A 55,720-nucleotide genomic window follows, 5' to 3' on the forward strand; every position below is an offset into this window, starting at 1 on the left:
GGAGGCAACCGTCCGGCGATACCACTACGAGACCCACGAGCAATTGGAAGATCACCTCGCTGCCTTCCTTGATGCTTACAACTTCGCCAGACGCCTTAAGACCCTGCGTGGTCTCACACCCTATGAAACTATCTGCAAAGCATGGGCCGACGAACCAAACCGCTTCAGGATTGATCCCATCCACTTGACCTCGGGACTGAACACCTAGCGGCTTTGATCTCTCGCGCCGCGACCGGGCGCGCCTCGATCACAAAATTCGGAAAAGACGAAATAAGACTCGACGAAACACCCAACTCACTTTTATCATGGTGCCTTCGGACGGTTAGGTGGTCGTGATGGCAGATCCGCAAGTCAGGTCTTCGGACCTCGTTGAAATCGCTCGCAGAAGCGGTGAGTTTCGCAAGCACTATGGTGTCGTGCTCGGAGCATTTCTGTACCTCAGTTCGATCAGCGCGGCGCGGCCGCGCTCGATCTGGTGGAGCGGGGTGCTGACGGCTCTGATTGGCGCAGCGGCCATGTGGCTCAAGAGCCGGGCGAGCGGCGGCTAGCAAGAGATATCGGGGAGTTTCCTTCGGCAGAACCAGGAAGTCGCTACCGCGATACAGGTACGCTGCGTTGCGTTCAAGAATGGCAACGGAAATATTTACGACGTGGCCGAGTTGGTTGGCGGTGACAGCGGAAATGGCTTCGCCACGCCGCTGTGCCTATGGCACAAACGTCTTCCAGTTTGGCGCCGGCCCGGAGGTGGCAAACGGATGGGCAAGGAGCAATTTCTATCAGGTGTCGTCTGGCACTGGGCAGGCCGCAATCAACCTTCCGACCGCGTCGGGCTCCAGGAACGAGCTCGATTTCGTGGGTGCGATCAGCAGCGACCAGCTATGGTTCGAGCGTTCAGGCGACAATTTGCTCATCGATCTGTTTGACACGAGCACCAGCGCCACGGTCAACGGATGGTTCGCCGGTGCCGCCGTGCAGCTGCAGGAGATCACCGCCGGCGGCCTGAAGATCGATAGTCAGGTTTCTCAGCTGGTCCAGGCGATGGCAACCTACGCCAATAATCCCGGCTTCGATCCAACCAGCTCGAGCATCCACACGGTGCCGAACGACACAAGCCTGCAAGGAACGATGTCCGCGGCGTGGCATGCCTAGCACCGTGTGAGCGGTGGTCTCGGAGTGTCTGGCGGGTGCGGTAGCCGGTTGTGGCGCCGCGCCCGATAGCCAGGTACGGAAATCCGGAACGTGGGTGCCATCTTTTTGTACTCAGAACCCGCACTCTTGCCCTCGCATGCAGACTCACCGTAACTCGGATCGACTGCATCTTGCCAAGGACTTGCCGATGAAACGGTCGAACGGGCTTCCGGACAATGGCTACGCATTGATTGTCGATGGCCAGGTGAAGACGGAGTTCACGACGAGGGAGGGGGCCGTGGCTGGTGCCAGGGATCTGAAGCGGCGCTTTCCAGTGCTGCAAATCCGGCTGTATGATGCCGAAGCGAAGCGGGCCGACGAGTTCGCCTAGTTGCGCGATCCCGCGCGAAAATGAACTCCTGCTCTTCTATGGCACGCTCATGCTGCCGGCTGGGGTTTTCGTAAACCGGGCCGTTCTGCGGCCCGACAGGGTCGATTACTTGCACTGTGGCAAGTACGGCTCGCGCCGGTAAGCTATTTGTGCTGAATGGGCTTCTGGCTGATCGGCGCGTCCGGACTCCAGAGCCGGTAATTCAAGCTGGCAAATATGCTGACACCCTTGCTGATCGAAGCTGGATCGAAGCCGGCGATGGGGGTGCCGCCTGACGCGCTCGCGGAGATCTCGCTCATGGCCCATACGTTCAGCGAAACCGGGCCGAAATCGTAGCCGACCAGTGCGCCTGCCGCCCAGACATTGAAGCGGTTGGTGTTGATCGCGCCGCCGTAAAACGAGCTCGATTTGTCGCCGGTGACCTGACCGACGTAGTACGCGACCGGACCGATCGTCCATTTGCCGATCGTCTTGGTTGCGGTGAACTCCGCGTGCAGGATGTCCCCGCTGGTGTAGCCCGTCAGGGGATTGCGGGTGTTGATCGCGTCGAACACGTTGACCGTGAAATTCCAGCCGTCCTTGAGATAGGAAAGCTGGATGTTTGGCTGGAATATCCACCACGGGGTGCCCACACTGCCGAGACCGTTGGCGCCGCTGGTCGTGCCGGTGGGGGCATAAAGGCCGAGACCGGCTCTCGCGTAGAAGCCGCTCTCTCCGAGTTTCCAGCTCAGTTCGATCGGCGCGATGAAGGTATTGTGGAGACCCGCCGGGTTGATGTTGATGGGATCGCCAAGGTCCGCCATCAGCCATGGCTGCGCGATGACCGCGTCATAGGAGGCCCCAAGTATCGTCCATCCTGGTACCCAGAACAGGCCGGCGGTTGCCGCGGCCGCGTGAACCGTCGTCGGATTGCCATCGATGATTGGAGCGCCCGGGCCAGCAAGCTTTGCCTGATAGGTGAACACCTGATCGAACGCATAGAGGCCGGGAGGGGGATTGGAGGCCGCATTCCCCACGACAAGGCCCGGCTTCTGCGCATAGCCGGCGTAGCCGAATTCAAACGAATGCGCGGATCGAGATGTTAGCGCGCAAGCCGCAACAGTGCTGATCAGCAAAAGCTTCAGCTTCATATTGTTTCCCCCATGTCGGCGTTTGTGCGCCGTGATTAATTTGCATCCCGGAACCGGTTGCCGCGAAATGCGCGGCCGCCGAATTGGTCCGGATGCGCTACAATCTTCGCGGACGGCAGCCGCGCGTCTTGACTTTTCACGCCAATTTGCGCGGGAGCGCGAAGAACTGGCAGTTGGCTGCAATCGCCCGCGCAGCCAGAGTTGCGGCCGTACCGTCAATGTCGCGGAGTCCGATCAGGCGTGAACTGTCAAGTCACGGCGGTCCGCATTGCCTAGAGTCGGTAGCCGAAAGTGTTGATCCGAGCGATCCGGTCGCGCCGATATTGAATGCGGGCGAACGGAAGCGGCGGTCTCGGGGCCAGCGATTGGCGTTCGGGGAGAATTGGAATGGCGGCGCGCAGCGATGGTTGACCGCGTTGGGCCGCACAACGAGACGAGTTTGACGATGAGCAATGAGAGGCGCCAAAAGGTAAAGACAGGCTTGCAGCATCCGCTGGATCCGCTCACCGTCGAAGAAATCGCAGCTGCATGCAATCTGGTTGCGATCACCTCGAGGTCGAGGGAACATTGCAGGTTTCCGATCGTGCGGCTTGAGGAGCCCGGCAAGGAGGATCTTTGCCGTCTACTGGATGGAGGCGCAATTCCGCGGCAAGCGTTCGTCCTGACGCTCGATAGCGCAACTGGGGAGGCCGTCGAGCATATCGTCGACCTGACGCGGGGAGCCGTCGTTCAGAGGAAACCTCTGCGAAATTCAGCGCCGCCCTACGGCCAGCCTCCAATCATGCTGGAAGACGTCATGCGGTGCGAGGAGATCGTCAAGGCCGACCCGGGTTGGCGGGCGGCCATGCGCCGCCGTGGGGTAACCGAGCAACAGATCAAGCTTGTCCAGGTCGACCCGTTCTCATCCGGGTTCTTCGATCGAAGCTTTGAGCAGGGGCGCCGCATTGTCCGCGCCGTGAGTTACTTCCGCGAGGATATCCAGGACAATGGCTATGCGCGGCCGATCGAGGGGGTCGTCGCGGTTGTCGACCTCATCCTCGGCAAGGTGGTGGATCTGTCCGATGATGACCCTGTCATTCCCATTCCCGCAAAGAAGCGAAACTATGCCGCGGCGCTGAACCTGTCGCCGCGCACGGACATCAAGCCGCTCGATATCGAACAGCCCGAGGGTCCGAGTTTCCGCGTGAACGGGTGGCAGGTCGAGTGGCAGAAATGGAGTTTCAGGGTCGGATTCACCCCGCGGGAAGGGCTTGTCCTGCACCAGCTGGCTTATCAGGACGGGGAGCGAAAGCGGCCCCTTATTCACCGTGCCAGCGTCACCGAAATGGTCGTGCCGTATGCCGATCCGACGACCAATCATTATTGGAAATCGGCGTTTGACGCTGGCGAGTATGGCCTGGGTGTCCTCGCGAATGCGCTGGAGCTTGGGTGCGACTGCCTCGGCCACATTCATTACTTCGATATTCCGGCTGCCAGCTGCTTCGGCGAGCCACAAGTGATGAAGAACGCGATCTGCATGCACGAGGAAGATTACGGTATCCTCTGGAAGCATTACGAGTTCCGCAACGGTCTGTTCGAGGTGCGGCGCTCGCGCCGGCTCGTGATCAGCTTCTTCGCAACGGTGGGCAACTATGACTACGGATTCTATTGGTACCTCTACCAGGATGGCACGATCCAGCTGGAAGCCAAGCTGACCGGGATCATTCAAACGGCGGCAGTCCGCGGCGGAGAGGCATATCGATGGGGAGGGATGGTCGATGACAACTTGGCCGGTCCGACCCACCAGCACTTTTTCAATGTCCGCATGCACATGGATCTCGATGGCGGCGGCAACACAGTCACCGAGCATGAATTCGCTCCGCGTCCGTGGGGCGCGGACAATCCATACGGCAATGCCTTTGATCTGAAATCACGCACGCTGTCCCGGGAGCTGGATGCCTGCTCGATTGCCGACGGCCGGGTGGGGCGCTACTGGAAAATCACCAACCCCAATGCGACGAACTCGGTCGGAAATCCGCCGGGCTACAAGCTGATTGTCACGCCGAGCCCGCTGATGCTGGCGCAGGAAGGGAGCTCGGTTCATCGGCGAGCCGGATTTGCGACACGGCACGTCTGGGTGACCGCATATGACCCGGCGCAAAAATATGCCAGCGGCGACTATCCGAATGTCCATGCCGGTGGAGATGGCTTGCCCGCCTATGTTCAGCAAAACCGGAACATTGCAAACGCCGATATCGTCGTCTGGCACACGTTTGGCCATACTCATGTGTGCAAGCCCGAGGACTTTCCGGTCATGCCGGTCGAGTACGCCGGCTTCATGCTGAAGCCGAACGGATTCTTTGCAGCCAATCCTGCCGACGACATCCCGCCGGACCGTAATTCTCGCAGCGTTCAGGTTGGCCTGCACGATGGCATCCGGGACGGCCACCGGGCCGATGTTGCCGATACCTGTTGCCGGACGACGTCAGAGTGAATCTCTCAGTTCGGACTCCAACCTCTTCAAAGCCGCCATCGTCATGGCCGCAAGGACGGCATGACGCCTCGACTTGTCGAAAATCCCGCTCCGTGAGACGCTCCGCGGCTCACGGTCGACAGTTGCAGGCGGAAAGTCCCATGGCGGTGCGGGAGCAGAGCGTGATTTGTGATGCGGCAGCGGATGCGACGCTCGCCGCGGTCGCGTCGAAGGCATACGACGTACGGCTCCTGAAGGCGAAGCTTGGAATCGAGCAGGGCAATCGAACGCCGTCGAAGACGGCGTCCTTCCCGCTTGCAACATTCACTGCGGCCCTGGAAGCGGCAGCGAGCGATCGCGGGGATGGCCTGCTGGGTCTGAAGCTTGGCAAGTCGTTTCAGTTTGAGGGATTCGGCGAGCTTGCAACGCTGGCGCTCGTCGCGGCAACGCTTGGCGACGCGCTCGAGAAGTTCGTTCGCCATTCATCCGTTCTGCAGAGCAACTCGAGCTTTGATGTATCGGTCAGTGGCGATCTTGCCAGGCTTAGCTACGCGATCGTCGATCCTGCGGTGAAGCTGCGGCGTCAGGACGCGTGCTTTACGGTCGCCGTCCAGCATGCCTTTCTTTCAAGAAAGCTTGGATACGAGGTTCGGCCGAGCCTGGTGGAATTTCAGCACACGCCAGAACCGGATGCATCAGACTATCGTGCGCACTTCGGGTGCACCGTGCAATTCGGGAAGCCAGTTAATTCGATCTGCTTTCCAGCGAGGTTGCTCGAAGAGCCAGCCGTGCATGCCAATCCCGATCTCGGTTCACAGCTCGAGGCAATGCTGGCGGATCGAATGCAGTCAATGGCGGGCAGCTTTGATTTTTCCTTTGCCATCGATGCCTGGATGGTTTCGGCATTCTCCGCCGGCACCAGTGTCGAGATCGAACAGGCAGCCAGTGATTTCGGGATGAGCCTTCGGTCATTCCAGCGCAAGCTGATGGAATGCGAGATCAATTACCTTGAAATCCGCAACCGCGTTCGCTGCCGGATTGCGCGACAGCTGCTCAGTGAGACCTCAACGGCGATCACCTCGATCGCGCTCTATCTCGGCTATAGCGAGACCAGCGCGTTCTCTCGCGTGTTCAGGCATTTGACGAATATTAGCCCGTCCAGATACCGCATGCAGGCGAGACCGGCTCATGACGATTGTGATAGCTGGCGGCGCAGCCCGACGTTGGACGGAAACGCATGGCTGATTGCCGGGCGAGAGCCGGCTCCATCATCCCGCGACAGCAATCGGCGATCGGCTGACGGGGCGCGAGAGCGAGCCGTCGTCATTTCGGCTGAAAGGTGGTCCTGCCGAGATGGTTGTTGGCCTCGACGAGCTTGAGCAGCGTCGCCATGAAGGCCTTGCGCTCCTCAGCTGGAAGCGGGGCCAGCAGCCGCGTTTGCGCTCGCTGCATGGCGCCGAACATGTCCCGCGCGACCTTGTCTCCCGCAGGCGTCAGGCGTGCAATGGTCGCGCGGCCGTCATAATCAGCCTTGCGCCGCTTGACCAACCCGCGTTGCTCAAGGCGCCGCAGCACGTCGGCCACATTGGTCCGGTCGATTCCGATCTCGCGTCCGAGCGAGACCTGATCGGTGTCGGGATTCATGCTGAGTGTCGTCAGCAGCGCGTATTGAACAGGCGTGATGTCGTAGGCGTCGCACTCCTCGAAGAATATCGCGTAGTTGATCTGGTGCAGGCGGCGGATCAGAAATCCCGGCCGCGCCCAGAGCGGCATGCTGGCGTAGAACGGTTCGGTGTTCGACGTCTTCGCACGCTTGTCCATTCCCATCATCCTTCGTTCCGATGGCCGCGCCTTGAGGCGACCGTGTCCTTTCTGCCTGCGGGCAGCGACCTGTGGATCACTGGCACAGCTCGGCCGTCGGCCGCAACTGCAACGTCATTTCGAAATAAGAGCTATACTGATCAATGGGTTACGGTTTCCCGAATGCCGAAAGCAGAGCTCGTTGCGCCGCGACGCGGCAGCGCTCGACGACAAAAGGCGCTTGCCAAGGAAAAATACTCAGTATACCCCTCATTTTCAGAGCGCAGCGAAATGCGACTTGGCGATTGCAGCTTGCGGGGGGAGAGAGCGATGACGGAGATTTCGATCGAGCACTCGGCGACAGTGACAGCCCGGGGAGACTGGCGGCTCGTCATTGCATCCACGCTCGGTGGATTGTTCGAGTGGTACGATTTTTACGTCTACGCTGCTTTGGCGGTTCTGCTGTCGGAGAAGTTCTTTCCGCAAGGAAACGAGACGGTCGCTTTCATGGGAACGCTAGCCGCCTTTGGCGCGGGGTTTCTGGTGCGGCCACTCGGTGCGCTCGTGTTCGGGCGCCTGGGGGACGTGATCGGCCGCAAGGTCACTTTTCTGGTGACGATGTCGATGATGGGCATAGCCACGATCGGAATCGGATTGCTGCCGACCTACGCAACCGCAGGAATCTGGGCCACGATCTCGCTTGTCGTGTTGCGCCTGATCCAGGGATTTGCTCATGGCGGCGAGACTGGAGGCGCGGTCACCTATCTCGCGGAGTACGCGCCGGCGGGCCGGCGCGGTCTGCAGACCAGCTTCCTGCAGACGACGGCCGCTTTCGGGCTGACTGTTGCCGTTCTGATCACGCTCGGGCTTCGATCAGTGCTCACGCACGACCAGTTCTCCGATTGGGGCTGGCGCATTCCCTTCCTGATCTCGGTGTTCCTGCTGGCGATGTCGATGTACATCCGAAGCAAGCTCGACGAGACGCCGGTGTTTCGCCGCATGAAAGCGGCAGGCCAGATTTCGCGCAGCCCGATTGCAGAGAGCTTTGGCGCGGCCGACAATCTCCGCAAGGTGGGATTGCTGCTCATTGTCTGTTCCGGCCTTGGAGCGATTTTCGGGACCTGCCTGTTCCACTCGATGTTCTTCCTGAACAAGACCATCGGTCTTCCGATTCAGACTGTGCAGGGCATCGTTTGCACCGCGGTGATCGCAACCGCCCCGCTTTATCTGCTGTTCGGCTGGCTATCCGACCGGATCGGACGCAAACCAGTTCTGCTGGCCGCCTGCCTGCTTTCGGCTGTCACGACGTTCCCGATCTTCAAGGCGATGACGCATTACGGCAATCCAGCGCTTGAGCGCTTTGTCGAGCGGACGCCGGTCGCGGTGGTGGCTGCGGATTGTCAGTTCCGCCTGTTTTCGCCGCCGGCAAGCGATTGCGATCGGATTGCAGCCCAGCTGTCCGACATGGGTGTCAGGTTCGAGGTGGTGCGGACAGGCGATAAAGCCGATGCCGAAGTGCGTGTCGCAGGCCAGGTGCTTTCGAACCTGGATCGCAATGCATTGCGCGCGACGCTGATCGCTGCCGGCTGGCCGGAGAAGGCGGATCCCCAGCAAGTGAATGTCGCGATGCTTGCCGTGCTGGTCTTTCTTCTCGATCTCTATCTCGCGATGATCTTTGCGCCGATTGCTGCCTTCATGGCGGAACTATTCCCGGCGCGGCTGCGCTACACGTCAATGTCCCTGCCGTTTCATCTGGGTGCAGGATGGATCGGCGGCTTCCTGCCGTTCTCAGTCGCGGCCATGAATATTCATTTCGGATCGTTCTACGCAGGCCTCTGGTACCCTGTCGCGATCTCCGCGGTCGTCTTCATTGTCGGTCTCTTTCTCGTGCCCGAGACCTACAAGCGCGTGATGTGAAGGATGGGCGTCGATATGGAGGATACAGCAATCTCGAACGAGGGTATCGGAGCCCGGGTTCTCAGGAAGGAAGATGCGCGTCATCTTCGCGGCCGAGGGCAGTTTGCTGGCGACATCAAGATTGCCGGCATGCAGGAAATCGCATTCGTTCGCAGTCCCGTGGCGCACGCATTGATCACCAGCCGCCGGAAACCGGCGGGCCGCGAGACAGACGTGCTGTTTGCGGAGGATATTGCGAGCGTGCTTCCGATCACGACCCGTTCGTCCATCCCGGGCTACAAGGTGTCGGACTATCCGGCGCTGGCAACGGATCGGGTGCGCTTCGTCGGCGAGATCGTCGCGATGTGCGTGGCGGCAACCCGCGCCCAGGCCGAGGATCTGAGCGAGCTCGCCGAGATCGAATACGCCGAGCTCGAGCCGATCGTGAGCAGTACGGCAGGACGCCGGGCGGACGCTCAGCTCATTCATGAGCGATGGGGCGACAATCTGTTTCTTTCGACCTCGTTCGATCAGGGGATGGAGGAGATCGTTGCGTCGGCGCCGGTCAGGGTCGATCTCGAACTCTCGACCGCCCGGCAGGTCATGCACCCGATGGAAGGCAAGGGGCTGGTTGCCCATTGGGACCATCGGGCAGGGCAGCTCGTGGTGCAAACCTCGACGCAGGTTCCACACATGATCAGGATCGGCCTTGCCGAATGCCTCGGCATACCTCAGGCCATGATCAGGGTGATCGCGCCGGATGTCGGCGGCGGGTTCGGCTACAAATGCATGCTGACGCCTGAAGAGGTGGCGGTGTCATGGCTGGCGCTGACACGAAAGGGAGCATTTCGCTGGCTGGAAGATCGACGTGAACATCTCACCGCCGGCGCCAATGCCAGGCAGCATGAGTACAAGATCACGGCATATGCCGACCGCACCGGGCGCCTGCTTGGGCTTGACGCCGAAGTGGCGATCGACTGTGGCGCCTATTCGGTCTGGCCGTTCTCCGCATGTCTCGAAGCGGCGCAGGCCGGAGGCAATCTGCCGGGTCCCTACGATCTGAAGGCCTATCGCTGCCGCACCTATTCGGTCGCAACCAACAAGCCGCCGTTTGCTCCTTATCGCGGAGTGGCACGGCCGGGAGTGTGCTTTGCGATCGAGGCGACGATCGACGCGATCGCGCGGGCAGTCGGTCGCGAGCCCTGGGAGGTCCGGCTTGAGAACCTCGTCGCCGGGACGGCCATGCCGTACACCAATATTACCGGCAAGCACTATGACAGCGGCGATTATCCGGCCTCGCTCAAGGCGGTCAAGGAGATGATCGGCCTCGATCGCCTGCGCGCGCGGGGCGGCCGCGATGAGCGGGGCAGATATCTCGGTGTGGGATTTGCGACCTACACCGAACAGTCCGCCCACGGCACCAAGGTATTCGCGACATGGGGCTTGCCGCTGGTTCCCGGCTTCGACCAGGCCCAGGTGAAGCTGACCCCCGACGGCGCGCTGGAAGTGCGGGCCGGCATCCACACGATCGGCCAGGGGCTCGAGACGACGCTGGCGCAGATTGCGCATGAGCGAACCGGCGTGCCGCTCCAGCACATCCGCGTGACGCTCGGCGACACGGCGTTGACGCCGTTCTCGACAGGCGCCTATGCCTCGCGCGGCATCGTCATGAGCGGCGGCGCGGTTTCGGTGGCGGCCGGCATCGTTGCCGACCGGATCCGGGCAATCGCCGCGCATCTGCTACAGGCAAGATCCGAGGACGTCATCTTCCAGGCCGGGCGGATCGTCGCCGGCGAGGCCAGCGTCGGTTACGAGGACGTCGGCCGCGCCTGGTATATGCGGCCGGATCAATTGCCCGACAATGTCGACCGGGGCGGATTGGAGGCGGTCGGAGCCTATAAGCCCGCGGTCGATGGCGGCGTGTTTTCCTATGCGAGCCATGCCGCATCGATCGCCGTCGACCCGGAAACCGGCGATGTCGAAATCCTGGACTACGCAATCGTCGAGGACTGCGGCCGGATGGTCAATCCGATGATCGTGGACGGCCAAACCTTCGGCGGCGCGGCGCAGGGCATCGGTACGGCGCTGTTCGAGGAAAGTCCCTATGACGACAATGGACAACCGCTGGCCTCGACGCTGATCGACTATCTGCTTCCGGGGCCGACGGAACTCCCGCGCTTCCGCATCCAGCATATGGAGACGCCATCGCCATACTCCGCCCACGGATTGAAGGGGGTCGGCGAGGGCGGGGCGATCGCGCCTTCCGCCGCGATCGTCAACGCCATCAACGATGCGCTGAAGCCGCTCGGCGCGATCATCGGCCAGATTCCGGCGACGCCCGAACGGATACTGGCTGCCATCGCGGCCGCGAAACCCGGAGCTGCGGCATGAAGCCCGCCGCCTTCACATATTCAAGAGCGCGGTCCGTGGCTGACGCCGTCGAGCAGCTTGCCGCCGCGAACGGCGAAGCCAAGGTGTTCGCCGGCGGGCAGTCGCTCGGACCGATGTTGAACCTCAGATTGGCACGACCCGGCGTGCTCATCGATATCAGGCACATTGCCGAACTGCGGCGCGTCGAGGCGAGCGATCAGCACGTTGCGATCGGGGCCACGGTCACCCACGCGGACATCGAAGACGGCGGTTTCGAAGACGTAACCTGCGGCATGCTCCCCTTTGTCGCGCACGGGATCGCCTATCGCGCCATCCGCAACCGCGGCACGGTCGGCGGAAGCCTTGCCCATTCCGACCCCGCGGCGGATTGGATTTCGACCATGGTCGCGCTGGACGCAACGATTGTTGCGCAGTCGGCAAAAGAGCGAGCGCGGCGGATCGCTGCGGCGGACTTCATCGCCGGCGCGTTCACTTCGACGCTTGGCGCTTCGGAGCTTGTCACGGCCATCGAGCTCCGTCGCTTCTCTCCGGGGGCACGCTGGGGCTACTACAAGGTCTGCCGCAAAACCGGCGAGTTTGCGAAAGCGATCGGCATCTGCGTCATGGACGAAGCCGCTGGCGTCTTCAAGGTTGTCGCCGGAGCGACCGAGGGGCGCCCTATTGTCCTCGGCGAGGCCTCACGCCTGTTGCGCGAAGCCGGTCCGGACCGGGCCATCACTGCTGTGCCTGACGAGATTGGCCAGGTGCTCACGCATCTGACGGCAATCCACCGGCAACAGATGAGCGCGGCGGTATGCCGGAGCCTCGCCCAGCTCGGTAAAGGACGCGCGAAAACATGAACACCCTGGTTGCTGAACTCACGGTCAATGGCGCGCCGGTCAAGGCGATCGCCGAGCCGCGCACCCAGCTGTGCGAAATCCTGCGCGAGACGTTGAACCTGACTGGAACGCATGTCGGCTGCGAGCAGGGGGTCTGCGGTGCTTGCACCGTACTCGTCGACGGCAAACCGCAACGGTCCTGCGTCAGCTATGCCGGCGACTGCTCCGGAAGCTCGGTCATCACGATCGAGGGGTTCGACGAGGATCCCCTGATGGCGGAGCTGCGCGACGCATTCTCGCGTCATCATGCCCTGCAGTGCGGCTATTGCACGCCGGGCATGCTGGTGACAGCGCGCGACATCGTCCTGCGTCTCGGCGAGGTCGCGCCAGGCACGATCAGGGAGGAACTGTCCGGCAATCTGTGCCGATGCACTGGCTATGTCGGCCTCGTGGAGGCGATCGAGGAAGTCTCAAAGGGCCGCAAGCCACAACAAGCGGCATTGATTCCCGCCGTGAAGGTTGCTGCCGCCGTGCAGACTGCGTCGCCGGTTCCTTCGTCCGCACGTCCGGTACGCTCTGTCCCGCAAGGCAATGTCACCCAATCGGACTTACGCAAGGGCTGGTCGCGGATCGAGCAGCATCTCGAAATCGCCGTGCCGCCCGATCAGGTCTGGCAAAAACTCAAGGACATTCGCGATGTCTCGAAATGTCTGCCTGGGGCCGAGATCACCGAGGCCGATGGAAGCGCTCTATCCGGCCGCATGAACGTTGCGCTCGGCCCGATGAAGGTGGCGTTTAGTGGCGATGGGACGGTTGTATTCGACGAGGCGGCGCGATCAGGCCGCATGACGGGCCGCGGCCGGGATACCGGTTCAGGCTCGTCGGCAGAAGGCAAGGTCGAATGGCGTGTCGAGCCCGCGGAGAAGAACGCGGACGCGGCGAGCCGGATCCTTGTCGTGCTGTCGTGGCGTTTGAGCGGACGCCTTGCGCAGTTCAACCGCGGCGGTCTGGTCCAGGACGTCATTCAGCGCCTCGCCTCGATATTTGCAGCCAACCTTGAGGCTTCAATCAAGGGCACCCCGGCGCCGGCAGGCGAGATCAAGTCGCTTGGTGTCCTCGATCTGTTGTGGGGCGTGCTCGTCTCGCGCTGGAGGCGCTGGCGCGGCAAGTAACATCGAGAGCGAATTCCGAAGCAGGCCAAGATGCAACAAGATAGTCAGTATACATCGTAAATAGCGGATCGGCGGACGCCGCTTCGCGCACAGCACTTCACTGGCACAACCGACTGGAAGATCGATGCAATCCCGTATCCGAAAGATCGCTCTGGAAGAGCATTTCATGACGCCCGGCTTCGAAGGCTACTCGGAGACTTTCACGCAGCATTTCGCCGGGCAGGCGGAACGCGATCTGCAGCGCCGGCTCGCCAACCTGTCCGACGAGCGCATCTGTGAGATGGATGCCGCCGGAATCGAGCTGATGGTGCTTTCCCAGACCGGCCCGGGCGTGCAGGTCGAGAAGGATCCGCTCCTCGCTGCGCGAAGTGCAGCACGAAGCAACGACTATCTCGCCGAGGCAATCAGCCGTCACCCGGACAGGCTCGCGGGATTTGCCAGCGTTGCGATGCACGATCCGGCAGCGGCAAGCCGCGAATTGCGCCGCGCGACCAGGGACCTCGGCTTTCTCGGCGCGATGGTGCACGGCCACACGCTTGGTACCTACTACGACAGCCCGGCCTACGACGAGTTCTGGGAAACGCTGCAGGATCTCGACGTTCCGCTCTATCTGCATCCGGCGGATGCCGCCGTACCGCCCGCGTGCTTTGCAGACCATCCCGTGCTGTCCGGCGCGGTCTGGGGCTGGGGTGTCGAAACCGGCACGCACGCCCTGCGGCTGTTGTTCAGCGGGGTGTTCGACCGCTTTCCGCGGGTCCGAATCCTGCTCGGCCATATGGGCGAGGGATTGCCGTTCTATCGCTGGCGGTTTGACAGCCGCTTCGCGGTCTATTCGCAGGGCGTCGAGCTGGCCGGGCCTCCGTCCTCGTATTTCGGCCGCAACATCTTCGTTACCACGACGGGCGTGTGCTCGCCCGCGGTCCTGACCTGCGTGATCGAGGAGATGGGGGCGGACGCGGTGCTGTGGTCGGTCGATTACCCCTACGAATCCGCGCTGGTTGCGGCCGACTTCATCGAGAAGGCGCCGTTGGCGGCGGAGCTCAGGCAGCAAATCTGCTCAGGCAATGCCGAGCGGATCTTGCGGCTGACCGATCGCCGGAGGCCGCTCCGTCATGCCGGTTTGGCGCCGGCCGGCGACGTTCTTTGAAATTTTCAAAAGATGAGAGGTTCTTGATGTCGGCTACTCCCTATCGCATCGGGCAGATCGTTCCGAGCTCAAACCTGACCATGGAAACGGAAATTCCGGCCATGCTGGCGGCGCGGTCGCTGATCCGGCCAGAGCGGTTCACCTTCCACTCGAGCCGCATGCGCATGAAGACGGTCCGGAAGGACGAACTCGCCGCGATGGACGCCGAATCCGATCGGTGCGCCCTCGAGCTCAGCGACGCCCGCGTCGATGTTCTCGGCTATGCGTGCCTCGTTGCGATCATGTCGATGGGGCATGGCTACCATCGCGCGTCGCAGGAGCGGCTGCACGCCGTGACCGAGACCAATGGTGCGGCGGCCCCCGTGGTGACGAGCGCCGGCGCGCTGGTCGATGCGCTCGCCGTTCTTCGCGCACGCAAGATCGCGCTCGTGGCGCCCTACATGCGACCACTGACCGAGATGGTCGTTGCCTATCTCGAGAATGAGGGGATAGCCGTGCAGGATTGGCGCGCGCTCGAGATAGCAGACAATATCGAGGTTGCGCGGCACGACCCGTCCCGGCTGCCGGGAATCGTCGCGGGGCTGCACACCGACGATGTGGACGCGATCGTACTCTCCGCATGTGTGCAGATGCCGTCGCTGCCTGTCGTGGCGGAAGTCGAGGCCCAGGCGCGGCGGCCGGTCCTGACTGCGTCGATTGCGACGACCTATGCCATTCTGAAGGCCCTCAATCTCGAGCCGGTCGTTCCGGGCGCCGGCGCGCTTCTTTCCGGCGCCTATTAGAGGTCGCGGCGAGCATGAGGGACTCCAGCCAATGACCACATTCCTGTACGGCGCCAACGCGTATTCCAACGGAATCCGCCAGCACTATTTGCGCTATGGCGGACGGCGGAAGAGCGGCGATGAAGATCGTGATCCAGTGATCGTCTTGCCGGGAATCACAAGTCCCGCGGCGACATGGGGGTTCGTCGGTGAAGTGCTTGGGCGCACCTTCGACACATACATCGTCGACATCAGGGGACGGGGCCTGTCGGAGGCCTCCCCCGCACTCGACTACAGCCTCGATGCGCAGGCCGATGACGTGCTTGCGCTGGCGCGGGCGCTGGAGCTGCCGCGGTTTTCCCTCGTCGGTCACTCCATGGGCGCGCGCATCGCCATTCGCGCCGCGCGGCAACGACCAAGGGGGCTTGCCCGCGTCGTGCTGGTCGATCCTCCGGTCTCGGGTCCGGGCCGCCGGCCATATCCGGCGGATCTCAACTGGTACGTCCAGTCGATCGCGCTGTGCCGCGGCGGAGCTGGACCAGAGGACATGCGGGCGTTCTGTCCATCCTGGACCGAAGAGCAGCTCAGGCTGCGGGCTGAATGGCTGCACACCTGCGACGAGCGCGCCGTCCGCTGCAGCTTCGAAGGATTCCATCTGGACGATATCCACGTGGACCTGCCGCGTCTTGCTGCACCGGTCCTGTTGATCGCCGCCGGGCGGGGCGACGTCATCCGGCAAGCGGATATCGAGGAGATGTCCGCGCTCGTGCCCGCGATGCGGGTCGCTCGTGTGCCGGCCGCCGGCCACATGATCCCCTGGGACGACGAGGCCGGCTTCTATGAGGCATTCGGCGACTTTCTGGGGGCGGAGATCCAACCTTCAAGTCAATCACAAAGGAGAAACCAACATGCCGGTTAGCGACCACGAACTGATCGAGGCCTGGAAGGAAGTCCTGACGCTCTCCAAGCTCGAGCAAGGGCAGACCGTCACCGTGCTGACCAGCACGTCGACCCATCCGCAGACGCTTTCGACGGCGATCCTCGCGGCTCGCGCAATGGGCGCCGTGGTCAATCGCCTCGATCTTCCGCCGGTGAACGGCGAGAAATCACTCAGCCGGGATTCTCTTGCCTATCTCGGCACCACGCCGCTGACCGGCAACCGCGCCGCCATCGCAGCGCTCAAGGAAAGCGATCTCGTGCTCGATCTCATGACCTTGCTGTTCTCTCCGGAACAGCACGAGATCCTCAAATCGGGCACCAAGATCCTCCTGGCCGTCGAGCCGCCGGAGGTCCTCGCCCGCATGGTCCCATCCAAAGCCGACCAGTCGCGTGTAAAGGCTGCCGCGGTAAAACTCGGCGCCGCGAGGGAAATGCACGTGACGTCGGAAGCGGGGACCGACGTCAGATTCCGGCTCGGACAATATCCGGCGATCAGCGAGTATGGCTTCGTCGACGAGCCCGGCCGCTGGGACCACTGGCCGAGCGGTTTCGTCCTGACCTGGGCCAATGAGGGCGGATCCTCCGGAACGATCGTGCTCGACCGCGGCGATATCCTGCTGCCGATGAAATCCTATGTGCAGGACCGCATCACCTTCACCATCGCCGACGGCTATGTCCGGGAGATCGCAGGCGGCCTCGATGCCGATATCCTGCGCGACTACATGGCATCCTACAACGATCCAGAGGCCTATGCGATGTCGCATATCGGCTGGGGCCTGCAGCCGCGGGCGCGCTGGTCGACGCTTGGCATGTACGACCGCGAGGCGACCATCGGCATGGACGCGCGGGCGTTCGAAGGCAATTTCCTGTTCTCCTTCGGTCCGAACAATGAGGCCGGCGGAAGCAGGACCACGGCCTGCCACATCGACATCCCGATGCGCAATTGCACCGTCGCGCTCGATGGCAGCGAGGTTGTGAGACGGGGGCAGGTGCTCGACACGGAGCGGGAGCGCAAGGCACATGCATGACGACGAGGCGACCTATGCGCGCCAGGGCTTCGGCCACGAACTGCCGTTGCAGAGCCCCTTCGGGCTCCTGATCGTGGACTTCGTCAGCGGATTCGCCGATCCCGCCGTGTTCGGCGGCGGGAATATCCCTCAGGCGATCGAGCGCACCACCCAATTGCTCGCCGGCGCGCGGGCGCGGCGATGGCCGATCGCGCATTCGCGGATCGTATTCGCAAACGATGGCGCGGACCGGAATGTGTTCGCGCGGAAGGTCCCCGGCCTGCTGTCGCTGACGGAGACGGACGTCAGGAGCGCGATCGTCCCGCAGCTGGCGCCACAGGATGGCGAGCTCGTCGTCCGCAAGACCGTGCCTTCCGCGTTCTTCGGAACATCGCTCGCCGCCTGGTTCACCCAGCATTCGGTACGGACGCTTCTCGTGGCCGGATGCGTGACCAGCGGTTGCGTCCGGGCGAGCGTCGTCGATGCCATGTCGCACGGGTTTCTGCCGGTCGTCGTCGAGGATTGCGTCGGCGATCGGGCGATCGAACCGCACCAGGCAAGCCTGTTCGACATGCGTCAGAAATACGCGTCGGTCCGCCCGCTCGGCGAATTGTCGGTTCTCTGACGACGGGGATCGCCGAAAGACAGCTCGCGTTACGGCAAATCGAGGAGGAAGCAGTTCGAATGCCAGTGCCAGTGAAAGTCTATCGATACCGTCAGTATACATCGTATCACCAGGGGAGATTGCAATGCAGACCAGACTTTTGACGACGATCCAGGATGTTGCGGAACCAGCCCACTCCGCACTCATCATCGTGGATCCGCAGCACGATTTCTGTTCGGAGAAGGGCGCGATGGCGCAGCGCTTCGGCTTCGACATGAAGGAGATCAGGGAGGCCGTCCCGAAGCTCAACGCGCTGATCGAGGCGTGCCGCGCGGCCGGCGTGATGGTTGTTTGGGTGCGCGAGGTGTTCAGCGACGACAAGATGCACGCGAACCAGAAGGCGCTCTGGGGCAGCGGCGACGATATCTGGCTGATCCGCGAGGATGGTGACGGGATTGCCTGGTACGACGGCATGATTGCTCCGGCACGCGGCGAGCGTGTCATCACCAAATGGCAGTATGACGCGTTTGCGGATACCGAGCTGCATCTGCTGCTGCAAAGCCGCGGCATCAAGACGCTGCTGATGGCGGGCTTCACCACCAATGTGTGCGTCGAGACCACCGCCCGTCACGGATACATCAAGGGTTACCATATCGTGCTGGCCTGCGACTGCGCGGGCGCACCGACGCGCGCGGAGCATGAGGCCGGCGTGTTCAACATCAAGACCTATTTCGGACATGTCGCAACCGGCGCCGATCTCGCGGCGATCTGGAGCCGCAGTTCTTCTGCTGTCCGCGCGAGGTCCTGACGGAAGTCTCGAAACCGACCTTGCGGCCGCGCCTGCGGCCTTGAGGAGACCACCGGCGCCGCGTTCAAGGCGGGCAGACCGAACGACAATGACATCACCAGGGAGGTTTTCAATGAGCGATACAGATTGGGTAAAAGGCATACCCTCGACCATGACGGCGATTTCCGCGGCGCACTTCGCCTTGCTCGAGGCCAACATGGCCTTGCCGGAGCGAGGAATCGAGCAGGCGGGCTATCACGATCGGATCCGGCTGATCGATGCGGCGGTCCTCGAGCTGACAGCCGGAAAGTGGCTATACAACCGCGCGACCGGCGAATGCGCTGATTACGCCGCGAGAACTTCGTCGGCGGACGACCTTGCGGCTGCGCGCAGACATCTAAGAGAAGCCGAGCGGCTGGCGGATGCCAGCCATCGGCCGACACCGGCCGCGATCGCCGAGGCGGCGGCGCGCGCGGGCCACTTGTCCAGCGAAGGCCGGGAGATCCTGCACTATCAGGGCGTGCCGGTCGTGCCCTCCATCTGTCCCATTGTCATCCTGCGTGGCAGCTCCCGGCAGATGGGCGCGCAATATGTCGAGCAGTGCGTGCAGATCTTCGGGCCATTCGTGTTCGAACATCTGCGACGCCGTCCGATCGCAGGCGAGACCGAGCGCGTCATCCGGTCCTGGGAGGAACAGATGCGGCGTCATACTCCCGAGCTGCTCGAAATGGCCAAGGGCATGTCGGAGGCGGCGCGGCGATTGGGAATCGTATTGAGCTATGAGCACGCGCTCTCGATGTGGACCGACCTGCTTCCGCCGGCCACCGAGCCGATGGCGATGGGGGTTCTCGACGCCGAAGGCGGGGACCGCTTCGCGGGCTATCTCGCTCGCCGGTTCGTGCCGGCGGGAGACATCTTCGAAGCCGGCACCTGCTCGGGCGCGGCCGCCTGGGGCGCGGCAACGCAGTCAGGCCGCTCTTGTTTCGCCTCATCGACAGATCACGACTACACGTTCCAGGTCACGATCGTGGCCTATCCGGATGACGGACATCCATTTGTCTACACGCCGTTCTCGGTGAACGGCTCGATTCCCGGGCTGGGACGGTTCGGCCTCTCGGGCCACCCGGGGATGAATACCGCCGGCGTCGCCTACGTTCATCATGGCGGCTACGAGAGCTGCGCCGAGCCGAGGGAGACCTGGGGCTATGGTGTGCCCCGGGGTGCAACGACGATGCACATCCTGCGCTATGCGGGCAGCGCCCGTGAAGCCAGGGAGATGGAGCTCGGCTATCCCGTCGGCGACACCGGGCGAATCCTTGGAACGGCGAGCGGGTTCTACATGGACGACGGCTATGCCTATGTCCTCGAGGACCGCACGCCCGGACGTCCGATCGTCCGGGAGCAGACGCAGGGCAGGAACGGCGAGCGCTACGACTTCCTTTACGCCACCAACAACCTGCTCAGTCCCGAGCTCGGCGACGCGTTTTGCCCGCCCGCCGGAGGCTACAGCTATGAGCTCGAGGCCGGCTGGTTCACGCTCAGCCCTGAGGGCCGAGGCCAGGCCTCTCCAGGCGTCATCACGCGCCAGATGTGCACGGCCTCGAGCTTCGGACGCAATCGCTACCTGCATCGCGAGCTCGTCGCGCGAAACGGCGCCATCACGCCGGAGCGCATGCTGAGCCTGTTTCGCCAGGGGCCGCAGTTCCCGATCACGGGCTGGGATCGGGCGGGAAGCCGCATGCCGCAAGGGCAGCTATTGGACGCATCGGTCGGCGGCCGGCATAACGCCTTCATCGCCTATGGCGAGGCTTCTTCCGGCCGCTACGGCGGTGCGGTAGGCATGCTGGCGCCGCGCAACGTGTCCACCAACGGCCCGGCGCACGGCTTCTGCTATCATGACGAGACCGGAGCGCTTTGGGACATTCGGCTGGCGGCGAGCCACGAGGACATGGTCGACGAGGCGCATCGCATGGCCGAGCAGGACATCGCTCACGCCTCGGATCTTTTGGCATCCCATCGATCTGCGGAGGATGTCGCCTTCCTCGAGGGCCTGCTCGACCGGGCCAATTCCGAGCTTGAAGCCGGACTCCAGGCCGCACCCGGCGAGCGCGGCACGTCCTCCGACCCGGAACTCGCGTGTGACGCATTCAAGAGCCGCTCCTTCACCCGCGCCCAGGTTCGCGCGCGACAGGTGATCAACGCATTCAAGTCAGTGTAAGCGAAGCGAAAAATGAGGCGTGGGGCATGCTCGCGCCTCATTTTCCTGTCGCGGCATCATCGATCAATCATGGCGGAGGAGGCATCATCGAGAAGTTCGCTGCGCAGCTGCGTCAGGATCCGGCAGAAAACGGAGGCCGGAAGCGACGTCGTCGGAGATTCCGCGCCCGCGCCTGGTTCGTGGATCAGCGTCATGCCTGCAGTGGATTTAAGGGCCGCACGCAACCCCTCGCACTGCACGATGCGCGCACGAATGGCGCGCTCGATCAGGCGGTGATGCTCGTCGGAGCCATAGGGAATGCGGTTGCCCTGCCAATAGGCGCCGCTGCGGTCCGCGGTTTCGCCAAGATATTTCGCGGGCCAGCCGCTCGACTCGAACGCGGCCCTTCGATTGATGTCGTCTTCGGCGAATTTGATGCCCTGGATGAAGCCCTCGACGGAAGCGTAAAGGGCCCCCTCCAGGACGAATGGAGACAGCACAAAGTTCGAGAGCGCCAGCCCGCGCCAGTCGGACGATGCGCTCGAGATGTTCAGGATCTTCTGGGTCATTTTCGTTTCGCCTCGATGGGAAGAAGCATGCCCGGGATGATTGGGCGAAAATCCTGGCTGGACATGCTCGCCGCGGGCCAACGCATCGCCCGTCATGCTGTCGACGGTCGGTACATTGCGGAGGTCTCGCCGGAGTGCATTCACGCGGCCGGTTTGGCGGCAGCCGCGCCGATCTGCAGCGCGCGCCCGGCAAGTGCTCCAAAGCCGGCCATGGCTGCAGCTAGAACGAGGCACGCCGCAAGTGGTATGGTCCAGCTGCCGGAGATGTCGTGCGTCTTGCCGGCCAGCGGAGGTCCGAACGCCGCAAGAAAGTATCCGACGCTTTGCGACATTCCGGAAAGTGCCGCCGCGCGCCGTGCGGTGTCGACGCGAAGGCTCATGAACATGAGCGCAAGTACGAGGCCGGCTCCGGATCCCGCGCCGAAGCTCATGGCCCATGCGGCTGACCAGGCCGGCGCCAGCAGGAAGCCCAAGACGCCGAGGGCCATGAGCGCGGCGGTTGCGACGGCCAGGCCGGACTGGTCCTTCATACGACCAACGAGCGGCGCCAGCAGAAAGCCGGGGAGCACCGCCGCGATCTGCATCAGGCCCTGTAACGTGCCGGCCTGTGCGGGGGAGAAGCCAAACGCAGTCAGCATCGACGCAAGCCAGCTGACGAGGACGTAGTACATCAAGGAGTTGGTACCCATGTACATCGTCACCTGCCAAGCAAGCGCCGATGACCAAATGGGCCCGCCGGGTGAGCCCGGGCGCGTGTCCTTCGACGGCGTTGTGTGCTGCGCCAACTGGGGCAGCCAGAGCAGGATCGCGACGAGAGGGAAGACGATCGACGCGGCAAGGGCGAGCGGCCATCCTGATCCCGGAAGGCTGGCAAGCGGCACGACCGTCGCCGATGTCGCCGCAGCGGCCGTGGCGGTCGCGACTGCGCAGGCGCCCGTCATTGCCGGGGCCTTGTGGGCAAAATCGCGCTTGGCGAGGCTCGGCAGCAGCACGTTGCCGATGGCGATGCCGGAGCCGATGACCCAGGTGCCGAGATACAGGCACGAAACCGGGCCAAGAGATCGGACGACGAGGCCGCAGGCGATAAGGAACAGCGCCGCAAACAAGGCACGTTCGAGGCCATACGCGCGGGCGATCAGGGGAGAGATCGGCGAGATCGCGGCGAATGCAAGCAGCGGCAACGTCGTCAGAATGCCTGCCTGTGCCGCGGTCAGGCCGAATGTGTCCTGGATCATGATCAGGACCGGCGCGGCGCCGACGATCGGCGCCCGCAAGTTGGTGCCGATCGAAAGCAGACCGAGGACAAGCAGCGCGGGCTTGCCGCGTTGCGCGCGATCTGATTCACGAATGCTCATGTGTCGGGGCCTCAGTGGTTTTGGAGGCCCTGACTACACAGCCGCAACTCCAGTGAATTCAGCGGTAGCGACAATCGATCGCCAAAAGTGGACAAAGTAACCATGTCACTCGAGCTCTCGCTACGGAAGTTCGATGCGAAAAAGCTGAGAAGCCCCGCGATCGCAATGCGGGTCGATGTGTCCGATCACAAGGGCGAAGGACCGCTGCACCGGCACAGCCAGGGACAGCTCGTCCTGGCACTGAAAGGCGGCGTAACCTGCGAGGTCGCGAATTCGATCTGGATGGTCCCGCCGACCTGCGCGGTGTGGGTGCCCGGTGGCATGATGCACAGCATTCGCGCGACTGCCAACGCCAGGATCTGCTTCCTGTTCGTCAAGCCGGGCGCCGCCGCGTTGCCGGTCGAATGCTGTACGCTGTCAATCTCCCCCCTGATCCGCGAACTGATCCAGCATCTGGCCGACCTGACGCAGGAGTTCAGGATCGACAGCCCGGCCGGCCGCCTGGTCGGCGTGCTGCTGGAGCAGCTTGTGCTCATGCCGATCGAAAGGCTGCATTTGCCGATGCCGCAGGACAGGCGCATTCGCAAGATCGCCGAGATGCTGTCCGAAGATCCCGCCGACCGCAGCACGTTCCCGACCTGGGCAAGCCGGGTTGCGATGAACGAGCGCTCGCTGTCACGGCTCATGCACAGGGAGACCGGGCTGAGCTTCGGGCGCTGGCGGCGGCAGCTGCACCTGATCGTTGCGCTGCGCGAGCTGTCCGCCGGCGCGACCGTTCAGGAGGTCTCGGGCACGCTCGGCTATGAATCGGTGACCGCTTTCATCACGATGTTCAAGAAGGCTCTCGGCAAGCCGCCGGCGAAGTATTTTGCCGACATGCAGCAATCGCGCTGGTAAGGACGGTGGTCCCTCGCGTCCAGGAAAGCCCCCGTTGATGGCCACGATCGAACGCGCGTTTGAGGAGTTTGCGGATGGCATCCATGCCGCGGAAGATGGACGCGGGTTCGAACGCGTTGCGCGGCGCGTGGCAGAGCGCCTTGGGTTCCGCTGGTTTGCCTATCTCTGCCAGGCAGGGGATGTCACTACCGTGATCTCGTCCTATCCGAGATCCTGGACGCGCCGGTACATCGAGCGCGGATATGCCAGGCTCGATCCGGTGGTGCGCCGCGCGGCCGGCAGCCGCTCGGTGTTCAGCTGGAATGGCGCATTGTCTTTGAGAGCGACCTCGACGGCACAGCGGCGCTTCTTCGACGAAGCGGCGACCTTCGGGGTCAAATCGGGAATCACCGTTCCGGTCAGAGCCGGGTTTGGACGAACGGTTGCCTTCACGCTGGCAACGGACGCGCCGGCACCGGCGACAGATGCCCTGCTCGAAGCGGACGGGGACATCGTCCAGCTGATCGGCCTGTATTTCCATGCGCATCTCGCCGCAAAGCGTCGCTCGCCGGATGCCGATCGTCGCGCAAGGAGCCTGCTCACCCAGCGTCAACTTCAGTGCCTCGCGTGGGCAGCGCAAGGCAAGAGCGCGACGGATATCGCGGTGCTCGTCGATATCGCCCCGCGAACCGTGATCGATCATCTCGAAAAAGCGCGGCGCAAGCTCGGCGCGACGACGACGGCACAATGCATCGCGGAAGCGTTACGGCGCGGTCTGTTGCCTTAAGCGCTAGGGACGACATGCCGGTCGCGGGGCATTGCGAGAGGAGCTTCCGCACACCCGGTCAATGGTCAGGCGGGCGGGAAATGGCCCGCCCGCGGAACAATCAATGACAGCGCGGCTATCCTAGGCCTCGAAGCCGGCAAGGGGTGGCCAGCGATCCTGCCACGGCTGCGCCTCTTCATAGGCGGCCGCTGCGCGGAGGACGGCAGCGTCGTCGCGCCAGGGGCCGACGATCTGAAGACCCACGGGCAATCCGTCCTTGGTCCAGCCGGCAGGGACCGAGATCGCCGGATGACCTGTCAAATTGAAGAGCGATGTCAGCCCGAGATGCTCGAAGACCGTGTCGATCTTCACCCCCGCAATCTCGCGCGGGTAGCTGATCTCGATCGGGAATGCCGCCGTCGGCGTCGTGGGCGTTACGAGCAGGTCGTAACGCTGGAACAGATCCTGCACGCGCAGGTAAGCCGATGTCTGGACCAGTTCGGCCTTGGTGAGGTGGGTCGCCGTGCGGCTTCGTGAAAGCTCGGCCCGCCAGACCACCTCCGGGTCGAAGTCGTCTGCATGATCGGGAAGGTATGCATCGACATAGGCTGCACGGCGACTGGCATTGATCAAGCCGTAAGCCTCGATCGTGTCGCTGAAGTCGGTCGTATCGATCTCGACCCTGCAGCCGAGCTCGACGAATGCGGCGAGTGCTCCTTCGCAGACATCCCGAACGGCCGGATCCACGGGAACACAGCCGATGTCGCTCAAATAGCCGATACGCCGGCCCTTGATCGATCCCCTTCCGGCGACGCTTGCGCTGAACCCGCCTGCGCCATCGCAAAGCGCGCGGGGATCACGATCGTCGGGTCCCGCCATGACGTCCAGCATGAGCGCCGCGTCGGCGACCGTCCGCGTGATCGGGCCGTGGCACCACATCACGGCGTGCCAGAGCAGATTGTCCGGGTAGATCGGGATGCGTCCGTTGGAGGGCTTCAGGCCAACCACGCCGCAAAGTGCAGCCGGGCAGCGGATCGATCCGGCATGGTCGCTTCCCTCGGCCAGCGGAACGAGGCCAGCCGCCACGGCCGCGGCGGCTCCTCCGCTTGAGCCGCCGGGCGTAAGCGCAAGGGCCCAGGGATTGCGTGTGGCACCGAAGATCTTGTTGTCGGTCGTACATTTGGCGCCGAACTCGGGCAGATTTGTCTTGCCGATGAGCACGCCGCCTGCTGCGCGCAGCCGCTCGGCAACGAGCGAGTCCTGAGCCGGAACGTGCTCTGCAAACAGCTTCGATCCGTAGGTCGTGCGTATGCCCCTTGTCAGCGTGGCGTCCTTGAGCGCGTAGGGAATCCCGTGCAGCGAGCCGAGCTCATGCCCGCGCATGACCGCGTCTTCTGCCTCGCGGGCTTGCCGCCGCGCGTCGTCCTCGATCAGGGTCACGAATGCGTTGAGCCCGGGATTGAGACGGTTGATCCGCGCCAGCACGGCGTCGGTTACATCGACCGGCGAGACCTGTTTCGACCGAATGGCTGCCGCCAGATCGGTCGCGGGCATTGCACATAATGCATCGCCTGCGTCTGCCCGCTTGTTCGCTCTTGTCATCTGCTGGCTCCGTTCTCAATTGTCGTCTGGTGTTGATTGCAGGATCGTCCTCAAGCGGCAGGCAGCCGCGTACGGACAATCCTCGGCTGAGGTTTCGGCTGCGGGAGCCTGCTCATCGACCTGAGCCTAGCGCTCTGCGCGCGGCATGAATTCATCGATACCGACAATTCGTATGCAAGACTCGACAAAGTGCATTGTCGGCGTTGAGCGCGGCAGGGCGACCAGCGAACAGTCGTCGGAACGTCGAGCGATCAGTCTGGAATGCTTCCAGATCAAGGCGTGTTGGCTGACGCTTGATGACGTTGGACCAACTCACCTAGAGGTTGAATGCACCTGTAAGAATCACCAGTCGCTCCCTCCGTATCAATTTGATTTCGTGACGGGCGTTCGCTCGGGAGAAGCCCCATGCACGTCGTCGCCATCTCAGCTCATCACGTCGCCCGACACATCGAGTTGCTTCGGGAGATGTACCGCCTCCGATATCGCGTCTTCAGGGATCGGCTCAATTGGGATGTGTCGGCTTCGGGCAAGCTTGAACTCGACCTGTTCGACACCCTCGGCCCCGACTACCTGATCGCTCTCGACCAGGGGCAGGTGGTCGGGTGCGTGAGGCTGTTGCCGACGACGGGGCCAACGATGCTCGCAGAAACGTTCCCAGCGTTGCTGGGTGACCGACAGGCACCGCGGAGCGAGAGGATCCTTGAGAGCTCGCGCTTCTGCGTCGACACGCGGAGCGGCAGTGCGCGTGCAACGAATGGCGTTGGCCGCGTCACATTCGTACTGTTCGCGGCCATGATCGAATATCTGGATGCCGCCGGCGCCGACGCCATCGTGACCGTGACCGATGTCCGCATGGAACGCATTCTGCGACGCGCCGGATGGCCGCTCGATCGCATCTCGCCGCCGCAACGGATCGGTGAGACGATAGCCTTGGCCGGCTTCCTCCACAGGGCGACCGAAACGCGGCTGGCCATGTATGAACGTGCCGGTATCGAGGGGCCCGTTCTCTCCGAGCCGGCCTTGCCGCGTGATCTGGGGACGATCACGCTCTCGTTCCGCGATGGATCTCATGGACCATAGCGATGCTCGCAGACCCGCGTCGCAGCCGCGTCATCCTGATCAATCCGGCCCGTGTCGAGCTTGGGGCGGTGCCGGATCCCGTGGCAAGGAGCTGGCGGGAGAGCCTCGGGCTGATTCCGGCAATCCGCGAGATCTTCGGCGTCGTGACCCACGTCGCTGGCGATCGGCCTTCTCCGTTGCTGACGGACCGGATTGCCGATGCGATGACCTTCCTTGCGGTCGAGCCGGTCATGTTGTGGCGCCATGACTGGTGGGCGGCGGAGGCCGAAGCGTCGGCAATCGAGCTTGTGTTTCTTGGCGGAGCCTGGCTCGAAGAGGACGTCCTGATCGCCGCTCTCGCGGGAGCCGGGCAGGGGTACGATGTGCGTCTCATGGCAGATCTTGCCGTCGCGCGGAGGCAGGAGGATCGACAGCTCGTGATCAATCGGCTCGCCCTGCACGGGATCGAGACCACGACGCTGCGGCAGACGATGCTGGAATGGGCGTCGTGCATCGATGATCTCGCCACGATACGCAGGGTTCAACAGCTGCTGTCATGATCGAGCGCCAAGCTCCGGCGGTCGTTGACCGGCGTAGAGGAGCGATCGGGTGTTGGGCGCACATCGTCCGCTGCTGCCGCGCGCGCCGCTCTCCGCTCGTCTATCGACCTTGACGTATCGCGGATCGACGACGCCCCGCCTTCATTGCGCTTTATTGATCCAGGGTGTCATGCCGGCTGTCCGATGACCGGCGTTGTCCACACGCCGCCGGTTTGTTCGTGAGCCGGCCTTGATGGCCGGCGCTCCTTTTTGAGGCCCGTCGGCGGGGTGGGCGGCGCTCCCGTATAGCCCCGAACCGGCAAGCCGCAACCGCGCCGTCACGCGTCTCCCGGCTCGCTCCCTGATCGTGGCGCGGTCCTCCGCCTGCGCTCCGGCCGTTCCGGTGCGTCCTGCCCCGAGCGTTCGGGGCTGCCCGCTCGCTCTTCGCCGCCCACCCCGCCACCGGGGACCTGTGCGGGAAGACAGCAAGGGACAGCAACATGTCACGCAAACACAGCCAGAGCGCGGCGAAGCCGCGTGCGACGCTTTATGAGGAAGTCACCGCCCGGATCGTCTCCGAACTCGAGCAGGGCATCGTGCCGTGGGTCCAGCCCTGGGGCAGCGGCAAGCAGCAGTCCGGTGTCGGACTGCCGCGCAACGCCGCGACCGGCCGGATCTACTCCGGGATCAACATCCTGATTCTCTGGGGCAGGTTGTTCGACGCGGGTTATCCCTCGCAGCAATGGCTCACCTTTCGGCAGGCCATCACGCTCGGCGGCACGGTCCGCAAAGGCGAGCATGGCACCGCCATCTGCTACGCCGACAAGTTCATTCCCCGGGATCGGCGGACGCAATCGCAGGATGATCCGCCATCGACGCCGAATCATGCGGGCGAGCTCCAGGCGGTGCCTTTTCTGCGGCGCTATACGGTGTTCAACGTCGCGCAATGCGATGGCCTGCCGGACCATTGCGGTATCGCGCCGGCGCCCTTGCCTGAACGCGAAATCGTGCCGGTGGCCGAGGCGCTTGCCCGCGCAACGCTCGCCGACATCCGCCATGGCGGGGCCGAGGCCTATTATGAATGCGACCGGGATTACATCCAGCTGCCGCCGCAGCCGGCGTTCTTCGACCAGATCAACTATTATCGCACCCTGTTCCACGAACTAGGACACTGGACGGGACATGGCAGCCGGCTCGGCCGCGACCAGAGCGGCAGTTTCGGATCGAGGCCCTACGCCAGCGAGGAACTGGTCGCCGAGATGACGGCCGCATTCGTCTGCGCGACGCTCTCCATTGTGCCGACGGTCCGGCACGCCGACTATGTCGGCAGCTGGGTCGATGTCCTGCGCGCGGACAACCGCGCGATCTTCCGCGCCGCGAGCAGGGCCTCAAAGGCCGCAGACCTCCTGCTGGCCTTCGGCGCGCCGCCTGTGGCCGGCCCGGCGGCAGCCATCGATACGCCGGACACGATCGCGGGTGCCGCGGACGATCATCCGCGATGGCCGGATTGATACGAGGCAGGGCAAACAGCGGGTTCGGTAACCGCTCCGCATGGCGCTGCCGCTCCAGACCGACGACGCCGCCACGACACCGCAAGCGGCCGACGGCCGAATCGAATCCGGGACAAATGGCGGCCGACCGTACCGATTCGGCCGCAGCGGCCTCGCCGCGGCTGCTTGCAGGGAGTCTCCGAGTCGTGAATCAAACCCTAACGCTGCAGGAAATAAGCTTGCGGCGCAGCCTCCGCGACTCAGACTATGAGTCCGGCTCGATCCACGGAAGCAACTGGACGGAGCCGGCCCATGCCAAATGCATTCAGCATCTTTGTTGACGGCGGTGCCATGGTGAAGCGGTGCGTTGCGCAGTGTGTGGTCGGAGGGGCGACGTTGACCGCGACGCTGGTGATGCTGGTGCGGGTCGTTTCCTCGCTGACGGTCGGGACGCCTTAGGCCGCGGACCGGACATATGGACAGGCTATCCGGGACGATGACGCCAGGGCAGGGCATGCCGCCGGAATTCGTCGCGGTGCGGTTGGACCGGATTTCGGGATGGCGGCGGCTTGCGGGCCGCGCATTCGCATTGCTTGTGATCGCCGGGGCACCGGCCGACCAGGCGCGCGCCGGCGACGTCGCCGGGCAGGCAAGCGTGATCGATGGCGACACCATCGAAATCCATGGCACGCGCGTGCGTCTCTACGGGATCGACGCGCCGGAGCACGACCAGCTCTGCAGCGACCGGCACGGCGGCCGCTATCGCTGCGGGCAGGTGGCCGCGAACGCGCTGGGTGCCTTCATCGGCAGGCAGGCGGTGGCCTGCGTCGAGGTCGACCGCGACCGGTACGGGCGCTCGGTCGCGGTCTGTAGCGCCGGCAAGGTCGACCTTGCCGAGTGGCTGGTGCGCGGCGGGCTTGCGGTCGACTGGCCGCGCTACAGCAAGGGTGACTACGCTGCGGCCGAAGCCTGGGCGCGCGGCAAGCAAAGCGGCATGTGGAGCGGACGATTTGTCGAGCCCTGGCGCTATCGTCAATGCGTCGGCGCCGGGGGCCGGTCAAATGACTGCTCCGGCGAAGGGACGGGCGGGCAGCGATAAGGCGAGGCGTCAGGGGCTGATCGGCGGGACCTCCGCGAACGGCAGTCGCTGCAAAAGGACCGCCAGAGCAAAGAAACCGGACCCATGTGCATCAATCCAGTGGCTGCTCGAGCCGTGTGCACATGGGGCCGGCCTGATCGTCGCCGCAGCCTCGCAAGAGCATCTTGCGATGCATCCGGTCGCCTCATCGCCACGATCGGCGATACCGCAGCGGCTTTGGCGCGCGGAAACCGCGCGCTTACTTCTTCATCTTCTTGGTCTTCTTGGCGACCTTCTTGGTCGCCTTCGCCGTCTTCTTCGCCTTCTTCGCTTTCTTGGCCATGTCGTCCTCTTGGTTCGGTTGGCTCGACGAATATGCGAACGCCGTGAATCTGCGCGCGCACCATCAAGCTAATCTGAAACTAGCAAGATTGATACCACGTTGGGTTAACGCGTGGCCTGGCGTTGCGGACCGATCAGCGATGCCCGCGTGCTGCTCTTGCTCTGCAGATGTTGTTGTACTCCCTTGCTCGCCATATGGCTTGCCGACGAGCCGAAGGCCCGTCGAGCGTGCCTCGCGTTCCGCATGCCAAGGCCCGGGAGCCGTGCTCTTGCCCCAATCGGCCGGAACGATCATAAGCGCAACCTCAAGGCGTGGTGGGCTCTCTTGAATATGTCGCATCACTGGCGAGCTCGGCGCGACGGCGGCGAAGCGGCTTCCGGTCAGGTCCGCTTCGACGCCGCCGATTGGGCATGGGAGTTCCTGCGGCGTAACGCCGACTATGCCGCGGATTGGCGGCGCTCCGTCCCGCGTCATCTTCCGTGCCTCACGCTGACCGACGGCACGCAATTGCTGCGGCTGCCGCGCCGGTTCCCGCAGGCCGAAAAATGGGGCCTGCTGGCCTTCTCAGACCCTGCGCTCGCCGCGCGCGATGCGCCGGTGCTCTGGCATGCGCGCGCGCTGAAACGCGTGGCGCGGCTCAAGGCGTTGCCGCCGCGCGAGGGCGACGAGGGACCGCCGAACGTGCTCGCCGACTTCAAGGTCGAGCGCCATGCGGTCATCGACGCTGACGGCCGGCTGCTCGTGCTGTTGAAGGGCAGGGGTGTCCACGTCGCGGTCGAGCTCCATGATCTCCCGGTTCTGACCCGCAGGTTCCGGCCGGTGTTCGAGCTCGAAAGACTATCGGAGCTTGCAGCCCAGACCGAACTCTTGAAGCGTCTGCAACGCTTCACGATGAAAGAGACGGCGCTGCCCGAAACATCATCCTTTGGCGCCGACGAGCGGCTGCGCCAGGCACTGCTCGCGCTCGACGAAAGCCTGAACGGCAAGACCTATCGGCAGATCGCGACCACGATCTTCGGCGCGAAGATGGTTGCCGACGACTGGCAGGGGCCGAGCCAGTTTCTTAAAGACCGGACACGGCGGCTGGTCGCCAAGGGCACCGAGCTGATGAAGGGCGGATACCGCGATCTGCTCGGCTGAGCGGGCGGCCTGCCTCACGCTGGACGAGACCTGCCCGCACGGGGTGGCAAACCGCGCTCGCTGATCTTCGCCACTCGAATTTGAGCGCGATCTGACGACGCTTCTTCTCGCATCCTGCGCGTTGCGCGGGCTCTCGCGAGAAGGAGTGCCGGACAACATGACGAAAATGGAAGACAAGCAGCCTGACAAGCCGTTCCTGAATACGGCGGAGGCGGCCGCCTGGCTCAGGCTCACCAAGAACACGCTGGAGAAAATGCGCGTGCAAGGGCGCGGGCCGGCTTACCGAAAGCACGGCCGCTACGTCCGCTATCACATCGAGGACCTCGTCGAATTCTCGCAGGCCAGCAAGCGGAGGTCGACTTCCGATGCGGATTGATCCACGCCATCGTTTCAGAAGGGCCGCGATCCTCGTAGTCATGTGCGGCGGCATCGTCACGCTGTGCATGGCCTTTGCTGACCGCGCGCCGCTCCTGATCTACAGCGCCTCCGGCAGCGCGCCGCTCGGCTTCTACATGCTCGAGCAACGCTTGCCGGTGAGGGGGGAGCTTGCGGTGCTGAGGCCGCCGCCTTCGATCGAGCTTCTGATCGTGGCGCACGAGATCGCGCTCCCGGCGGTGCCGCTGCTCAAGCAGGTGGTTGCGGTTCGCGGCGACGAGGTCTGCCGCACAAAGGACCCGACGGACGCGGTTTCGATAGGTGGCAAGGTCATTGCCGAAGTGCAGGCGAAGGACCATGCAGGCCGGCCGCTGCCGTCCTGGGAGGGCTGCATGCGGCTCGTCGACGGGGAGTATTTCCTGCTGCAGCCGCATCCCCTCTCGTTCGATTCCAGGTATTTCGGGCCGGTCCTGCGCTGCGATATTCTTGGTGTCGCTCGCCCGCTCTGGACGTGGAAGCCGGATGTTTGAGCGGCGGGTAACGGTGCGCGTTCCAGCGGAGCGCGCGCCCTTCCTCCGTTTCTTTGGCCTGGCACGATCGGCGGGCGTCCAGCCACGCGCTTCGAAAGAGATCTCGCGCCGATCGCCGTGTTGACCGCTTCGCCATGGTGGACCACCCCGGTGAACGGCAAAATGCGGTTATCCAATCTCTGATCGTCTGTCGAAATCGAAGCCAACGAGCTCGCTGGCTGAGCTTGATATCGAGCGGCGAGGTCAGATCCGGCACTTCGCTACTCGAATTAGCCAGTCTTGTTCAGAGCAGTCTCGCGCAGTGGTCGACATCCGCGGGCCATGCCTGATCCATTTCGCCCATTAGTCATTTGGTAATTGCAATCTTTGATCGGAGGTTAACGTCTCTGGTCGAGACTTTGCACCCAGCCTGACCGGAGACGTGGAAGTTGTCCTTCCAGCTGACCGTCCTGAAAGTGCTGGCCGGCCAGCCCGCCGGGCGGGCCTCCGTTGCCGAAGTTCGGCACGCGGTCGAAATACTGATGAACAGCGGCAAAGACTGGACTGATCGCATGAAGCGATTGGCCGAACATGCGCCTGACCTGAATATCTTCTCGGCCAAGTTTGTGGTTCGCGATGCGGAGGGTTGGGAGATCACGGAAGAGGGACGGCAATTCCTCGCCGCGCTTCAAACGGCGGTCGCTGTTCGAAGGTCGCCGCTTCGCCCGGTCGACGATCCGCCGACGAGCGAGCCCGCCGTAAGGAATGCGCTGAAACTATCTGATCCTCCGCGCAGGCACCGGCGCAACGGGCCGCGACGCCGTCGCGGGAAAGGTCGATCCAGTCGGCGTACAGCGTGAAGCATTACTCACAAAGCATCGATCTCTTTTGCATTAGTTATTGATGGACATGGACATGAATGCTCTTCCGGACAGGCGAAAGTCCGTGCGTAATCCGTCGCTGGACAATGCGTTGATCAGGTTTGGTGACCTGTCATTATGCTGTGTCGTACGCGATATCACAGAGAGTGGCGCAGCGCTCAGGGCAGAGGATCCGCCATCCTCGCTTCCCGACCAATTCACGCTTATTGTTCCGCCCAGCAGGACCTACTCGTGCAATGTCGTTTGGCGTGAAGGCGACTGGGTTGGCGTCGCGTTCGTGGTGTGACGACGACTTCCCAAGTGCACCTGAATTGCGTGGAAAACCCATGGCAATATGATCTACGTCACATTTGGTCCTGCCTAACTGGCACTATCCTGCTGTGATTTCAGCGGGACGCCATGGACGACGACTTTTGCAAAGAGAGAGCGCGGACTGTGCGGGCGCTCGCCGAACAGGCTGATCCTGTCATCAGGAAGCGTCTGTTGCAGCTGGCCGATCACTACGAGCGGCGCCTCGTGATTCAGCCAGATGGCGCCGATCGCGCTCCAAGGCGAGGCGCAGGACAGCGGACCATGTTCGCAGGCTGCGGAGCAAAATCGCAGGGGACACGTGAGCGGCATGGGTAGGCTCCAAGAACCGGCCGCGCGCCTGGTGGAGCGCGGCCGATTTCATAGATTAAAGTGGCTACTCCCAACGCAAGCCCTTCAGGGGCACGATCCGTCCGATCCACGCCAATTGCTGCGGCCAGAGTGGCTGTGTCGCGCCTCCTTTTACATGGCGAGGCGGCCAGGCCGGACGGGTTGATCCTGTCATGACGCCGCGCTTCGAGAGCGAGCTTCTGACGGATATTCTGGCGGTGCTGCCGGTTCATTCCCGCGAAAATCCAGCTGGTTTCCTTTGCGTTGGTCCGGCTGCGTCCTCACTGATGCGCTGACATCGGCCGATCGTCGACCGGTCCAACCGTTTTCTGGTGCTGCGCAGGCGGCGGTCGCCACGGTCATCTCCGTCAGTTCGGTCATGGGCTCGCGTCCAGCGCAGTCTCGATTGGGCTGATCAAGCCCGGGGGACGGCAAGGGCCTCGATCGCCTTCCCGCAACGGCTGCGCCTGCTTTTTTCCCCTGCCGCGAAGCGGCGGCATTCCTCGCGAAGGACAAAAAAGCAGGCCTATCGCCGTCCTCCGCTGGCGCTCTGGGCCTTAGCGGCTGCGGGCCGATCGCTCCCCGGGCCAGGGATCGCCATCGAGGCTGCGATGGGCGCGGCCCGAGCAAAACAGACGGAGATAATCATGGCGACCATCGGCACTTTCACCGCTTCGGACAACGGCTACGCCGGCGCGATCAAGACGCTGACGCTCAACATCAAGGCCAAGCTCGTCGCATCCGAGAAGGACAACGAGAAGGCTCCCGATTACCGCATCTTTGCCGGCAGCACCGAGTTCGGCGCCGCCTGGAAGAAGACCGCCCGCGACAGCGAGCGTGAATATCTCTCGGTCAAGCTCGACGATCCGAGCTTCCCGGCACCGATCTACGCCTCGCTGGTGAAGGTCGAAGGCGAGGAGGGTTTCAGCCTGATCTGGTCGCGCCGCAACGGCGACTGACCCTGACGGATCATCGGCCCCGCCTCCTCGGAGGCGGGGCCTTTTTTGCGTTTCTCGCGTCGCTTTGCAAAGAGCAGAGCAGTATTTTCACGTTCTGAAGAGGGGCTTCGCCGCCGGCCAAATACGATCAGTCGGACGGATTTCGTGCGCGGCGTTTCGCGCTGATTTCCCGGAATTCCATGTCGCTTAAGGCTCCGATTGCGCGCGCTGTCTCGCCAGTTCGAACACCGACCGCGCCCTGCGCGCGATTGCTCTCTGAGCCCGAATTGCTGTTCGGCCGATTGCTGAAATCCAATCCCTCGTGGGACTTGCACCTTCGGACCTGTGGCGATTTGAGCAAAGTGAGAGACAGCAGGGCTGAGGGCGGAGCAGAGTGTGGCGTAAGGCAAGATTAAAGCACCGGCGTTCGACGAGCTACAAGTCCTTGTCTGCACATCAAGGAGTTGGCGATACGGCGCAACGGGATGTCGCCAATCGGGCTTCAAGGCGATGCCAGTGCTCGTCGTTCGCGTCTGCGACTTGGCGACGGATCTTTGGCTTCACATATCCGCGGTCTTCTAAAGGGGGAGCCCGTGTGATGCATGGCATCGATGACGACGAACTCGAACCGAAGCTCGGCCGCATCGGCAACCGCAAGGCCAGAAAGCCGTCCGGATATCTTCGACGTGTTCGGCAGGCCGCAGAACGCGCCGGCCGCACGGCTCGTCACGCGTCGAACTTCTCGGGCGGTCGAATCGGCCGCGGATACGCGCAAGGTGCGGTGCTTGCCGGTCGGGGCCGGAACAAGAGGCTGCGCCGGGTCGTGGTCAAGGCGCGGATCGTGCGCATCAAGGCCGGCGACGCAGGCGCCGTCCGGGCGCATCTGCGCTATGTGCAACGCGACGGCGTGACGCGCACAGGTGAACCTGGCGAACTCTATGATGCAGCCAACGATCGCGCCGACGGCAAGGCGTTCACTGAACGAAGCGCCGGAGACCACCACCAGTTTCGCTTCATCGTTGCACCGGAGGACAGCGCGGAGCTCTCTGACCTGAAACCCTTTATCCGTGACCTGATGCGGCAGATGGAGAGTGACCTCGGCACCAGGCTCGACTGGGTCGCGGCGGATCATTTCAACACGGGCCATCCGCATAGCCATGTCGTGCTCCGCGGCAAAGATGACGCGGGGCATGACCTCGTGATTGCACGGGACTATATCGCCCACGGCCTTCGGGCGCGGGCCTCCGACCTCGTCACCCGCGAGCTCGGCCCTGAGACCGAGATCGAGACCGCGCGCAAGCTTCAGCAGGAGGTCACGGCCGAGCGGTTCACGCGGATTGACCGGGCTATCCTGCGCGACGCCCGTGATGGTGTCCTTGAGCTTGCACAGGCCGCGCGGGATCCGGTTTGGCACACGATGCGCATGGGCCGGCTGCGGACGCTCGAGCGGATGGGATTGGCGGAGGAAGACAATCCCGGCCGCTGGCGCCTTGACGGGGAGCTCGAATTGAAGCTCCGGCGGATGGGCGAGCGCGGCGACATCATCAAGACCATGCATCGCGAACTGCGTGCGGCGGGCATCTCGCGGGCGGCAGCCAGCTATGCGATCTTCGATCCGCGGAGCGCGGGCCGGCGCCTGATCGGGCGGGTCGTTGGCGAAGGGTTTGCGGATGAACTGATGGAGCGCCGCTATGTGGTGATCGATGGGGTCGACGGGCTGACGCACTATGCCGAGGTCGGTGCTCTCGGCGCCAACGAAGAGCTGCCCGCGCGGAACACGATTCTGGAGCTTAGGCCGCGTTCGGCGGAGCTGCGCCCGGTGGATCGAACGATCGCCGAAGTGGCCGCGGCCAATGACGGCTCTTACAGCGAGCGCCTGCACCGGGAGCTGGATCCGCAAGCATCGGCCGAATATATCGGAACCCATGTCCGGCGACTGGAGGCGATGCGTCGGCAAGGGACGGTCAGCCGCCTTGCCGATGGCGGCTGGAAGGTCGGCCAGGACTATCTCGATCGGGCTTTTCGGTACGAGGAACTCGAGCGCTCGCGCAATCCGTTGCGCGTTGCGGTGTTGTCTTGGCAAAGGCTCGAAGAGCTGCCGCAGGCAGTCGGTGCGACCTGGCTCGACCGGAAGCTCCTCGCAAGGGAATCCGATGGGCTCGCGCCAACCGGTTTCGGCGCGGAGGTCGAGACGGCATTGCGGGCGAGACGGCAGTGGCTGATCGAACAGGGGCTGGCGCGAGAAGAAGGAGGGCGGGCGCGCTATGCGCGGAACATGCTGCATATCCTTGAAGAGCGCGAGCTGGCGAAAACGGCGGCGGACATTTCCGCTCGCACCGGGCTCGAATATCGCAACGTCAGGGCCGGCGACAGCCTCAGTGGCATCTACAAGCGGATGCTGACGCTCAGCAGCGGGCGGTACGCGCTGATCGAGCAGTCGCGCGAATTCGTCCTGGTGCCTTGGCGGCCGGTTCTGGAGCGCGCGCGTGGCCAACTCGTCAGCGGCAGCGTCGGCGGAGCGGGCATTTCCTGGTCGATCGGAATGAAGCGCGGCATCGGACGCTAGTCCAGAGCCTCTCCGACTTCGACGGGGCTAGCCGGGTGCAAGCCCGACCCTGTACCGCTGCGCAAGGCGCCAGAACCAGTCCTGATCGAGGTCAGTCTGTCGATCGATTTCTCTGACTGAGCTGCGTGCGCGATCGAACAGCGCATAACAAAGACCTTCGTCGTCGTGGCGGGCGTAATAGGCGATGCCGTCGGGATTGAGCGGATGATTGAAAAGCGCCTTCGACCAGGCCTGCGGTACGTCGTAAGGCAGTCCGCCATGCACCACCTCGGCGGTCGCGCCGAAAATGGCGAGCGAGGGGCCGGCCAGTCTGGCCAGCGAAAGATCTGATGTGATCTCGAGGCGAGCATAGGCCTTGCGACGGAGCAGGCGGGGATCGAGCAGGGTCCGTCCCGGCACGCGCAGGAACGTCTCCGCGAAGGCGCCAAAAGGCTCCCGGGCGGCATAGAGAACGCCATAGCTCCCGTCGGGCGCGTTCAGCCGGCCGAGACGCGATGCATCGAAGAAGATCGGATCGTACCCGGCGGTGTAGAACCGGTGAACGACCGTACCCGCCCGCAGCCGGACCTGGCGGGGACGGCGACGATCGAGATCGTCCGGCGGCAGCGGAGCGCTCACGCGCCTTGCTGAGCCATGCGCCGCGCGGCCTCGACCACAAGTTCAACCTTGCCTTCCCTCAGGAGGTCGATCGGCTTGCGGCCACCCAACCGGTCGTCAGGCTGGGCGAGGAAGTTCAGAACCGTCCAGGGGTTGTTGGTCGGCAGCGCCTCCTGGACGGACTTGAGACCTTCGACGACGGTGCCGTCGACGTTGAACTGAAGCGTCGGAAAGCTTCGATGGTTGCTGGGACCCGGTACCGCAAGGAGGCTGCCTTCCTGCACGCGCTTGTCGACGGCCTGCCGCGAGATGCCCCGCAGGAGCGTTCTGACCTGGTCCAGATCATACGCACCGCCGGATCGCCGAAGATCCTCCTGCGCAATGCGGACGCCCTCGAGAACGGCGAGCGCGCGGGCATTGGGCGCGAATGCGTCCTTGTTGACGACAGCGGTTTTCTTTGCCGCCTCGGAGAAGAACCGGAAGGCTTGCCCCGTTAGTTGCTTGTTCTGCTCACGCACCTTCTGCAGTGCGGTCACGCTTTTGGAAACGATGGCGACCTGCGCGTCGGCAGGGAGCGCGAGGCTCTTCAGGGCCGCGGGTTTCTGCTTAAGTACCATCATCACACCGTCCTCGTGGACGGACAGATCCTCGGTACCGGAGGGCTTTGACTGTGCCTTGGACATGAGCTGAACTCCGCCTTCAATATCGGTATCGAATGCAACTTTGTCAACTTTGACAAACCACAGCAGAGGTATTATAGTAGTATAATTGATCCGATGTAAGAGATCGCTGCCATCGCGCAGCCCGTCGCGCGGATAGTGCTTTCGTCCCCGTGCGCCCTTTTTCAGGCTGACGGTCGATGCGACCATCGACGTTGAAGGCACAAGCGGCCTTCGTTCGATTCCTTCATTCGCTGGGTGTGCGCATGCGCGATCACCAATCCTGGGCAAGCCCGAACCAGTGATCCAGTTTGATCATGCCATTCACCTTCAATTGAGGAGCTTCCTCACCCACGCCGAGACTGCCGCGACAATGATCTTGCTTCGATGGGTTTGATCGAGCCGGATCTCGTTGCCGACGGCGATTTTTATTCAGGTTGAATGCGAGCCGTCATCCCGCTTTTCATCTCGCCGCGCTCGTTGCGAGCGTCGAGTGGGGCGGACAATGTTTCCGGCAAAAATCTACGTCGGTCAGATCACGGTTGTCTTCGGCATCGTCATCGCGTCGACATGGGGAGCGACGCAATGGACGGCGGCGGCGCTCGGATTTCAGGCGCGGCTTGGCGCGCCGTGGTTCGCCGTTAGCGGCTATCCGGTCTATCTGCCCTGGCGATTGTTCGAATGGTGGTTCGCCTATGAGGCCTATGCGCCCGAGATATTTGAGGAGGGCGGGGCTATCGCTGCGGCTGGCGGCATTGCGGGCGCGCTGTTTGCAATCGTCAATTCGGTGTGGCGGGCGCGGCAAAACCAGCTGGTCACGACCTACGGCTCCGCGCGCTGGGCCAATGTGAAGGAGATCCGCGCTGCCGGCCTGCTCGCGGGCAGGGGTGTGTTCCTCGGGCGATTTGAAAATTACTACCTGCGTCACGATGGACCCGAGCACGTCATGTGTTTTGCACCGACGCGGTCGGGCAAGGGCGTGGGGCTGGTGCTTCCGACACTGCTGTCCTGGACTTCATCGGCGGTCGTGCATGACATCAAGGGCGAGAACTGGGAGCTGACGTCCGGCTGGCGCTCGACCTTCTCGCATTGTCTGCTGTTCAATCCGACCGATCCAGCAAGCGCGCGCTACAATCCGCTGCTCGAGGTCCGCAAGGGCGCGGCCGAAGTTCGCGATGTTCAGAACATTGCCGACATCCTGGTTGACCCGGAAGGGGCATTGGAGCGTCGAAGCCACTGGGAGAAGACCAGCCACTCGCTGCTCGTCGGCGTCATCCTCCACGTCCTCTATGCAGAGCAACAGAAGACGCTGACACGGGTCACCGAGATCCTGGCTGACCCGGCGCAGTCCTTCGAGAAGACGCTGCGGATCATGCTGGCTACCAACCATCTCGGAACAGAAGCCGAGCCGAAGGTCCATCCCGTCGTCGCCGCGACCGCGCGGGAGTTGCTAAACAAGTCTGAAAATGAACGTTCCGGCGTGCTGTCCACCGCCGTGAGTTTCCTTGGCCTCTATCGCGATCCGGTCGTCAGCCGGAATACCGAGAGCTGCGATTGGCGCATCGCGGACCTCGTTGGTGCGGACAGGCCGGTCACGCTCTACCTGGTCGTCCCGCCGTCAGACATCAGCCGCACCAAGCCGTTGATCCGGCTGATCCTCAACCAGATCGGCCGCCGATTGACCGAGTCCTTGAACGTCAGGGCTGGCGATGCAATGCATCGCCAGCTGCTCCTGATGCTGGATGAATTTCCTGCGCTCGGCCGGCTTGATTTCTTTGAGAGCGCGCTCGCCTTCATGGCCGGCTACGGCATCCGCGCCTATCTGATCGCCCAATCGCTCAATCAAATCGCCAAAGCCTATGGCGAGAACAACGCGATCCTGGACAATTGCCACGTCCGTATCGCCTTTGCGGCCAATGACGAGCGAACCGCGAAGCGCATTTCGGATGCGCTCGGCACCGCAACGGAACTTCGGGCACAGCGGAATTATGCCGGTCACCGGCTCGCGCCCTGGCTTGGCCATGTCATGGTCAGCCGCCAGGAAACCGCCCGGCCGCTGCTCACTCCAGGCGAGGTGATGCAGCTGCCCCAAGATCAGGCCATCGTGCTTGTCTCGGGGCTTGCGCCGGTTCGGGCTCGCAAGCTCAGGCACTACGAGGACTCAAATTTTGTGACGCGCTTGCGTCCGTCACCGCCCCTCGGCGACGGCGAATACCGCGATCGCCCGGCTGCACGTCCGAGCGATTGGGGGCGCCAGATCCGGGCGGTCGATCTCCGGTTGGCAACGCTTCCATACCGCGATCTCATGCACGCGGGCGCGGAGGAGGGCGGGCTCAAACAGCAACTGCCGCTGTTTGAGGAAACGGTGCCCCAAGCCGAGGCGACGCGGTTTGCCGAGGAGCGGCTGCTCGACGACGACGCAGATGTGGCGGCGGATCGCAACCAGATGCAGCGCGCGGCGAATGCCTCCAACGCCATCCGCAGCGCTCATGCCGTCACGCGCGATGACGACGATCTCCTTCCTGCATTCTGAGGGGCACTCCCAATGAAACCAAAGCTATCCGCCTATGTCTCCGACAGCGTGGCGCAACGGCTCGAACTCGCGGCCAGGCGGCCGGGCACCAACAAGTCGGCGATCGTCGACGCCGCCCTCGACCGCTTTCTCAATCCGGAGCGGGATGCAAGCGGAGACGCAGCCCTGATCCGCAGGCTCGACCGGATGAGCCGGCAGCTCGATCGGGCAGACCGTGATCTCTCGATCATGGCGGAAACCATCGCACTGTTCGTTCGCTACTACCTGACGATCACGCCTCCGCTGCCCGCTGGAGACCAGGACGCCGCGCGTGCGCTCGGGCGCGAGCGGTTCGAGATGTTCGTCGCGCAGGTCGGCAAGCGTATCGCCTCGGGCGGCCGGCTGGTTGCCGACGTCATGGAACAGGTCTCGACAGCAAATCCGGACCTCTTCATGCGGCATCTGGAGGAGGGCGCGCCGCTCGGCGCCGGCGAGGCGCAGACCACGACAACAGAATCCCGCTCGCACCACGCGGCGGGCCAGCAGCCGGAGCCGTCTCCGGCTGGGCGAGAGGAGGTCGGCAATGTCTGACCTTCTCTCGCCCGAAACCCGCGAGCGCCGCCGCGGCATGCTGCGGACCGCTATGGGGCCGGCGATCGCGCTGGCGCTGGAAGAGGCCGAGGTTGTCGAGGTGATCGTCAACCCGGACGGCAGGCTCTGGCTCGAGCGGCACCGGTCCGGACGTACTGATACCGGCGTCATTCTGACGCCGCAGGAATCGGAGCGGATCATCCGACTGGTCGCAAGCCATGTGCGGGCCGAGGCCAGCGCATCCTTCCCGATCATATCGGCCGAACTTCCCGAGACCGGCGAGAGGTTCGAAGGCGTGCTGCCGCCGGTCTCGCTCGCGCCCTGCTTTGCCATCCGCAAGCCCGCTACGACGACGTTTCTTCTCTCCGATTATGTCAGGGCGCAGATTGCCTCGCCCCTGATGGCCAAGGTGCTGGCGGCGGCCGTTGTCGAAGGCCGCAGCATCCTGGTTGCGGGCGGCACCGGATCGGGCAAGACGACGCTCGCCAATGCGCTCCTGGCCGAGATTGCACGCCTCGATGAGCGTATCGTCATCATCGAGGACACCCGCGAGCTGCGCTGCGAGGCCAAGGACGTCGTGACGCTGCGCACCAAGCCTGGCGTCGCGAGCCTTGCCGATCTCGTGCGCTCAACGCTTCGCCTTCGTCCCGATCGCATCATCGTGGGCGAGGTGAGGGGCGCCGAGGCCCTCGACATGCTGAAGGCCTGGAATACGGGCCATCCCGGTGGGATCGCCACGGTTCACGCCAACTCGGCGCGCGCCGCGCTCTATAGGATTGAGCAATTGATCCAGGAGGCTGTCGCCACCGTGCCGCGCCGGCTCATCGCCGAGGCGATCGACCTCGTCGTCTTCATCAGGGGACGGGGTCCTGCGCGCCGGATCGAGGCGATCGCCGAGCTCAAGGGCCTCGATCCTTCCGGCGATTACCTCCTGGAGAACCCGCCAGGCCTTCCAAACGGTTCGCATCGTCCCTGATCTACACGGAGAATACGACATGTCTGGTTTGCCCCGATCAACGGCGCATTTCTGCTTTGGCCGAATTTACAAGCGTTTCCTCATCGAGCTGGGAGGAGGCCTCGCGTGCATGCTCCTGACGGGCCCGGCTGCGCACGCCGCAGGCTCGGGCATGCCGTGGGAAGCGCCGCTCGAGCGCATCCTGGAGTCGGTGCAGGGACCGGTCGCGAAGATCGTAGCCGTCATCATCATCACGGTAACCGGGATTTCGCTTGCGTTCGGCGACACCTCGGGTGGCTTCCGCAAGATGGTCCAGGTCGTCTTTGGCCTCTCCATCGCTTTCGCGGCGAGCTCTTTCTTCCTGTCGTTCTTCTCATTCGGCGGCGGAGCGCTGATCTGATGCGTCCCGACGGCTTTGAACTCGTGCTCCATCGCTCGTTGACCGAGCCCATTCTGCTCGGCGGTGCGCCGCGCTCTGCGGCCATCCTGATCGGCACCCTGTCGGCCGTGCTGGCGCTCGGGCTGCGGCTCTGGCTCGCAGGCGTCGTGCTCTGGATCGTCGGGCACGCCATCGCGGTGTGGCTTGCCAGGCGCGATCCCGCCTTTGTCGAGGTCGCAATCCGTCACACCAAACACAAGGGCTGGCTCGCATGCTGAATTTGAGAGAATTCCGTTCTCATGCCTATCGTCTGGCCGACTGGTTGCCCTGGGCGTGCCTCGTCGCGCCTGGCGTGATCCTGAACAAGGACGGCAGCTTTCAACGTACCATCCGCTACCGGGGCCCGGATCTCGACAGCGCGACCGAGGCCGAGCTCATGAGCGTGACCTCGCGGGTGAACAACGTCTTAAAGCGCTTTGGCTCGGGTTGGGCCCTGTTCTTCGACGCTACGCGGATTCCGGCGTCGGAGTACCCGCGCTCACGGTTTCCGGACGCGGTGTCGTGGCTTGTCGATGAGGAGCGGCGGGCCGCCTTCGAAAGCGTGTCCGAGGCCTCCTGGGACGATCCGTCGCGTCCGCGCGGACAGCATTTTGAGAGCGCGTTGCATCTCACTTTGATGTACCTGCCGCCGGCCGAGCGCGTGTCGCGGCTGGAGGGACTATTCCTCGAGCGTTCGCGAGACGAGCGGGGCCCGGGACGATCACGCCGTCAGCGCCATGCGCAGCATGCTTCCGAGGCTGATCGAAAAAGCGGCCGGCCGGACGATCCGGTCGCCACGTCGGCTCGTGAGACTGACCAGCCCCTGCCGTCGCGGGAGCACAGCTATCGTGATCATCTCGAGCGCTTTGTCCAGGAAACGGACCGGGCGATTGATCTTCTGTCTTCGGTCCTGCCCGAGATCTGGCCGCTCGATGACGAGGAGATACTGACCTACCTGCATAGTTGCATCTCGACCAAGCGGCACCCGGTCGCCGTGCCCGAGATTCCGGCCTATCTCGATTGCTTCCTCAGCGACGAGCCGTTGACTGGTGGATTGTCGCCGGCGATCGGCCGAAGCCATCTTCGTGCGCTGACCGTGCTCGGCTTCCCGCACGTGACCTTTCCCGGACTGCTGGATGAGCTGAACCGGCTTGGCGTTGCCTATCGCTGGGCCACCCGATTCCTGCCGCTCGACCGCACGCAGGCGCATTCCTCGCTATCGCGATATCGCCGCCAGTGGTTTGCCAAGCGCAAATCGCTGGGAGCAATCGTGAAGGAGGTCATGTTCAACGAGCAGACAGCGCTCGTGGACACGGACGCCAGCAACAAGGCTGCCGACGCGGACACTGCGCTGACGGAGCTCGGCGATGATCTCGTCGCGTTCGGTTACATCACGACGACCGTCACTGTCAGCGACGAGGACGCGCGCGCCGCCGACGACAAGATCCGGCTCATTGAGCGCGTGATCAACAGCCGGGGCTTCACCACGATCCGGGAAAGCGTCAATGCGGTCGAGGCGTGGCTTGGCAGTCTGCCAGGACAAGCCTATGCGAATATCCGCCAACCCATCGTGCACACGCTCAATCTGGCGCATATGTGCCCGTTGTCGGCGGTGTGGGCCGGACCAGCCCGATGCGAGCATCTCGATGGACCGCCGCTTCTGATCGCCAAGACCAAGGGCGCAACCCCCTTCCGGCTTTCGCTGCACGCCGGCGACGTTGGGCATTCCATCGTTGTTGGGCCGACCGGCGCCGGCAAGTCTGTACTGCTCTCGATGCTGGCTCTGCAGTTCCGGCGCTACCCGAATGCCCAGCTGATCACATTCGACAAGGGCCGCTCCGCGCGCGCGACAACGCTTGCGCTGTCGGGCGCGTGGTACGAGCTCGGCGCCAAGGGTGGCATCGCGTTCCAGCCCCTGAAGGATGTTGCGGAGGAGGGGGCGCGGCTTTGGGCGCTCGACTGGCTTTGCGGCGTCCTTGCCCACGAGCGGGTGGGCGTGACGCCGGAGGTCAAGGAAACCATCTGGTCGGCACTCAAGAGCCTGGGTACGGCGCCGGTGTCCCAGCGCACGATGACCGGGCTCGTGGCCTTGCTCACCCGAGACGCCCTGCGTCAGGCGCTCCAGCCCTACACGCTGGAGGGACCTTACGGCCGCTTCCTCGATGCGGACGCCGACCGCCTTTCGAGCGCCGACGTCCTGACCTTCGAGATGGAAGAGTTGATGGCGCTGCCGGGGCTGGTCGCACCCGTGCTCACCTATCTCTTTCATACTCTGGAGTCGCGCTTCGATGGACGTCCGACCCTGCTGGTGCTCGATGAGGCCTGGGTCTTCCTTGACGACCCGCTGTTCGCGAGTCGAATTCGTGAGTGGCTGAAGACGTTACGCAAGAAGAACGTGTCGGTGGTATTCGCCACTCAATCACTTGCTGATATCGCGGACAGCGAAATCGCGCCCGCGATCATCGAGTCCTGTCCGAGCCGCATATTCCTGCCCAATCCCCGGGCACTTGAGCCGACCCAGACCGAGACCTATCGGCGCTTCGGCCTCAACGACACGCAAGTGCGCCTGATCGCCGAAGCCTTTCCCAAGCGCGACTACTATCTGCAGTCTCGTGCCGGCAACCGCCTGTTCGAACTTGGCCTTGGACCGGTGGCGCTTGCGCTGGTCGGGGCCTCCTCGCCGGACGATCAGCGCATCATTGACGCGGTCCTGGCCCGTTCGGGACCCTACCATTTTGCCGAACGCTATTTCGCTGAACGCGATCTGCACTGGGCGGCCAACCTGATCAGCACCTTTGAACAGGCCCACAAGGCCTGACCCGATCTCAATCTGCGGAGTATTCCATGCTCGAAAGTGTCGGCCGCCTGGGCGCGCGTACAACTACAAGAATTATCGTCACGGTAGCACTATCTGTCGTCGTCGCTGTGAATGGATCGCGGCGGGTCGGGGCGTTCGATATCGTGTTCGACCCCTCGAACTACAGCCAGAATCTTCTAACTGCCGCTCGCGCGCTCGAGCAAATCAATAACCAGGTCAGGAGCCTCGAAAATCAGGCTCAGTCGCTTCTCAATCAAGCAAAGCATCTGGCAAGCCTCCCGACCAGTGTCGTCGGCCAGCTCACTTCGACCATCGGTCAGATGAACAGCCTCATTACGCAGGCAAAAGGCATCTCGTTCGACGTTCAAAAGACCCAGCAGGATTTTGCGCAGCTCTATCCTCGGCAGTATGGCGCCGCCACCTCCGCTGACAGGATGGTCCAGGATGCAACCGCACGCTGGAACAACAGCTATGAGGGGCTCAAGCAGGCGCTCACAATCCAGTCGGCCATCGTCAGCAACCTGGACCAGGACGGCCAGACGCTTCGCACTTTGATGGCGAATTCGTCAGCTGCGGTCGGCTCCTTGCAGGCCCAGCAGTCCGGCAACGAGCTGCTGGCTTTGCAGGTCAAGCAGGCACTGCAGACGCAGGCGCTGCTGGCAACTCAAGCCCGCGCTGACGCGTTGAGGGCGGCTGAGGAGCGCGCGTCCGCGGCGGCCGCCCAGGAGCGTTTTATCCGCTTCATCGGCGATGGCCACGCCTACGCCGGCGGCAGATAGGAGAGGGTGCCATGGCTGATCTCTCCGTCATCGATCGTTTCACCGAGACGTTCTCGCGCTATATCGATTCTGGCTTTGGCCTTCTGTCAGGCGAAGTCTCGTTCCTGAGTTCGACGCTCGTCGTCATCGACCTCACGCTTGCCGGGCTTGCCTGGAGCGTGCGGGCCGACGACCAGATCCTGGTGACGCTTGCCAAGAAGATCCTCTACGTCGGTGCATTCGCCTTCATCATCGGCAACTTCAAGGGCCTTGCCGACATCATCTTCAACTCGTTTTCTGGCATCGGCCTGAAAGCGTCCGGCGGCACATTGAGCCCGGCTGATCTGGCCCGGCCGGGTTTTGTTGCCGCCGCTGGGTTCACCGCGGCGCATCCGCTTCTCGAGGAGGCGAGCCAGTTCTCGGGCTTCGATGTGCTGACGAACCTGCCGACGATCGTGATCCTCTTGTTCTGCTGGATCGTGATCGTGCTCGCGTTCTTCGTGCTGTCGATCCAGCTGTTCGTGACCCTGATCGAGTTCAAGCTCACGACACTCGCAAGCTTCATCCTGGTGCCGTTCGCGCTCTGGGGTAAGACGGCCTTTCTTGCCGAAAAGACGCTCGGCAATGTCGTTGCCTCCGGCGTCAAGGTGATGGTGCTGGCGATTGTCGTCGGCATCGGCTCGACTATCTTCGGTCAACTCGCGAGCACTTTGACGCGACCGGTCGATATTGCGTCGGCCATGAGCTTGTTACTCGCGGCGCTTGCTCTGTTTGGACTTGGAATCTTCGGTCCGGGCATTGCTGCGGGTCTCGTGTCCGGTGCGCCTCAACTGGGGGCCGGGTCGGCGGCGGGTACGGTGGCCGGTGCTGCTGCTGTCGCAATCGGAGGCGGAGCGGTCGCCATGGGCGGCCTTCGCATGGCCGCCGGCGGGTCGATGACGGCGGTCCGTTCCGCGGCGTCGCTGAGTGGAGCATCGTCGATTGGCGGCGGTGCGGCCCGCTCGGCCGCGGCCGAGCAGCCGCCAGGCGGAGGCGCTGGAGCAGCGAGCGGAGCCGCGGCTGCCGGCCCTTCGCGCGCAACTGCGACGCCCGCCCGACACGCCAGGGAAGCCGCGCAGATTGCCGCCCATACCCTGAAGGAAGGGGACAGGGGCGGTCATTCCTCGGGTCCCAAGCTTGGGGAGGACTGAGATATGGCCGGTCATCCATTTCAACGCGTTTCGGTTCGGTACGGAGAAACGCCAGAGCCCGTGACGCCTTACCAGAAAGCGGGACAGGTCTGGGACGAGCGGCTGGGGTCCGCGCGGGTTCAGGCGAGTAATTGGCGGCTCGCTGCGCTGGGTGTCACTGCAGTGTGCGGTGTTCTCGGCTTGATCCTGCTTGCCGTGATTGGCCGCTCAGGGATCGTCCCCTATGTGGTCGAGGTCGACCGGTTGGGTGAGGTCCGCGCGGTTGGACCTGCGCTGGAGGCGTATCAACCGTCGGATGCGCAGATCGCGCACTTCCTGGCGCGGTTCATCGAAAACGTGCGTTCGTTGTCGATCGATCCCGTGATCGTCCGCAGCAACTGGCTACGGGCCTACGACTTCGTCACCGATCGGGGCGCGCAAGTTCTGAACGACTACGCGCGCGAAACCGATCCGTTCACGAAAATCGGCTCCAGGACGGTCACCGCAGAGGTGACCTCGGTGGTGCGTGCGTCCAGCGACAGCTTCGAAATCCGCTGGAAGGAGAACAGTTTCGAGAATGGCTCGATTGCCAAGACCGAGCGGTTCACGGGTCTCGTAACCACGGTTCTAAAGCCGCCGGCGGACGCCGAGACGCTGCGAAAGAACCCGCTTGGCCTCTACGTCCATTCCCTCAACTGGTCGCGCGACCTCATCGGAGATGCGAAATGAATTCTGCTGCTTCAACAAAGCGTGCATCGGCCAGCATCCTGACCCTGTCGCTCGTGCTCGGAGGATGCGCCACAAAGCTCAACCTCGAAGCGCCCTATGACGAGATGACATTCGAGCAGGCTCTCCCTGAGGCGGATCCGCCGAAGCCCGTCGAGATTGTTGAAAGGCCCAGGGTCCTGCCTCTACCTGGCCAACTCAAGCCCTATCCAAAGAAGGGCGGCAAGGAAGAAAAGCTGCCACCGGAGCAGGCGATCGCCAAGGCGAATAAGGCTGCGCGGATGGAGCCGACCCGGGCGGGCTACATCAATGCGATCCAGGTCTATCCATGGACCGAAGGAGCCCTCTATCGGCTCTATGCGAGCCCCGAGAAGGTCTCGACCATCGCGCTTCAGGCCGGCGAGGAATTGATCGATGTCTCGACAGGCGACACGGTTCGCTGGGTGGTCGGCGATACCTCGAGCGGTCAGGGTAGCAACCGGCGTGTCCATATCCTCGTCAAACCGACGCTGCCGGACATCCAGACCAATCTGGTGGTCCTGACCGACCGGCGCGCCTACCACCTCGAGCTGGTCTCAACCAAGCAGACCTACATGGCATCGATCTCCTGGACGTACCCAACGGATACGCTGGTTGCACTTCACAAGCAGAATGCAATCGCCCAGGCAAACGAGGAGCGGGTCGCCGATCGCGGCGTGCGGCTCGATAGCCTGAACTTCCGCTACCGTATCGAAGGCGATGACCCACCGTGGCGACCGGTGCGTGCGTTCGATGACGGCCGCAAGGTCTATATCCAGATGCCATCCGGCCTGTCGCAGGGCGAGGCGCCGCCCCTGTTCGTCGCGGGCGCCGATGGCCGTCCAAATCTGGTCAACTATCGGGTCAGGGGCTCCTACTACATCGTCGACCGCATGTTTGGCGCCGCCGAGCTCCGTCTCGGCGAGGATCCCCAGCGCATCGTCCGGATCATTCGCATCGATGCGCGGCCGGTTTCGCAGGCCGTCAGCAGTGGGAGCGCCTCATGACGAGTGGGGTGGATCGGGAGCCGCCGGAGCCTCTGGAGCTGCGGGCACGGCCGCGGTCCATCCGGCGGTTGAACAGGCGCGCGCTCATGATTGGCTGCGCTGTCACTGCACTGTTCATCGCCGGAGCGACGGTAGTTGCGCTCCGGCCGCTGCGGCCTTTGAAGCACGCCGACCGCGCAGAGCTCTACAACACCGACCGGAAGCAAACGGCGGAGGGCCTGAACAAGCTGCCGAGGTCCTATGAGGAACTTCCGCCGTCAACGCCACGACTTGGACCGCCATCCCCGGGCGATATTGGACGAGCCTTCGCCGAGAACGAAAAGAAAGCCGGCATCGCGCCATCGTCGGATCCAGGCTTCCGCAGCAACCCGGAAGAGGACGCAGAAAGGGCGGAGCGCATCCGGCAGGTGCGCATCGCGCAGCAGGCGAGGGAATCGGGCTTATTCTTCCGACTGTCGGAAAGGCAGGACAAGCGAAAGCAGGCCGCGGTCGCGGAGGTGGCTGCCAGCCAGCCGTCCTCGTTTAGGCCGCCGGCGGCCGATTCCGGGCCGTCCGCAGCGGAGCTTGCGAAAGCCGCGCGGACGACGGTCGATCGATCAGACGAGATCGTACCCTCGTCGCATGCACGAAAGCTCGCTTTTGTGGGAGCGAAGGCCGATACCGAGACCACCAATCCGCACGCGGTGGTCGCCGCGCCCTCCAGCCATGCCGTGATGGCGGGGTCGATTATTCCAGCGAGCCTGGTGACGGGGCTGAATTCGGACCTACCGGGCGCCACGATCGGTCAAGTGACGGAGAACGTCTATGACACGGTAACGGGCGAGCATCTCCTGATCCCGCAGGGGACACGGCTCGTCGGCAAGTACGATAGCGTCGTCGCCTTTGGCCAGAAGCGGGCACTGGTCGTCTGGGCGCGACTGATCTTGCCGAACGGAAATTCGATCGTGATCGAGAACCTTCCGGCCACGGATGTAGCGGGATACGCCGGGCTCGAGGACGAGGTGGACTTCCATACCTGGCAGCTGCTCAAGGGCGTGGCCTTGGCGACGCTGATCGGAGTAGGGACCCAGCTGTCAATCGGAAATGACGAGAGCGATCTCGTGAGGGCGTTGCGGGAAAGCACGCAGCAGACGACCAACCGTGCGGGCCAGCGCCTGGTGGAGCGCCAGCTCGACGTACAGCCGACGATCACGGTCCGACCGGGATGGCCGCTGCGGGTGATCGTTTCGAAGGACCTCGTGTTGAAGCCGTACGAGGACGTTCAGACGGTCGCGAAGGGCAGGTGAAATATGAAGCTTGCGAAACTGCCCGATCGGACTCCCGCAAAGATGAGCATTGTCCTGGCGCCGAGCCTTGCCAAACGGTTGCGTGAATACGCTGATTTTTACGCCGAGACGTACGGCAGTCGGGAGGAAGTTGCGGAGCTGATACCCTTTATGCTCGCGGCGTTCCTCGATAGCGACGCAGCATTCAAGAAAATGAGAAGCGGTCGCGCCAGCTCTTCGTCGGGTAGTGAATAGTCACCATGGTTACGCCCGTGCGGTAGCTAGCGTCTGGAGATATTCCTCGAGAGTTTGCTGCGGCGCAGTTTGCAGCCTGTGGAGTTCTTCCGGCCTTAGTTTTGTGTAACGTCGCAGCGTACGCCAGTCCTTGTGACCAGTGACCAGTGCGACTTTTTCAATCGGTAGTCCCGCTTCAAAAAGGCGGCTGGTGCCTTCGTGGCGTAGATCATGAAAATGCAGATCGTCAATTTTCAATTCATCGCAGGCCCGCGTGAATGCCGCGCTGACTGAGCGGTGGTTATATGGAAATACGCGGCCCTGACCTCTGGTGATAATACGCTGCTGGAGCAAGATCTCCCAGGCATCATAGCCGGTGAGGTTGAGAAGAGGGACTTTCTGGTCGTTGCCGTCCTTCCTTCTCGGGTCCTTGCGATCGACAATCGTTAGAATCCGCGTTTTCATATCGACATGTGGCCAGTCCGGTTGGCAGATTTCCTCTTGCCGCATCGTAGTCGCAACGGCGTAGCGAACGATGCGGCCCATGGGAATGACCTGTCGTGGATTGGTCTCGAAGTATTCAATGAGCTCGTCGAGCTCATCCTGCGTTGGCCGCCGGTCTCGCTCGTCTGATTTTCCGACGAGACCCAAATGCTTCAACGCGAAGCGCGCGAGGCGAACCTCCTCGGCAGAAACCTCAATTCCGTGGACGGCCGCAGCGTGCGTCGCGAGTGTCCTGATGAAAGCCATATCGATTGCGAGGGTCGCCGGCCCGGCGCCTTCCTTCGCTCGCTTTCGGCCATATTCAATAAGCCGTTCTCGGTCCAGCCGAGGCAGCTTCGTGGATCCGAGCTCCTCCTTGAGCGCCTTCAGTACCGCCGCTTTGGATCGGCGAGGGGGGCGGCCGACGTCGCGCATGTCTTGAATGTGCAGATCAATGATGTCGCCGAAGGTCTTCGCTTTTACGGCAGCGCGCGGTTTGGGTGACCCGCTACGATCAATATTGCGCTCCACGTCGAGCGCCCATTCCTCGCCGTCCTTGCGGCGGCGAAAGGTCTCTGCCACATAACGGTTCTTGCGGCGAACTTGGACCCGCCAGTTCCCTGACGGCAACTGAGTGAAGGTGGCCATGGTCGTGTGCTTTTCCCAAACGGTGTGCGATACGTGTGCGTCGAGAGGTCAAAACGGGTACAAACGTGTGCAAATTCGGCAAGTTTGGCGGGTACTCGTTCTTGTTACATCCCATTGAGAGCTTAAGGTAAATCATTGGAATCGCAAGACTATCGCTTTTCTGTGGCACCCATGATGGACTGGACCGACCGGCATTGCCGGGTCTTCCATCGGCTGATGTCGCGGCGGGCGCGGCTCTATACGGAGATGCTGACGACCGGCGCCATCATCCATGGCGACCGGGCGCGGCTGCTCGGCTTCGATGCCAGCGAGCATCCGGTGGCGTTGCAGCTCGGCGGTTCCGATCCCCGCGATCTCGCGACCGCCGCAGAGATCGGCGAGCAGTTCGGTTACGACGAGATCAACCTCAATGTCGGCTGTCCCTCCGATCGGGTGAAGGATGGCCGCTTCGGCGCCTGCCTGATGGCCGAACCGGCGCTGGTCGCCGAAGGCGTTGCGGCGATGAAGCGCGCGGTGCGGATTCCCGTCACGGTGAAGTGCCGGATCGGCATCGACGACCAGGATCCGGAAGTCGCGCTCGATACGCTGGCGCGCGGGGTGATTGGCGCGGGCGCGGACGCGCTCGTCGTGCACGCGCGCAAGGCCTGGCTCAACGGATTGTCGCCGAAGGAGAACCGCGACATCCCGCCGCTCGACTACGATCGGGTCTATCGCCTCAAGGCGGCGCTTCCGCACGTGCCCATCATCATCAATGGCGGCATCACCAGCCTTGCCGAGGCAAAGCAGCATCTGAAGCATGTCGATGGCGTGATGCTGGGGCGGGCGGCCTATCAGGAGCCGTGGCGGCTGCTCACGGTCGATTCCGAGCTGTTCGACGGGACTGCGCCGCACGCGACGATGAAGGACGTGTTCGCGGCGATGCTGCCCTATATCGAGCGGCAGCTTGCCGAGGGCACGCGGCTGCATTCGATCACGCGGCATTTCGTCGGCGCCTTCCATGGCGTCCCGGGCGCGCGTGCGTTCCGCAGGCACCTCGCGGAGAACGGCGTTCGGCCGGGGGCTGACATCGATGTGCTGCGCGAGGCGATCGCACGCGTTGACGATCGCGCGCCGGCGGCGGTCGCGGCCTGAGGGCGCCAGATTCCTTGTTTTTGACGCGTTTTCTTCACGCGAACCGGTATCCACTTCGCTCGAAAACGCTCTACGGCTTGCGCTGACGCCGCGTGACGTCCTGTGCGACCTTCAGGAAATTGAACAGATGCGGCATCCGGTTGTCGCGCCGGTAGTTCAGCGACAGTGCAGTGCCTGGATTGTGTCCCTCATAGGCGCGGTAGGCGACGCCGGGCCGTTCCGCCTCCGAGACCGATTTCGGCACCAGCGCGATGCCGACGCCGACCGACACCAGGCTGATCGCGGTCTGGTAGTCCTGGGCCAGCACCTGCGATTTCGGAATGAAGCCTTCTTCGAGGCAGATATTGAGGATGTGGTCGGCGAAGCTTGGGCGCGGCTTGCGCGGGTAGAGGACGAACGTCTCGGCCTTCAGCGCCGCCAGCCTCGGGACCTTTTGATCGAGCAAGGGCGAAGTGTCGGAGAGCGCGAGGATCAGCGGCTCCTGCAGCAGCGGCTCCGACTTCAATTCCTCGTCGTCGAGCGAGGGGCGGGCGATGGCGATATCGATCTCGCGCTGGATCACCGCGCGCTTCTGCTCGGCGTTGTTCATCGCCGACAGCGCGAGCTCGACGTCAGGATAGGCCGACCGAAACGCCTGGATCACGCTCGGCAGCACGCCATAGGTCGCCGATCCGACGAAGGCGACGCGCAGATGACCGGAAAAGCCTTCGCCGATCCGCTTGATCTCGCGGTGCGTTCGGTCGAGCCGCTCCAGCACGTCGCGCGCACGTTCCAGCAGAACGCTGCCGGCCTGGGTCAGCCGGATCTGGCTGCGGCTCCGGTCGATCAGCATGACGCCGAGATCGCTCTCGAGTTGCGCAATCTGCCGGCTGAGCGGCGGCTGCGCAATCGCAAGCCGCGATGCGGCGCGGCCGAAATGCAATTCCTCGGCGACGGCGACGAAATAGACCAGCCGCCTGAGATCCATGACATCGTCGCGATCGGTCACGGCTAGCCGAACGCCTGTTCGCGCGCTTCCGCGGAAGCGGCGGAAGAATCCTGCCGGGTTCGATATCGCGTGGTCATGTGCGCACGATCGAGACGATGGTTCCGACGCGAAGACTGGGCGTGGGTCCGTGGATTGTCAATTGTCCGCGGGAACGACGCCATCCGGCTAGTCCTTCCGGGCGAAGGCGCGGATCTTGTCCTCGTCGACCTCTACGCCGAGACCGGGGCCATCAGGGGCGCAGATCTCGAACTCGTCGAAGCTGATCGGGTTGACGACCAGATCCTCCACGAGGATTCGCGGACCGAAATGCTCGGTGCCCCATTCGAGCCTGGGCAGGGTGGCGAAGGCGGCGAGATGCGCCGCCGCGCCGATGCTGCTCTCCAGCAGGCAGCCGCCATAGAGCTCGAGCCCGTGCGCGGCCGCGACCGCAGCGGCGCGCTTCATCTCGAACAGGCCGCCGCTCTTCACGAGCTTCAGCGAGTAGACGCTGCCGCAGCCCATCGCGCCCGCGCGAGCGATGTCCTCCTTGGTGAAAGCCGCTTCGTCCACCAGCAACGGAATCGAGGTGCGGGCCGCGACACGCGCCATCGCTTCCAGTTGCAATGCCGACACCGGTTGTTCGATCAGGGCAACATCCAGCTCCTCCAGCGCGGGCATGAAACGGATGCATTCGGCCTCGGTCCAGCCCTGGTTGACATCGACGATCAGGCGCACCTCCTCGCCGAGGCCGGCGCGCAGCGCTTGCAGCCGCTTCAGATCGACCTGCGGCCGGTTGAAGCCGAACTTGATCTTGAACTGGCGGTGTTCGCGGCGCCGCAGCTTCTCTTTCGCTTCTTCCACCTCCTGGCCGCTGTCGCCCGACGCCAGCGCCCAGATCACTTCCATGCGTTCGCGCACGGCGCCGCCGAGCAGCGTGCTGGCGGGCAGGCCCAGCGTCTTGCCGGCGGCGTCGAGCAGGGCGGACTCGATGGCGCCCTTGGCGGCGAAATTGCGGGTGGCGGCCTTGCTCATGCGCAAGGCATTGGCTTCGAAGGCGAGGGCAGGCTGTCCAAGCAGCGCTGGCGCCAGATAATTCGTGACCGCGGCCTTGATCGACTCCACGCTCTCCTCGGCCCAGCGCGGCCCGCCGAGCGTCGAGGCTTCGCCGATCCCCGTCACGCCGTTGTCGAGCAGCACGCGCACCAGCACGTAGCCCTGATGGGTGACCTCGGTGTTCGAGAGCTTGTGCCGGCGGCGGGTCGGCGCCTCGACGATGGTGGCGCGGATACTGCGGATCGCAGTATCCTTTGCGTGAGCCTGCGCGCGCTCCACGGGCTCGGCGATTTCGATCACGGCACGACTCATATGTCCTCGCAAGTCAGTTCAGAATGAGCCCTGCCAGGCTGGTAGGCCTGGCAG

54 protein-coding genes and 1 pseudogene are annotated in these 55,720 nt (G+C 63.5%); 44 read left to right on the forward strand and 11 right to left on the reverse strand.

What is annotated here, in order from left to right; genetic code table 11:
• The 4 genes and pseudogenes from I6F38_RS25320 to I6F38_RS25335 all read left to right on the forward strand — a co-directional run.
• A pseudogene (locus I6F38_RS25320) lies at positions 1-208 on the forward strand (IS481 family transposase); the annotation flags it as partial.
• A gap of 127 nt (positions 209-335) precedes the next feature.
• Positions 336-548, forward strand: a complete 213-nt coding sequence (locus I6F38_RS25325) for a hypothetical protein (protein WP_225162251.1) — start codon at positions 336-338, stop codon at positions 546-548.
• Positions 549-681: 133 nt separating this feature from the next.
• Entirely contained in the window at positions 682-1,149 is a 468-nt protein-coding gene (locus I6F38_RS25330) for a hypothetical protein (protein ID WP_225162252.1), read from the forward strand.
• A 187-nt stretch (positions 1,150-1,336) separates the two neighbouring features.
• Positions 1,337-1,519, forward strand: a complete 183-nt coding sequence (locus I6F38_RS25335) for a hypothetical protein (RefSeq protein ID WP_225162253.1) — start codon at positions 1,337-1,339, stop codon at positions 1,517-1,519.
• A 143-nt stretch (positions 1,520-1,662) separates the two neighbouring features.
• Here the strand turns inward: I6F38_RS25335 and I6F38_RS25340 are convergent, their stop codons facing one another.
• A complete protein-coding gene (locus I6F38_RS25340) occupies positions 1,663-2,868 on the reverse strand; it encodes a transporter (protein ID WP_225162254.1) in 1,206 nt (401 codons plus the stop codon).
• 226 nt (positions 2,869-3,094) lie between these two features.
• Here I6F38_RS25340 and I6F38_RS25345 point away from each other — a divergent pair, with 226 nt between their 5' ends.
• Positions 3,095-5,122, forward strand: coding sequence for a primary-amine oxidase (locus I6F38_RS25345; RefSeq protein ID WP_225162255.1), 2,028 nt, complete (start codon positions 3,095-3,097; stop codon positions 5,120-5,122).
• Positions 5,123-5,262: 140 nt separating this feature from the next.
• Entirely contained in the window at positions 5,263-6,480 is a 1,218-nt protein-coding gene (locus I6F38_RS25350) for an AraC family transcriptional regulator (protein ID WP_225162256.1), read from the forward strand.
• Here the strand turns inward: I6F38_RS25350 and I6F38_RS25355 are convergent.
• A complete protein-coding gene (locus I6F38_RS25355) occupies positions 6,425-6,922 on the reverse strand; it encodes a MarR family winged helix-turn-helix transcriptional regulator (protein ID WP_225162257.1) in 498 nt (165 codons plus the stop codon). The genes I6F38_RS25350 and I6F38_RS25355 overlap by 56 nt on opposite strands.
• A gap of 162 nt (positions 6,923-7,084) precedes the next feature.
• Between I6F38_RS25355 and I6F38_RS25360 the strand changes: the two genes are divergently transcribed.
• The 11 genes from I6F38_RS25360 to I6F38_RS25410 all read left to right on the forward strand — a co-directional run bounded on the left by I6F38_RS25360 (position 7,085) and on the right by I6F38_RS25410 (position 20,641).
• Positions 7,085-8,818 carry an MFS transporter gene (locus tag I6F38_RS25360; protein WP_225162258.1) on the forward strand — a complete coding sequence of 578 codons (1,734 nt, stop codon included), beginning with the start codon at positions 7,085-7,087 and terminating at the stop codon, positions 8,816-8,818.
• 15 nt (positions 8,819-8,833) lie between these two features.
• Complete coding sequence (locus I6F38_RS25365; RefSeq protein ID WP_225162259.1) at positions 8,834-11,188, forward strand: xanthine dehydrogenase family protein molybdopterin-binding subunit; 2,355 nt, start codon at positions 8,834-8,836, stop codon at positions 11,186-11,188.
• Entirely contained in the window at positions 11,185-12,027 is an 843-nt protein-coding gene (locus tag I6F38_RS25370; protein WP_225162260.1) for an FAD binding domain-containing protein, read from the forward strand. Before I6F38_RS25365 ends, I6F38_RS25370 begins: the two co-directional genes overlap by 4 nt.
• The gene (locus I6F38_RS25375; RefSeq protein ID WP_225162261.1) at positions 12,024-13,178 is read left to right on the forward strand and encodes a 2Fe-2S iron-sulfur cluster-binding protein; all 1,155 of its coding nucleotides are present in this window, start codon (positions 12,024-12,026) and stop codon (positions 13,176-13,178) included. The genes I6F38_RS25370 and I6F38_RS25375 overlap by 4 nt, the downstream gene beginning before the upstream one ends.
• A 124-nt stretch (positions 13,179-13,302) precedes the next feature.
• A complete protein-coding gene (locus I6F38_RS25380; RefSeq protein WP_225162262.1) occupies positions 13,303-14,325 on the forward strand; it encodes an amidohydrolase family protein in 1,023 nt (340 codons plus the stop codon).
• A 26-nt stretch (positions 14,326-14,351) separates the two neighbouring features.
• Positions 14,352-15,107 (forward strand): Asp/Glu racemase, encoded by a 756-nt coding sequence (locus I6F38_RS25385; protein ID WP_276573513.1) that lies wholly within the window; start codon positions 14,352-14,354, stop codon positions 15,105-15,107.
• A gap of 31 nt (positions 15,108-15,138) precedes the next feature.
• Positions 15,139-16,005: an alpha/beta hydrolase gene (locus tag I6F38_RS25390; protein WP_225162263.1), complete on the forward strand. Its 867-nt coding sequence runs from the start codon at positions 15,139-15,141 to the stop codon at positions 16,003-16,005.
• Entirely contained in the window at positions 15,995-17,053 is a 1,059-nt protein-coding gene (locus tag I6F38_RS25395) for a 2,5-dihydroxypyridine 5,6-dioxygenase (RefSeq protein ID WP_225162264.1), read from the forward strand. Before I6F38_RS25390 ends, I6F38_RS25395 begins: the two co-directional genes overlap by 11 nt.
• Entirely contained in the window at positions 17,046-17,657 is a 612-nt protein-coding gene (locus tag I6F38_RS25400) for an isochorismatase family protein (protein WP_225162265.1), read from the forward strand. The genes I6F38_RS25395 and I6F38_RS25400 overlap by 8 nt, the downstream gene beginning before the upstream one ends.
• A 124-nt stretch (positions 17,658-17,781) precedes the next feature.
• A complete protein-coding gene (locus tag I6F38_RS25405) occupies positions 17,782-18,444 on the forward strand; it encodes a cysteine hydrolase (RefSeq protein WP_225162266.1) in 663 nt (220 codons plus the stop codon).
• Positions 18,445-18,556: 112 nt separating this feature from the next.
• Positions 18,557-20,641 (forward strand): hypothetical protein, encoded by a 2,085-nt coding sequence (locus I6F38_RS25410; protein ID WP_225162267.1) that lies wholly within the window; start codon positions 18,557-18,559, stop codon positions 20,639-20,641.
• Positions 20,642-20,697: 56 nt separating this feature from the next.
• Here I6F38_RS25410 and I6F38_RS25415 read toward each other — a convergent pair whose 3' ends face one another.
• Together I6F38_RS25415 and I6F38_RS25420 are read right to left on the reverse strand one after the other, a co-directional pair.
• Complete coding sequence (locus I6F38_RS25415) at positions 20,698-21,189, reverse strand: hypothetical protein (protein WP_225162268.1); 492 nt, start codon at positions 21,187-21,189, stop codon at positions 20,698-20,700.
• A 140-nt stretch (positions 21,190-21,329) separates the two neighbouring features.
• Positions 21,330-22,463, reverse strand: coding sequence for an MFS transporter (locus I6F38_RS25420; RefSeq protein ID WP_225162269.1), 1,134 nt, complete (start codon positions 22,461-22,463; stop codon positions 21,330-21,332).
• A 183-nt stretch (positions 22,464-22,646) separates the two neighbouring features.
• Between I6F38_RS25420 and I6F38_RS25425 the strand changes: the two genes are divergently transcribed.
• Together I6F38_RS25425 and I6F38_RS25430 are read left to right on the forward strand one after the other, a co-directional pair.
• On the forward strand, positions 22,647-23,441 hold the full coding sequence (locus I6F38_RS25425) for a helix-turn-helix transcriptional regulator (protein ID WP_069277387.1): 795 nt from the start codon (positions 22,647-22,649) through the stop codon (positions 23,439-23,441).
• 37 nt (positions 23,442-23,478) lie between these two features.
• On the forward strand, positions 23,479-24,207 hold the full coding sequence (locus tag I6F38_RS25430) for an autoinducer binding domain-containing protein (RefSeq protein ID WP_225162270.1): 729 nt from the start codon (positions 23,479-23,481) through the stop codon (positions 24,205-24,207).
• A 120-nt stretch (positions 24,208-24,327) separates the two neighbouring features.
• Here the strand turns inward: I6F38_RS25430 and I6F38_RS25435 are convergent, their stop codons facing one another.
• Positions 24,328-25,788, reverse strand: a complete 1,461-nt coding sequence (locus tag I6F38_RS25435) for an amidase family protein (protein WP_346657130.1) — start codon at positions 25,786-25,788, stop codon at positions 24,328-24,330.
• Positions 25,789-26,193: 405 nt separating this feature from the next.
• Between I6F38_RS25435 and I6F38_RS25440 the strand changes: the two genes are divergently transcribed.
• From I6F38_RS25440 to I6F38_RS25480, 9 genes are all read left to right on the forward strand, one after another.
• Entirely contained in the window at positions 26,194-26,868 is a 675-nt protein-coding gene (locus I6F38_RS25440) for an acyl-homoserine-lactone synthase (RefSeq protein ID WP_225162272.1), read from the forward strand.
• Between the two features lie 68 nt (positions 26,869-26,936).
• Positions 26,937-27,407, forward strand: a complete 471-nt coding sequence (locus tag I6F38_RS25445; protein WP_225162273.1) for a hypothetical protein — start codon at positions 26,937-26,939, stop codon at positions 27,405-27,407.
• A gap of 479 nt (positions 27,408-27,886) precedes the next feature.
• Entirely contained in the window at positions 27,887-28,897 is a 1,011-nt protein-coding gene (locus I6F38_RS25450) for a zincin-like metallopeptidase domain-containing protein (RefSeq protein WP_225162274.1), read from the forward strand.
• Positions 28,898-29,188: 291 nt separating this feature from the next.
• Positions 29,189-29,335, forward strand: coding sequence for a hypothetical protein (locus I6F38_RS25455; RefSeq protein WP_155258737.1), 147 nt, complete (start codon positions 29,189-29,191; stop codon positions 29,333-29,335).
• A 16-nt stretch (positions 29,336-29,351) separates the two neighbouring features.
• Positions 29,352-29,975: a thermonuclease family protein gene (locus tag I6F38_RS25460; RefSeq protein ID WP_225162275.1), complete on the forward strand. Its 624-nt coding sequence runs from the start codon at positions 29,352-29,354 to the stop codon at positions 29,973-29,975.
• A 652-nt stretch (positions 29,976-30,627) separates the two neighbouring features.
• The gene (locus tag I6F38_RS25465) at positions 30,628-31,437 is read left to right on the forward strand and encodes a DUF2285 domain-containing protein (RefSeq protein WP_225162317.1); all 810 of its coding nucleotides are present in this window, start codon (positions 30,628-30,630) and stop codon (positions 31,435-31,437) included.
• A gap of 157 nt (positions 31,438-31,594) precedes the next feature.
• Positions 31,595-31,813, forward strand: a complete 219-nt coding sequence (locus tag I6F38_RS25470; RefSeq protein ID WP_035633119.1) for a helix-turn-helix domain-containing protein — start codon at positions 31,595-31,597, stop codon at positions 31,811-31,813.
• Positions 31,803-32,342 (forward strand): S26 family signal peptidase, encoded by a 540-nt coding sequence (locus tag I6F38_RS25475; protein ID WP_225162276.1) that lies wholly within the window; start codon positions 31,803-31,805, stop codon positions 32,340-32,342. Before I6F38_RS25470 ends, I6F38_RS25475 begins: the two co-directional genes overlap by 11 nt.
• 428 nt (positions 32,343-32,770) lie before the next feature.
• A complete protein-coding gene (locus I6F38_RS25480) occupies positions 32,771-33,181 on the forward strand; it encodes a hypothetical protein (protein ID WP_225162277.1) in 411 nt (136 codons plus the stop codon).
• A gap of 381 nt (positions 33,182-33,562) precedes the next feature.
• Here the strand turns inward: I6F38_RS25480 and I6F38_RS25490 are convergent, their stop codons facing one another.
• On the reverse strand, positions 33,563-33,823 hold the full coding sequence (locus I6F38_RS25490; RefSeq protein WP_225162279.1) for a hypothetical protein: 261 nt from the start codon (positions 33,821-33,823) through the stop codon (positions 33,563-33,565).
• A gap of 191 nt (positions 33,824-34,014) precedes the next feature.
• Here I6F38_RS25490 and I6F38_RS44065 point away from each other — a divergent pair, with 191 nt between their 5' ends.
• From I6F38_RS44065 to rlxS, 3 genes are all read left to right on the forward strand, one after another.
• A complete protein-coding gene (locus I6F38_RS44065) occupies positions 34,015-34,137 on the forward strand; it encodes a hypothetical protein (protein ID WP_276573514.1) in 123 nt (40 codons plus the stop codon).
• A gap of 351 nt (positions 34,138-34,488) precedes the next feature.
• On the forward strand, positions 34,489-34,800 hold the full coding sequence (locus tag I6F38_RS25495) for a DUF736 domain-containing protein (protein ID WP_225162280.1): 312 nt from the start codon (positions 34,489-34,491) through the stop codon (positions 34,798-34,800).
• 577 nt (positions 34,801-35,377) lie between these two features.
• Positions 35,378-37,345 (forward strand): relaxase/mobilization nuclease RlxS, encoded by a 1,968-nt coding sequence (rlxS, locus tag I6F38_RS25500; protein ID WP_225162281.1) that lies wholly within the window; start codon positions 35,378-35,380, stop codon positions 37,343-37,345.
• A gap of 27 nt (positions 37,346-37,372) precedes the next feature.
• On the opposite strand, the gene I6F38_RS25505 is transcribed toward rlxS, so the two are convergent.
• Positions 37,373-37,963, reverse strand: coding sequence for an RES family NAD+ phosphorylase (locus tag I6F38_RS25505; RefSeq protein WP_225162282.1), 591 nt, complete (start codon positions 37,961-37,963; stop codon positions 37,373-37,375).
• The gene (locus tag I6F38_RS25510) at positions 37,960-38,625 is read right to left on the reverse strand and encodes a hypothetical protein (RefSeq protein WP_076826722.1); all 666 of its coding nucleotides are present in this window, start codon (positions 38,623-38,625) and stop codon (positions 37,960-37,962) included. Before I6F38_RS25510 ends, I6F38_RS25505 begins: the two co-directional genes overlap by 4 nt.
• Positions 38,626-39,106: 481 nt before the next feature.
• Here I6F38_RS25510 and I6F38_RS25515 point away from each other — a divergent pair, with 481 nt between their 5' ends.
• The 12 genes from I6F38_RS25515 to I6F38_RS25570 all read left to right on the forward strand — a co-directional run bounded on the left by I6F38_RS25515 (position 39,107) and on the right by I6F38_RS25570 (position 51,093).
• The gene (locus I6F38_RS25515) at positions 39,107-41,134 is read left to right on the forward strand and encodes a conjugal transfer protein TraG (protein WP_225162283.1); all 2,028 of its coding nucleotides are present in this window, start codon (positions 39,107-39,109) and stop codon (positions 41,132-41,134) included.
• Positions 41,135-41,146: 12 nt separating this feature from the next.
• Positions 41,147-41,704 carry a CopG family transcriptional regulator gene (locus I6F38_RS25520; protein ID WP_225162284.1) on the forward strand — a complete coding sequence of 186 codons (558 nt, stop codon included), beginning with the start codon at positions 41,147-41,149 and terminating at the stop codon, positions 41,702-41,704.
• Positions 41,697-42,680, forward strand: a complete 984-nt coding sequence (trbB, locus tag I6F38_RS25525) for a P-type conjugative transfer ATPase TrbB (RefSeq protein ID WP_209909174.1) — start codon at positions 41,697-41,699, stop codon at positions 42,678-42,680. Before I6F38_RS25520 ends, trbB begins: the two co-directional genes overlap by 8 nt.
• A 109-nt stretch (positions 42,681-42,789) precedes the next feature.
• The gene (locus I6F38_RS25530; protein WP_035633115.1) at positions 42,790-43,059 is read left to right on the forward strand and encodes a TrbC/VirB2 family protein; all 270 of its coding nucleotides are present in this window, start codon (positions 42,790-42,792) and stop codon (positions 43,057-43,059) included.
• Entirely contained in the window at positions 43,059-43,316 is a 258-nt protein-coding gene (locus tag I6F38_RS25535) for a VirB3 family type IV secretion system protein (protein WP_028343946.1), read from the forward strand. The genes I6F38_RS25530 and I6F38_RS25535 overlap by 1 nt, the downstream gene beginning before the upstream one ends.
• Positions 43,310-45,895 (forward strand): conjugal transfer protein TrbE, encoded by a 2,586-nt coding sequence (trbE, locus tag I6F38_RS25540; protein WP_225162286.1) that lies wholly within the window; start codon positions 43,310-43,312, stop codon positions 45,893-45,895. Before I6F38_RS25535 ends, trbE begins: the two co-directional genes overlap by 7 nt.
• 26 nt (positions 45,896-45,921) lie before the next feature.
• Positions 45,922-46,674: a P-type conjugative transfer protein TrbJ gene (gene trbJ / locus I6F38_RS25545; RefSeq protein WP_225162287.1), complete on the forward strand. Its 753-nt coding sequence runs from the start codon at positions 45,922-45,924 to the stop codon at positions 46,672-46,674.
• Between the two features lie 11 nt (positions 46,675-46,685).
• The gene (trbL, locus tag I6F38_RS25550) at positions 46,686-47,843 is read left to right on the forward strand and encodes a P-type conjugative transfer protein TrbL (RefSeq protein WP_225162288.1); all 1,158 of its coding nucleotides are present in this window, start codon (positions 46,686-46,688) and stop codon (positions 47,841-47,843) included.
• Positions 47,844-47,846: 3 nt separating this feature from the next.
• Positions 47,847-48,551 carry a conjugal transfer protein TrbF gene (trbF, locus tag I6F38_RS25555; RefSeq protein WP_225162289.1) on the forward strand — a complete coding sequence of 235 codons (705 nt, stop codon included), beginning with the start codon at positions 47,847-47,849 and terminating at the stop codon, positions 48,549-48,551.
• Positions 48,548-49,573, forward strand: a complete 1,026-nt coding sequence (trbG, locus tag I6F38_RS25560; RefSeq protein ID WP_225162290.1) for a P-type conjugative transfer protein TrbG — start codon at positions 48,548-48,550, stop codon at positions 49,571-49,573. Before trbF ends, trbG begins: the two co-directional genes overlap by 4 nt.
• Positions 49,574-49,659: 86 nt before the next feature.
• Entirely contained in the window at positions 49,660-50,859 is a 1,200-nt protein-coding gene (locus I6F38_RS25565; protein ID WP_225162291.1) for a TrbI/VirB10 family protein, read from the forward strand.
• Positions 50,860-50,862: 3 nt separating this feature from the next.
• Positions 50,863-51,093: a DUF2274 domain-containing protein gene (locus tag I6F38_RS25570; RefSeq protein WP_225162292.1), complete on the forward strand. Its 231-nt coding sequence runs from the start codon at positions 50,863-50,865 to the stop codon at positions 51,091-51,093.
• Between the two features lie 9 nt (positions 51,094-51,102).
• Here I6F38_RS25570 and I6F38_RS25575 read toward each other — a convergent pair whose 3' ends face one another.
• On the reverse strand, positions 51,103-52,203 hold the full coding sequence (locus tag I6F38_RS25575; RefSeq protein ID WP_225162293.1) for a site-specific integrase: 1,101 nt from the start codon (positions 52,201-52,203) through the stop codon (positions 51,103-51,105).
• A gap of 135 nt (positions 52,204-52,338) precedes the next feature.
• Here I6F38_RS25575 and dusA point away from each other — a divergent pair, with 135 nt between their 5' ends.
• The gene (gene dusA, locus I6F38_RS25580) at positions 52,339-53,334 is read left to right on the forward strand and encodes a tRNA dihydrouridine(20/20a) synthase DusA (RefSeq protein WP_225162294.1); all 996 of its coding nucleotides are present in this window, start codon (positions 52,339-52,341) and stop codon (positions 53,332-53,334) included.
• 70 nt (positions 53,335-53,404) lie between these two features.
• On the opposite strand, the gene I6F38_RS25585 is transcribed toward dusA, so the two are convergent.
• Both I6F38_RS25585 and I6F38_RS25590 read right to left on the reverse strand, forming a co-directional pair.
• Positions 53,405-54,322 (reverse strand): LysR family transcriptional regulator, encoded by a 918-nt coding sequence (locus I6F38_RS25585; protein WP_225162295.1) that lies wholly within the window; start codon positions 54,320-54,322, stop codon positions 53,405-53,407.
• A gap of 165 nt (positions 54,323-54,487) precedes the next feature.
• Positions 54,488-55,666 carry a muconate/chloromuconate family cycloisomerase gene (locus I6F38_RS25590; protein ID WP_225162296.1) on the reverse strand — a complete coding sequence of 393 codons (1,179 nt, stop codon included), beginning with the start codon at positions 55,664-55,666 and terminating at the stop codon, positions 54,488-54,490.
• Between the last annotated feature and the right edge of the window lie 54 nt (positions 55,667-55,720).

Source organism: Bradyrhizobium sp. BRP56, from assembly GCF_020194035.1.
In the GTDB taxonomy this organism is placed as follows: domain Bacteria; phylum Pseudomonadota; class Alphaproteobacteria; order Rhizobiales; family Xanthobacteraceae; genus Bradyrhizobium; species Bradyrhizobium australafricanum.

Excerpts from the sequence above, each read along its gene's own strand:
- I6F38_RS25325 (WP_225162251.1), top strand. The coding sequence starts at position 336 with ATGGCAGATCCGCAAGTCAGGTCTTCGGACCTCGTTGAAATCGCTCGC.
- I6F38_RS25330 (WP_225162252.1), top strand. The coding sequence starts at position 682 with ATGGCTTCGCCACGCCGCTGTGCCTATGGCACAAACGTCTTCCAGTTT.
- I6F38_RS25335 (WP_225162253.1), top strand. The coding sequence starts at position 1,337 with ATGAAACGGTCGAACGGGCTTCCGGACAATGGCTACGCATTGATTGTC.
- I6F38_RS25345 (WP_225162255.1), top strand. The coding sequence starts at position 3,095 with ATGAGCAATGAGAGGCGCCAAAAGGTAAAGACAGGCTTGCAGCATCCG.
- I6F38_RS25350 (WP_225162256.1), top strand. The coding sequence starts at position 5,263 with ATGGCGGTGCGGGAGCAGAGCGTGATTTGTGATGCGGCAGCGGATGCG.
- I6F38_RS25355 (WP_225162257.1), bottom strand. The coding sequence starts at position 6,922 with ATGGACAAGCGTGCGAAGACGTCGAACACCGAACCGTTCTACGCCAGC.
- I6F38_RS25360 (WP_225162258.1), top strand. The coding sequence starts at position 7,085 with ATGCCGAAAGCAGAGCTCGTTGCGCCGCGACGCGGCAGCGCTCGACGA.
- I6F38_RS25365 (WP_225162259.1), top strand. The coding sequence starts at position 8,834 with ATGGAGGATACAGCAATCTCGAACGAGGGTATCGGAGCCCGGGTTCTC.
- I6F38_RS25370 (WP_225162260.1), top strand. The coding sequence starts at position 11,185 with ATGAAGCCCGCCGCCTTCACATATTCAAGAGCGCGGTCCGTGGCTGAC.
- I6F38_RS25375 (WP_225162261.1), top strand. The coding sequence starts at position 12,024 with ATGAACACCCTGGTTGCTGAACTCACGGTCAATGGCGCGCCGGTCAAG.
- I6F38_RS25380 (WP_225162262.1), top strand. The coding sequence starts at position 13,303 with ATGCAATCCCGTATCCGAAAGATCGCTCTGGAAGAGCATTTCATGACG.
- I6F38_RS25385 (WP_276573513.1), top strand. The coding sequence starts at position 14,352 with ATGTCGGCTACTCCCTATCGCATCGGGCAGATCGTTCCGAGCTCAAAC.
- I6F38_RS25390 (WP_225162263.1), top strand. The coding sequence starts at position 15,139 with ATGACCACATTCCTGTACGGCGCCAACGCGTATTCCAACGGAATCCGC.
- I6F38_RS25395 (WP_225162264.1), top strand. The coding sequence starts at position 15,995 with ATGCCGGTTAGCGACCACGAACTGATCGAGGCCTGGAAGGAAGTCCTG.
- I6F38_RS25400 (WP_225162265.1), top strand. The coding sequence starts at position 17,046 with ATGCATGACGACGAGGCGACCTATGCGCGCCAGGGCTTCGGCCACGAA.
- I6F38_RS25405 (WP_225162266.1), top strand. The coding sequence starts at position 17,782 with ATGCAGACCAGACTTTTGACGACGATCCAGGATGTTGCGGAACCAGCC.
- I6F38_RS25410 (WP_225162267.1), top strand. The coding sequence starts at position 18,557 with ATGAGCGATACAGATTGGGTAAAAGGCATACCCTCGACCATGACGGCG.
- I6F38_RS25415 (WP_225162268.1), bottom strand. The coding sequence starts at position 21,189 with ATGACCCAGAAGATCCTGAACATCTCGAGCGCATCGTCCGACTGGCGC.
- I6F38_RS25425 (WP_069277387.1), top strand. The coding sequence starts at position 22,647 with ATGTCACTCGAGCTCTCGCTACGGAAGTTCGATGCGAAAAAGCTGAGA.
- I6F38_RS25430 (WP_225162270.1), top strand. The coding sequence starts at position 23,479 with ATGGCCACGATCGAACGCGCGTTTGAGGAGTTTGCGGATGGCATCCAT.
- I6F38_RS25435 (WP_346657130.1), bottom strand. The coding sequence starts at position 25,788 with ATGACAAGAGCGAACAAGCGGGCAGACGCAGGCGATGCATTATGTGCA.
- I6F38_RS25440 (WP_225162272.1), top strand. The coding sequence starts at position 26,194 with ATGCACGTCGTCGCCATCTCAGCTCATCACGTCGCCCGACACATCGAG.
- I6F38_RS25450 (WP_225162274.1), top strand. The coding sequence starts at position 27,887 with ATGTCACGCAAACACAGCCAGAGCGCGGCGAAGCCGCGTGCGACGCTT.
- I6F38_RS25455 (WP_155258737.1), top strand. The coding sequence starts at position 29,189 with ATGCCAAATGCATTCAGCATCTTTGTTGACGGCGGTGCCATGGTGAAG.
- I6F38_RS25460 (WP_225162275.1), top strand. The coding sequence starts at position 29,352 with ATGGACAGGCTATCCGGGACGATGACGCCAGGGCAGGGCATGCCGCCG.
- I6F38_RS25465 (WP_225162317.1), top strand. The coding sequence starts at position 30,628 with ATGTCGCATCACTGGCGAGCTCGGCGCGACGGCGGCGAAGCGGCTTCC.
- I6F38_RS25470 (WP_035633119.1), top strand. The coding sequence starts at position 31,595 with ATGACGAAAATGGAAGACAAGCAGCCTGACAAGCCGTTCCTGAATACG.
- I6F38_RS25475 (WP_225162276.1), top strand. The coding sequence starts at position 31,803 with ATGCGGATTGATCCACGCCATCGTTTCAGAAGGGCCGCGATCCTCGTA.
- I6F38_RS25490 (WP_225162279.1), bottom strand. The coding sequence starts at position 33,823 with ATGCCGCTCACGTGTCCCCTGCGATTTTGCTCCGCAGCCTGCGAACAT.
- I6F38_RS44065 (WP_276573514.1), top strand. The coding sequence starts at position 34,015 with ATGACGCCGCGCTTCGAGAGCGAGCTTCTGACGGATATTCTGGCGGTG.
- I6F38_RS25495 (WP_225162280.1), top strand. The coding sequence starts at position 34,489 with ATGGCGACCATCGGCACTTTCACCGCTTCGGACAACGGCTACGCCGGC.
- rlxS (WP_225162281.1), top strand. The coding sequence starts at position 35,378 with ATGCATGGCATCGATGACGACGAACTCGAACCGAAGCTCGGCCGCATC.
- I6F38_RS25510 (WP_076826722.1), bottom strand. The coding sequence starts at position 38,625 with ATGTCCAAGGCACAGTCAAAGCCCTCCGGTACCGAGGATCTGTCCGTC.
- I6F38_RS25515 (WP_225162283.1), top strand. The coding sequence starts at position 39,107 with ATGTTTCCGGCAAAAATCTACGTCGGTCAGATCACGGTTGTCTTCGGC.
- I6F38_RS25520 (WP_225162284.1), top strand. The coding sequence starts at position 41,147 with ATGAAACCAAAGCTATCCGCCTATGTCTCCGACAGCGTGGCGCAACGG.
- trbB (WP_209909174.1), top strand. The coding sequence starts at position 41,697 with ATGTCTGACCTTCTCTCGCCCGAAACCCGCGAGCGCCGCCGCGGCATG.
- I6F38_RS25530 (WP_035633115.1), top strand. The coding sequence starts at position 42,790 with ATGCTCCTGACGGGCCCGGCTGCGCACGCCGCAGGCTCGGGCATGCCG.
- I6F38_RS25535 (WP_028343946.1), top strand. The coding sequence starts at position 43,059 with ATGCGTCCCGACGGCTTTGAACTCGTGCTCCATCGCTCGTTGACCGAG.
- trbE (WP_225162286.1), top strand. The coding sequence starts at position 43,310 with ATGCTGAATTTGAGAGAATTCCGTTCTCATGCCTATCGTCTGGCCGAC.
- trbJ (WP_225162287.1), top strand. The coding sequence starts at position 45,922 with ATGCTCGAAAGTGTCGGCCGCCTGGGCGCGCGTACAACTACAAGAATT.
- trbL (WP_225162288.1), top strand. The coding sequence starts at position 46,686 with ATGGCTGATCTCTCCGTCATCGATCGTTTCACCGAGACGTTCTCGCGC.
- trbF (WP_225162289.1), top strand. The coding sequence starts at position 47,847 with ATGGCCGGTCATCCATTTCAACGCGTTTCGGTTCGGTACGGAGAAACG.
- trbG (WP_225162290.1), top strand. The coding sequence starts at position 48,548 with ATGAATTCTGCTGCTTCAACAAAGCGTGCATCGGCCAGCATCCTGACC.
- I6F38_RS25565 (WP_225162291.1), top strand. The coding sequence starts at position 49,660 with ATGATTGGCTGCGCTGTCACTGCACTGTTCATCGCCGGAGCGACGGTA.
- I6F38_RS25570 (WP_225162292.1), top strand. The coding sequence starts at position 50,863 with ATGAAGCTTGCGAAACTGCCCGATCGGACTCCCGCAAAGATGAGCATT.
- I6F38_RS25575 (WP_225162293.1), bottom strand. The coding sequence starts at position 52,203 with ATGGCCACCTTCACTCAGTTGCCGTCAGGGAACTGGCGGGTCCAAGTT.
- I6F38_RS25590 (WP_225162296.1), bottom strand. The coding sequence starts at position 55,666 with ATGAGTCGTGCCGTGATCGAAATCGCCGAGCCCGTGGAGCGCGCGCAG.